At 70.4% G+C, this 57,671-nt stretch carries 42 protein-coding genes (2 of these 42 cut by a window edge); 17 read left to right on the top strand and 25 right to left on the bottom strand.

Features of this window, described 5'->3' with window-relative positions; translation table 11 throughout:
• From CEB94_RS34065 to CEB94_RS34050, 4 genes are all read right to left on the bottom strand, one after another.
• Window positions 1–1,976: the 5' portion of a pPIWI_RE module domain-containing protein gene (locus CEB94_RS34065; protein WP_175435795.1), read on the bottom strand. It extends 898 nt beyond the left edge of the window; only the first 1,976 of its 2,874 coding nucleotides appear in the window; it begins with the start codon at window positions 1,974–1,976; its stop codon lies off the left edge, out of view.
• A 67-nt stretch (window positions 1,977–2,043) separates the two neighbouring features.
• Window positions 2,044–5,502, bottom strand: a complete 3,459-nt coding sequence (locus tag CEB94_RS34060) for a pPIWI_RE_Z domain-containing protein (protein ID WP_175435794.1) — start codon at window positions 5,500–5,502, stop codon at window positions 2,044–2,046.
• The gene (locus CEB94_RS34055; RefSeq protein ID WP_175435793.1) at window positions 5,495–6,724 is read right to left on the bottom strand and encodes a pPIWI_RE_Y domain-containing protein; all 1,230 of its coding nucleotides are present in this window, start codon (window positions 6,722–6,724) and stop codon (window positions 5,495–5,497) included. The genes CEB94_RS34060 and CEB94_RS34055 overlap by 8 nt, the downstream gene beginning before the upstream one ends.
• Complete coding sequence (locus CEB94_RS34050) at window positions 6,721–8,352, bottom strand: PD-(D/E)XK nuclease family protein (RefSeq protein WP_175435792.1); 1,632 nt, start codon at window positions 8,350–8,352, stop codon at window positions 6,721–6,723. Before CEB94_RS34050 ends, CEB94_RS34055 begins: the two co-directional genes overlap by 4 nt.
• Before the next feature lie 141 nt (window positions 8,353–8,493).
• Between CEB94_RS34050 and CEB94_RS34045 the strand changes: the two genes are divergently transcribed.
• The 4 genes from CEB94_RS34045 to CEB94_RS34030 all read left to right on the top strand — a co-directional run bounded on the left by CEB94_RS34045 (window position 8,494) and on the right by CEB94_RS34030 (window position 13,447).
• Window positions 8,494–9,387, top strand: coding sequence for a hypothetical protein (locus tag CEB94_RS34045; RefSeq protein ID WP_175435791.1), 894 nt, complete (start codon window positions 8,494–8,496; stop codon window positions 9,385–9,387).
• Between the two features lie 78 nt (window positions 9,388–9,465).
• A complete protein-coding gene (locus tag CEB94_RS34040; RefSeq protein ID WP_175435790.1) occupies window positions 9,466–10,590 on the top strand; it encodes a hypothetical protein in 1,125 nt (374 codons plus the stop codon).
• Window positions 10,587–12,098 carry a hypothetical protein gene (locus tag CEB94_RS34035; RefSeq protein WP_175435789.1) on the top strand — a complete coding sequence of 504 codons (1,512 nt, stop codon included), beginning with the start codon at window positions 10,587–10,589 and terminating at the stop codon, window positions 12,096–12,098. Before CEB94_RS34040 ends, CEB94_RS34035 begins: the two co-directional genes overlap by 4 nt.
• Window positions 12,095–13,447: an AAA family ATPase gene (locus CEB94_RS34030; protein WP_175435788.1), complete on the top strand. Its 1,353-nt coding sequence runs from the start codon at window positions 12,095–12,097 to the stop codon at window positions 13,445–13,447. The genes CEB94_RS34035 and CEB94_RS34030 overlap by 4 nt, the downstream gene beginning before the upstream one ends.
• A gap of 113 nt (window positions 13,448–13,560) precedes the next feature.
• Here the strand turns inward: CEB94_RS34030 and CEB94_RS34025 are convergent, their stop codons facing one another.
• The 4 genes from CEB94_RS34025 to CEB94_RS34010 all read right to left on the bottom strand — a co-directional run bounded on the left by CEB94_RS34025 (window position 13,561) and on the right by CEB94_RS34010 (window position 29,587).
• Complete coding sequence (locus tag CEB94_RS34025; RefSeq protein ID WP_175435787.1) at window positions 13,561–15,504, bottom strand: SNIPE associated domain-containing protein; 1,944 nt, start codon at window positions 15,502–15,504, stop codon at window positions 13,561–13,563.
• Between the two features lie 124 nt (window positions 15,505–15,628).
• Window positions 15,629–21,592: a hypothetical protein gene (locus CEB94_RS34020; protein ID WP_175435786.1), complete on the bottom strand. Its 5,964-nt coding sequence runs from the start codon at window positions 21,590–21,592 to the stop codon at window positions 15,629–15,631.
• 100 nt (window positions 21,593–21,692) lie between these two features.
• Window positions 21,693–23,996, bottom strand: coding sequence for a hypothetical protein (locus CEB94_RS34015; protein ID WP_246112212.1), 2,304 nt, complete (start codon window positions 23,994–23,996; stop codon window positions 21,693–21,695).
• A 5-nt stretch (window positions 23,997–24,001) separates the two neighbouring features.
• Window positions 24,002–29,587, bottom strand: a complete 5,586-nt coding sequence (locus tag CEB94_RS34010; protein ID WP_175435785.1) for a DEAD/DEAH box helicase — start codon at window positions 29,585–29,587, stop codon at window positions 24,002–24,004.
• Window positions 29,588–30,780: 1,193 nt separating this feature from the next.
• On the opposite strand from CEB94_RS34010, the gene CEB94_RS34005 reads away from it, so the two are divergent.
• From CEB94_RS34005 to CEB94_RS33990, 4 genes are all read left to right on the top strand, one after another.
• Window positions 30,781–31,356 carry a TnsA-like heteromeric transposase endonuclease subunit gene (locus tag CEB94_RS34005; RefSeq protein ID WP_175435784.1) on the top strand — a complete coding sequence of 192 codons (576 nt, stop codon included), beginning with the start codon at window positions 30,781–30,783 and terminating at the stop codon, window positions 31,354–31,356.
• On the top strand, window positions 31,353–33,443 hold the full coding sequence (locus CEB94_RS34000; protein ID WP_175435783.1) for a Mu transposase C-terminal domain-containing protein: 2,091 nt from the start codon (window positions 31,353–31,355) through the stop codon (window positions 33,441–33,443). The genes CEB94_RS34005 and CEB94_RS34000 overlap by 4 nt, the downstream gene beginning before the upstream one ends.
• 101 nt (window positions 33,444–33,544) lie before the next feature.
• Window positions 33,545–34,564 carry a TniB family NTP-binding protein gene (locus CEB94_RS33995; RefSeq protein WP_175435782.1) on the top strand — a complete coding sequence of 340 codons (1,020 nt, stop codon included), beginning with the start codon at window positions 33,545–33,547 and terminating at the stop codon, window positions 34,562–34,564.
• Window positions 34,565–34,600: 36 nt separating this feature from the next.
• Entirely contained in the window at window positions 34,601–35,782 is a 1,182-nt protein-coding gene (locus CEB94_RS33990; RefSeq protein ID WP_342790263.1) for a TniQ family protein, read from the top strand.
• A 58-nt stretch (window positions 35,783–35,840) separates the two neighbouring features.
• Here CEB94_RS33990 and CEB94_RS33985 read toward each other — a convergent pair whose 3' ends face one another.
• The gene (locus tag CEB94_RS33985; protein WP_175435780.1) at window positions 35,841–36,017 is read right to left on the bottom strand and encodes a hypothetical protein; all 177 of its coding nucleotides are present in this window, start codon (window positions 36,015–36,017) and stop codon (window positions 35,841–35,843) included.
• 159 nt (window positions 36,018–36,176) lie between these two features.
• On the opposite strand from CEB94_RS33985, the gene CEB94_RS33980 reads away from it, so the two are divergent.
• The 4 genes from CEB94_RS33980 to CEB94_RS33965 all read left to right on the top strand — a co-directional run bounded on the left by CEB94_RS33980 (window position 36,177) and on the right by CEB94_RS33965 (window position 39,856).
• On the top strand, window positions 36,177–36,578 hold the full coding sequence (locus CEB94_RS33980; RefSeq protein WP_175435779.1) for a DUF2795 domain-containing protein: 402 nt from the start codon (window positions 36,177–36,179) through the stop codon (window positions 36,576–36,578).
• Window positions 36,579–36,649: 71 nt separating this feature from the next.
• Entirely contained in the window at window positions 36,650–37,081 is a 432-nt protein-coding gene (locus CEB94_RS33975; RefSeq protein WP_175435778.1) for a CBS domain-containing protein, read from the top strand.
• 130 nt (window positions 37,082–37,211) lie between these two features.
• Window positions 37,212–37,754, top strand: a complete 543-nt coding sequence (locus CEB94_RS33970; RefSeq protein ID WP_030843792.1) for a type 1 glutamine amidotransferase domain-containing protein — start codon at window positions 37,212–37,214, stop codon at window positions 37,752–37,754.
• Window positions 37,754–39,856 carry a catalase gene (locus CEB94_RS33965; RefSeq protein ID WP_175435777.1) on the top strand — a complete coding sequence of 701 codons (2,103 nt, stop codon included), beginning with the start codon at window positions 37,754–37,756 and terminating at the stop codon, window positions 39,854–39,856. Before CEB94_RS33970 ends, CEB94_RS33965 begins: the two co-directional genes overlap by 1 nt.
• Before the next feature lie 86 nt (window positions 39,857–39,942).
• Here CEB94_RS33965 and CEB94_RS33960 read toward each other — a convergent pair whose 3' ends face one another.
• A complete protein-coding gene (locus CEB94_RS33960) occupies window positions 39,943–40,230 on the bottom strand; it encodes a DUF6158 family protein (protein WP_175435776.1) in 288 nt (95 codons plus the stop codon).
• A 64-nt stretch (window positions 40,231–40,294) separates the two neighbouring features.
• On the opposite strand from CEB94_RS33960, the gene CEB94_RS33955 reads away from it, so the two are divergent.
• On the top strand, window positions 40,295–41,395 hold the full coding sequence (locus CEB94_RS33955; RefSeq protein WP_175435775.1) for a baeRF2 domain-containing protein: 1,101 nt from the start codon (window positions 40,295–40,297) through the stop codon (window positions 41,393–41,395).
• Between the two features lie 108 nt (window positions 41,396–41,503).
• Here the strand turns inward: CEB94_RS33955 and CEB94_RS33950 are convergent, their stop codons facing one another.
• Together CEB94_RS33950 and CEB94_RS33945 are read right to left on the bottom strand one after the other, a co-directional pair.
• Window positions 41,504–43,123, bottom strand: coding sequence for an ATP-binding cassette domain-containing protein (locus tag CEB94_RS33950; protein WP_175435774.1), 1,620 nt, complete (start codon window positions 43,121–43,123; stop codon window positions 41,504–41,506).
• 63 nt (window positions 43,124–43,186) lie between these two features.
• Window positions 43,187–43,729, bottom strand: coding sequence for an MOSC domain-containing protein (locus tag CEB94_RS33945; RefSeq protein WP_175435773.1), 543 nt, complete (start codon window positions 43,727–43,729; stop codon window positions 43,187–43,189).
• A 92-nt stretch (window positions 43,730–43,821) separates the two neighbouring features.
• Between CEB94_RS33945 and CEB94_RS33940 the strand changes: the two genes are divergently transcribed.
• The 3 genes from CEB94_RS33940 to CEB94_RS33930 all read left to right on the top strand — a co-directional run bounded on the left by CEB94_RS33940 (window position 43,822) and on the right by CEB94_RS33930 (window position 46,453).
• Window positions 43,822–45,318 carry a bifunctional phosphatase PAP2/diacylglycerol kinase family protein gene (locus tag CEB94_RS33940; RefSeq protein ID WP_175435772.1) on the top strand — a complete coding sequence of 499 codons (1,497 nt, stop codon included), beginning with the start codon at window positions 43,822–43,824 and terminating at the stop codon, window positions 45,316–45,318.
• Between the two features lie 100 nt (window positions 45,319–45,418).
• On the top strand, window positions 45,419–46,240 hold the full coding sequence (locus CEB94_RS33935; protein ID WP_175437285.1) for a class I SAM-dependent methyltransferase: 822 nt from the start codon (window positions 45,419–45,421) through the stop codon (window positions 46,238–46,240).
• A 42-nt stretch (window positions 46,241–46,282) separates the two neighbouring features.
• On the top strand, window positions 46,283–46,453 hold the full coding sequence (locus tag CEB94_RS33930) for a hypothetical protein (RefSeq protein WP_031136400.1): 171 nt from the start codon (window positions 46,283–46,285) through the stop codon (window positions 46,451–46,453).
• 52 nt (window positions 46,454–46,505) lie between these two features.
• Here CEB94_RS33930 and CEB94_RS33925 read toward each other — a convergent pair whose 3' ends face one another.
• The 13 genes from CEB94_RS33925 to CEB94_RS33865 form a co-directional block, all read right to left on the bottom strand.
• Entirely contained in the window at window positions 46,506–46,769 is a 264-nt protein-coding gene (locus CEB94_RS33925) for a gas vesicle protein K (RefSeq protein WP_175437284.1), read from the bottom strand.
• 35 nt (window positions 46,770–46,804) lie between these two features.
• Window positions 46,805–46,993 (bottom strand): gas vesicle protein, encoded by a 189-nt coding sequence (locus CEB94_RS33920; protein ID WP_003994122.1) that lies wholly within the window; start codon window positions 46,991–46,993, stop codon window positions 46,805–46,807.
• 16 nt (window positions 46,994–47,009) lie between these two features.
• Window positions 47,010–47,765 (bottom strand): GvpL/GvpF family gas vesicle protein, encoded by a 756-nt coding sequence (locus tag CEB94_RS33915; RefSeq protein WP_175435771.1) that lies wholly within the window; start codon window positions 47,763–47,765, stop codon window positions 47,010–47,012.
• A complete protein-coding gene (locus tag CEB94_RS33910; protein WP_031108661.1) occupies window positions 47,762–48,100 on the bottom strand; it encodes a gas vesicle protein in 339 nt (112 codons plus the stop codon). The genes CEB94_RS33915 and CEB94_RS33910 overlap by 4 nt, the downstream gene beginning before the upstream one ends.
• Window positions 48,097–49,212: an SRPBCC family protein gene (locus tag CEB94_RS33905; RefSeq protein ID WP_175435770.1), complete on the bottom strand. Its 1,116-nt coding sequence runs from the start codon at window positions 49,210–49,212 to the stop codon at window positions 48,097–48,099. The genes CEB94_RS33910 and CEB94_RS33905 overlap by 4 nt, the downstream gene beginning before the upstream one ends.
• The gene (locus tag CEB94_RS33900; RefSeq protein ID WP_175435769.1) at window positions 49,209–49,961 is read right to left on the bottom strand and encodes a DNA primase; all 753 of its coding nucleotides are present in this window, start codon (window positions 49,959–49,961) and stop codon (window positions 49,209–49,211) included. Before CEB94_RS33900 ends, CEB94_RS33905 begins: the two co-directional genes overlap by 4 nt.
• Complete coding sequence (locus tag CEB94_RS33895) at window positions 49,958–50,221, bottom strand: gas vesicle protein GvpG (RefSeq protein WP_175435768.1); 264 nt, start codon at window positions 50,219–50,221, stop codon at window positions 49,958–49,960. Before CEB94_RS33895 ends, CEB94_RS33900 begins: the two co-directional genes overlap by 4 nt.
• 4 nt (window positions 50,222–50,225) lie before the next feature.
• Window positions 50,226–50,999: a GvpL/GvpF family gas vesicle protein gene (locus tag CEB94_RS33890; RefSeq protein ID WP_175435767.1), complete on the bottom strand. Its 774-nt coding sequence runs from the start codon at window positions 50,997–50,999 to the stop codon at window positions 50,226–50,228.
• Window positions 50,996–51,424: a gas vesicle structural protein GvpA gene (locus CEB94_RS33885; protein WP_175435766.1), complete on the bottom strand. Its 429-nt coding sequence runs from the start codon at window positions 51,422–51,424 to the stop codon at window positions 50,996–50,998. The genes CEB94_RS33890 and CEB94_RS33885 overlap by 4 nt, the downstream gene beginning before the upstream one ends.
• A 46-nt stretch (window positions 51,425–51,470) precedes the next feature.
• Window positions 51,471–51,842 carry a gas vesicle protein GvpO gene (locus CEB94_RS33880; protein ID WP_175437283.1) on the bottom strand — a complete coding sequence of 124 codons (372 nt, stop codon included), beginning with the start codon at window positions 51,840–51,842 and terminating at the stop codon, window positions 51,471–51,473.
• A gap of 93 nt (window positions 51,843–51,935) precedes the next feature.
• On the bottom strand, window positions 51,936–52,862 hold the full coding sequence (ligD, locus tag CEB94_RS33875; protein WP_175435765.1) for a non-homologous end-joining DNA ligase: 927 nt from the start codon (window positions 52,860–52,862) through the stop codon (window positions 51,936–51,938).
• Window positions 52,859–54,706 (bottom strand): transketolase, encoded by a 1,848-nt coding sequence (locus tag CEB94_RS33870; protein WP_175435764.1) that lies wholly within the window; start codon window positions 54,704–54,706, stop codon window positions 52,859–52,861. Before CEB94_RS33870 ends, ligD begins: the two co-directional genes overlap by 4 nt.
• Window positions 54,703–56,574 carry an NAD(P)/FAD-dependent oxidoreductase gene (locus tag CEB94_RS33865; protein WP_175435763.1) on the bottom strand — a complete coding sequence of 624 codons (1,872 nt, stop codon included), beginning with the start codon at window positions 56,572–56,574 and terminating at the stop codon, window positions 54,703–54,705. The genes CEB94_RS33870 and CEB94_RS33865 overlap by 4 nt, the downstream gene beginning before the upstream one ends.
• Window positions 56,575–56,745: 171 nt before the next feature.
• On the opposite strand from CEB94_RS33865, the gene CEB94_RS33860 reads away from it, so the two are divergent.
• A protein-coding gene (locus CEB94_RS33860) for an LLM class F420-dependent oxidoreductase (RefSeq protein WP_175435762.1) crosses the window boundary here: on the top strand, window positions 56,746–57,671 show its 5' portion. 37 nt of this gene lie beyond the right edge of the window; the window shows 926 of its 963 coding nt (coding positions 1–926); the start codon lies at window positions 56,746–56,748; its stop codon lies beyond the right edge, outside the window.

The raw sequence follows: 57,671 nt of genomic DNA, 5'->3' as shown, positions 1-57,671 counted from the left end.
ACAGCGATGGGAGTGAACTGCGCCTTGCCCGTGGGGCCGTCGTGCCTGCGTTCCACCAGGTGGAAGGCGACCTGGTTGAGCTCCTCGGGAATGAGCTCGCCGAGGGTGTGCCGGGGTACGAGCCGCATGCCCGTCTGGCGCAGAGCGTCCGCCCAGGCCGCCTCGGCGCGCAGAGCCGCCTCCTCCTCTGCCTTGTCCTTCTCCAGCGAGGCGTCCAGCGGCTGGATGAACTGGGTCACCAGGCCGGCGTCCGCGCAGCCCAAGCGGATGGCGTGCTTGGGGTCGGCGCGACGCTTCTCCCGCTTGAACGGCTCCCACTCGAGTTCGACGAGAGCGATCTGTGCTCCGGGGGCCGACGTACGCAGGGACGCCATCGCGTCGGCAACCTGGGTGCGCCGCTCCCCGATGGCCTCGTCGTGCTCGCGTCCGGCGCGCGGCACGCGGTCTCCTCCGAGCGGGGCGCCCAGCACGCCCAGCGGTCGTGCGTGCAGCCGTACGGTCAGCTCCTCTGCCTGCCACACCCAGGTCTCGGGGCCCTGCTCGCGGCGGTGGGCCCGCAGGCCGAGGTCCTTCTCCGCGGCGGCGACGATCCGGTCCCTCTGGTCGTCAGTCTGGTGAAGCACCACGCACGCCAGGTCGGCGCCGTCCAGCGCCGCGGCCAGCGTCCGTCGGCGCACGGCCGCGTTCTCTGCCGAGACAGGCGCCGACTGGGCGAGGATCTCCGCCTTCTTCTCCGGGGTGGCGTTCTTCGGAACGGAGGGGAGTTTGGCGAGGTGACGCCGCGGTGGCCGGGCGTAACGGCTGCGCTCCAACTTCGGCACGGGGACGAATTCGGGCGCCAAGGCCTGTTCCGCCCACTCCATCAGACGGCGCCGTTCGCTGGGCATGAGTCCTGTGTTGATGAGGTGCTTGCCCATGGCGGCCTGGTGACCCACCGCCAGGCGGATACCGTCGCGACCGTTGCCGCCCTCACCGATCCAGTGGTCGGCCTCCTTGATGAGCCGGTCCGCCGACGGCAGGCCGTCGAGGGCGGTGACAGCGGCAAGCATGCCCTCGGTGCCGCCCTGCCGCCAGTCGGTTGTCCCGTTCCTCCACTGGAGCATGGCCACCGAGAAGCGCTGCGGTACGGGCCCCTCCGGCACGAGCGAGGCATCCGGCCGCAGGTACACCGAGACTCCCTTCCGGTAGGGCATGAACACCTTCCCGGAGACGAACCGGCGGAGACCAGCGCTGAGGTGGACCCGCGGCACTGCGGAGAAGGGGACCGTGCGTACGGTGACGCGGATGACGGCCGAGTAGTAGGCGGGGCGGCGGTCGCCCTTCCCGGGGACGTACTCGATCGGCGGCCACGACATCAGCTCCGCGCCACCGCTTCCGGCGCCGCGCGCACCACTCACCCCCGCGACCTGATGGAAGGTCAGGCGCCGGCCTCCATGTTCGTACGGTCCCTGGCGGGCGATGCGGGCCGCCAGTTCATCGGGCAGCAGGCGGTACACGTGCGGTGCGGGCAGTGCGGTGCCGCCCGGGGACAGGTCCTGTTCGAGGAGGTCGACCTCGGCGGGCTGCCAGTTCAGCGAGCCGGTGTCCAGGTCGCGGAAGCAGTCCAGCAGGATCCGGGTGGCCTCGGGGTCGTCAGGATTCCGCCGGAGACTCCTGAGCCATGTGGCGACGTAAAGGTTCGTCACGGATGCGGGATAGGGCTGCGCGCAGTACAGCCAGGGACGGCCGGTGCCGAAGGTGGCTGTGGAGTCGACCGTGACGACGTCCGGCGCGGTGGCGCGCATGAGCTGGTTGATCTGCTGGGTGGGCACCCTGCGGTACGTCGCGCTCCGACCCGCACCCTGCCCGTACTCTCGGAGGCGCTGGAGTGGTTCCTCCCAGTCGGCGGGCAGACAGATCGTGTGCAGGGGGATTTTGAACGGCGCCTGTGCCGGGTCGGGCACATAGGCCGCCGCACGTACGTGGTGATACGTCATCGTTCAGTGCTCCTCTGGGGCGTGCGGGCGGGGTGGGAAGTCCGGATGCGGGCGGCAGGCGCGACTGTCAGCCCATGTCCACGAGGGCGCGGTACAGCGGCTCGTACAGCTCCCGTACGAGGGACTTGTCGAGCGCCGGCGGCTCCGGGGCCGTGATGACGCCGTCCGTGTCGTCGAAGTAGGGCGCGAGCACGGCGCGCATGCTGGCCAGCAGGCTGGTGTCGGGCGTGTCGGTGGACTGGAAGCCGGCTTCCCGGGGCGAGAAGGCGGCGTCGACGAAGACCACGCGTGCGGGGACGCCTCCTCGTACGAGGCGTCCGATGACCTGCCACATCACGACGAGCTGGTCCCAGGTGAACGCGGTCTTCTCGTCGTCGCGGAGGCTGGACCAGGCCAGTCGGCGGGTAAGGTACCGGTTCCACTGACGGAAGGCGCGACTGCGGAAGCCAATGGCGGCCTCGTGGGGCGTGGCCCCGGCGAGAACCCCCTGGGTGAAGACTCCGTCGACGTCACGCAGGTGCCGCACCGCCCAGTCGTTGATGGCCTGGATGGCGAGCGTGATGTCGTCGGGCCGGGGGTGGGGGCGGGCCAGGAAGTAGACGCTGCCGATCGCTGCCTTGCCTCCGGGCAGCACGATGTTGTGTCCGCGCTCGACCGCCAGGAGCGGGGCGACGAGAAGGTCCCCGCCCACGGTGGGGAAGGACTTCACATCGCCGCGGGTGAGCGTGCGTACCCTGGCGTCCTCGGGCAGCCGGTTCCAGGCGGTGTCCGCGTCGGCGTCGTCGGAGACGAGCTGGACGACGCGGCCATTCCACTCGGGGATCTGGTTGAGGTACTCAGCGGCCCGGCGTGCCTCCTCGTAGCTGCCGACGAGCAGCAGAAGGCGACGCCTTTCCCCGTCGTCGATCTCGCGGAGCTCGGTGTCCAGCATGCTGACCGAGCCGGGCAGACTGCGGTCGGGAACGGCAAGTTGCCGCAGCATCTCCAGGAGGGCCTGCGGGCGTTCCTCGGGGTCGCAGCCCGACAGGCGTACGGGCCGGGGTTGGTCACCGCCGGGCCAGTGGAGGAACTCCTTGCGGAACTCGGTGCCGAGGACGGCCTCGATCTCGTCGTCCAGCGGACGGAGCAGGGCGCCGACCTCCGTGTGCAGGTGGTACCTGCTGGAGGTGCCGGCCCAGCTGGTGGCGGACATGAGCAGGACGTGCGGGGCGGGACGCCCGTCCACCAGGCACAGGTCGCCCAGGCGCAGAAGCAGTTCCCGGCCCACGCCGTTGCAGTGGAAGAAGCGCAACTCGCCGCTGCGGCCGCCGTCGCGCTCCCGGTCGTCGAGGCGGAACTGGAAGCCGAGGACGTTGCCCATGGGGGATTCGGGGATGACCGGCTCGTAGTCCTTGGGGGGCCTGCGGGAGAGCTGGTTGGACGCGTTCTCCAGGTGGAGGGCGGCTTCGACGCGCGGCCACAGTGTGGTCATGAAGTCGAGCCGGCTGTGCAGGGCTGCGAGGATCAGCGTGAACTCGAAACGCCCGGCCTGAACGTCGATCCCGGTCCGCTCGAGGGCGGCGGAGTCCTGGCCGACGATGCCGGTGAGCGTGTCGCGCAGCCGTTCACGGGTGCGGGCGCCCCGGGGCGCGTGGAGGAGTTCCAGAGTGAGGTGCACGAAGGTGTTCACGAGTGATGTCACCTCGTCGTCGCCCTGGTCCGGTTGTTCGTGGAGTGGGTCGTCGCGGAAACGCAACAGGGCGTCGTCGAGCGTGCGCGCGGCTGGGGGTGGCTGCTCGCCCTGGGCCCGGCCGGGGAACCAGCTGTCGAGCAGCAGATTGTGCAGGGTGTAGGCGCTGAAGTAGTCGACGCTGATCCACCGCCTGAGCTGGTCGTCCTTCACCAGCAGTGCGTAGAGCCGGTCGGTGGCGGCGCTGACGGTGTTGACGGCGTTGATCCAGTCGTCGACGTCGCGTGCGGAGAGCTGGAGCCGTCCGTCGCGCGCCATCTGCTGGACCTTGTGGACGGCGACCTCGTCGAACCAGGAGTTGGGGTACTTGCCCACCAGGGTGCTGGCCGGGGCGAAGGCCGCGTCGAGCTGCATCTGCACGCGGTCGGCCTCGTCCACGATGACCAGGTCGGTGAGACGGCAGGCGAGTTCGAGATAGCGCAGCTGCTCATCGTGCTGGTGTTGCGGTACGGAGCTGTGCAGCAGGCCGGCCGGTGTGCCGACCCAGACGCGGGCGTCGACGAGATCCCGGGCTCCGCGGTGCCGGGGGCATCGGTGCCACAGCGGGCACAGCCGCCGTTGCGGCTTGGGGCGGTCTTCGGTGGGGGCGGCCTCCGCGGCCGGGTACTCCTCCTCGAGCAGGGGATCCGTCGCGGCGGTTTCCTCTTGTTTCGGAACGGTGTACAGCCCGAGGCAGGGTGCTTCCCGGATACCGAGCGGCCGACGTGCTTCCAGGCCCCGCAGCACGTCCACGGGACAGGCACTGCTCAGATACGTGAACCCGGAGTGGTCGTGGCCGAGCATGGTCGCGGCTCCCGCGGTGGCCGTACGGCGGTGCAGCCGACTGATGTTCCGCTCACGTGTGGAGTAGCCGAGGATCGGCGCGGCCGGTACGCCGAGCCGGTGGAACTGCTCGACGACGGCGAGGGTTTCGGCGACGTCGCCGACCACGATGGTGACGCGGCGGGGCGACTGGGTGACCAGGTGGTAGGTGAGGATGTCGCGGATCGTGGACTTGCCCGCGCCGACCATGCCCACCATGTGCAGCAGCCGGTCGATCCTGAGCCGCCCCTTCCGGGTGAAGCGGCCGAGTTCGTCGTCGCGTACGAGCAGTTTGACGCGGCGCAGCCGCCTGGCCCAGTCGTTGCCGTGTCCGTTCGCGGACGCGGCTTCGGCGCAGTCCATCGCTTCGGCGGCCTTCTCCAGTTCCGCCCAGGTGACGTCAATGGGTTCGCCCTGTCCGCCGGGCAGGGCGTCCAGAGCATGGACACGCGGCACCATCCCGGTCAGCAGGTCCTGCGGGAACTCCACCGAGTGCACACGGTCCTGTGCGCGGAAGGTGTACTCGCCGGCTTCGGCGAGCGGGAGGCTGCGTGTGGCGAACTCGGGTGCCTGGTTGAGCAGTTCCTCGAAGACGTAGAACCGTCTTGCGGCGCGGGAGGGTTGCCGGCGGCACGGAGCGGAGTGCGGGTCGTCGAGGTCGTATCCGCGCAGCTGCTGCGGCACCTCGAGGTACGCCGTCAGCGCTTCTGTCCAGGCCCGTCCACGCCTGAGGTCCCACAGGTGGTGCCGGGCGCGCAGGATGCGCAGGCGTTGCTCGTCGGACCGTACGTCTCCGAACGCCTCGCTGTAGGGGTAGCCCCCAAGCAGTGGCCATACGTCGATGGCGGCTCGGGTGGGGGTCACGCTCTGCAGGAGGTACAGCCCGAGTTCGACGTCGAGCAGGTCACCGGGCCGGAAGGAGCCGAGGTCGTCCGGCCACACTTCGTTCAGCTGCCGCGGGGAGCAGCGGCGGTGCCAGCCACTGCGGTCACGCATGGCGGTCTCCTTCCGTGCCGTCGTGGTGTGTGCCCGGGCGGGCGGCGAGCTCGTCGCCGACCAGACGCAGGAAGACCCGGTCGTCGAGGAGGGTGACGCGGCCGGTCAGGGCGTCGGGCAGGTGGCGCTGGAACTGCCGGCCGTACGCTTCGTTGTCCCGGAAGCGGTAGCGGGGCACGACGAGGAAGGCCCGGTCGTACGGCGGGTCGGTGCGAAAGGGCGTGAGGGTGCGGGCGAGCTGGACGGGGTTCACCCGGTCCTTGACGTCCACGGCCCAGAACCGGCCGTCGGGCAGGGGGATGCGCAGGTCGTAGGCGTCGTAGTGGGGCCACATCTCGGCGGTGATGCCGAACCTTCTGCGCAGCGCGGTCTGGAGGTCGGTCTCGGCAAGTCCCGGGCTGGTGACGAACATCCGCAGGGGGCGGCTGAGCTGGTGGAGGCCGCCCTGGTCGGCGCGCAGGGTGCTTCCGGTGTCGGTCATGCCGTCCCGGCGGCAGCGGTCCAGTTCGCATCGGTGACCGCCGTCGGGCAGGGGCACCATCAGGCAGCGGCAGCGTCCGCACTGCCGGTACGTGCCGTCGGCGCGCCGGTAGGAGGCGGGCACCGGTTCGTAGCACCGCTTGATGACGTGCTGGAGGAGCATGCCGCACTCGGGGTCCCCGCCCAGCAGGGCGAGTTCGGCGCCGGTGAGGACCGGCCTGGTGGTGAGCAGGGACCGGAAGGCGGTGTAAGCCCTGGGGTTCCTGGCGGCCCGGCACTCGGCGAGGGCTTCGAGGATGCGCTGGTTCTCGAAGAGTTCGGCGGCCGGGTCGGCGGCGTCGACTTCCCATTCGAGGCAGAGTTGGTGTGGCAGCCGGGTCTCGGGGTCGACGAGCAGGTCGCCGACGGCCCGGGCTTCGGCGGGCAGGTCCATCGGCCATGCCCGCAAGGGGCGTTCGCACGCCCAGCGGACCATCTCCGGGACGCTGCCCGGTGGCTGCTCGTCGCGGCGCAGGCAGTGCAGTACGAGCCGGTTGTAGGCGTTCTGCACCTTGTCCGGGTAGACCGGATGCGGAACCGTGCGCTGCCGGGACAGGCAGGCCAGGGCCCCGGCGATCTGCCGCAGCAGGGATTCGTCCGGGCCCCCGTCGGCCGCGGCCGGTGGTTGGGGAACGGTGGCTTCCGAGGCCGAGCCGGGACGGGTGTCCTCGGTGTGTGGGTCGCTCGTGTCCAGGGCGGTCATACCTTCTCCTCCCCCGCCTTCTCGCCGGATGCGGCGCTCGTACACCACCGGGACACGGGACACCACTGGCAGTGCCGGCCCGGCCTGGCTTCCCACTGGTCGTCCTCGCGCCAGGGACCGGCGTGCTGTTGGAGCACGGCCTCGGCCTTCGCGACCCGCTGCGGGTCGGTCGGGTCGATCACGTACGGGGTGGAATCATCGGGCCGGAGGAACTCCACCTCGACCCGGGAGCCGCTCGGGTCACCGCCGAGCGCTCCACGGGCCAGCAGCACAACGGCCAGGGCGAGTTGGGGATAGGCGTCCAGGGGATCAGTGCCCTGGCGCAGGGCTTTGCGGGTGGTCTTGAGTTCGCGCCACACCCAGGAGCCGTCCTCCCGGTAGAGCAGGTCGGGTTTGGCGATGACGACGGCCTGCGCGGCGGTGTCGTGGACCACGCGGAGCGGCTCGCACTCGGCCTGCTCGATGAGTCCGGAGTCCTGGAACGGGCAGGCGGCCACGTGCTGGAGGAGCATCCTGCGGCCCAGTTCGGCCTCCTCGTCGGGGACCTGCCATCGGCCGCGTGTCCAGTTCTCGCCTTCGGCCGGCATGTCGGCGGCCGTACAGGGCGGCCACCCGTCCCGTCGGTGCAGCTTCTCGATCCACGCGTGCACCGCCTGGCCGAGCTTGGCCGCGTCGCTGTACTCGTCCGACTTCGGCAGGTGCAGAGATCGCAGGAAACCCTGGGCGGGGCACACGGCGTGATAGCGCAGATCGCTGACCGAGACCTTGCGCAGCGGCAGCCTGCGCGAGGGCAGGGCCAGTACGCCAGGCGAGCGGTGCACGGTGTCGCACCCCGTGAACTGCTTGCAGTCGAGGCACGCCGAACCGGGGCGTGGGGTGCCGCCGTTGACGACGCTTCTGACATGAGCGTCGCCATGCCTCTCGTAGTACGCCTTGGCCTCGGCGACGGTGCCCTCGAACTGGACGGACTCGGAGCCGTCGCCCAGGCCGACCTCGACGATTCGTACGTGCGTGACCCGCGACGGCGCACGGTGCAGCGGAAACTCCTGCTGCCAGCGCCGCGGCCAGGAGGCGTTGACTCCGAAGGCCGCGGCGTACGCGGCGACGGCTGTCTCGCCCGGCGCGGACACGCGCGCCTCGGCGTGCCTCAGCCGCCGGTACTCGCGCAGCCGGCCGTCGGCCGACTGATAACGCCGCCACCACGCATACAGTTCCCAGCGCCGCCCGTTGTCCTTGCGCACGACCCAGTACGGCCTCACCGGTGCGAGGCCGCGCGGGTCGCGTCGACCGGTGTAAAGCCGGACAGCGTGCTCGGCGTAGGCGAGATGCCCGGGATGCAGGGGCCGTCGACGGTGGGCCAGAGCGCTGAGGGCCCGCTCCAGAGGCGCGCCGTCGAACTCCATCAGGTCCAGGGCCTCGCACACCGGGCCGAGAGTGAAGTCCTCCAGACGCTCCTGGGGCAGCCTGGAGGCCACCCCCGCCCGGACCGCGGGCCTGGCCTTGGCCGCGTCCCGGGACGGGCAGGTGTGCGCGTCGTCAACGCCCGCCCCGGTCCCAGGCCCCACCCGGACCAGGCTCTCGTCCCCCGTCATCCATCGCGGCTTGCGCCATGCCGTGGCGTCGGCCATGTCCTCTCCTTTCCGCCGGAGCGCAGTGTTCAGCGGGCCCAGCCGAGACCTCGGATGCGCCACACCACCGAGCGTAACGCAGAACTTTGGAAAAGATTGGCACAGCTTGGAATTCAATGGCCGGAACGGTAGGCTGCTGGCATGACCGCATCGCTGGAGGAGTTGGAGGAGCGGCTGTCACAGTTGCGCGCCCGGCTGCGCGAGGCCCGCCGCGCCCGTGACACCGCTGCCGCTTCCCGCATCCGCGGCGAACTGCGCGAGGCGGAGGCCGCCTGGGAAGATGCGCTGGACGCCGAGGTGGCGACCGAGGCCGTGCCCGGTGAGCAGCAGGCCCCGTCGCACCCACCCACCCCTCGGGCGGCACGCACGGCAGCACCGCCTTCACAGCCGGTACCTCGAGGGAAACGTTCCGCTCAGGCAGCCGTGCCCGTCCGCGAGCAGGTGCACCAGTCACTCACCCTGCTCGGCGCACCTGCCGCCCCGAAGCTCATCTCCTCCGTGTACGAGGCGTTCTTCAGCGAGCCGCTCGTCGCCACCAAGCTCGCCTCGCTCCGCCGCGACGAGGAACGGTCCTTCAACGCCCAGGGGTACGCCCGCCCGTACTACATCTGCTCGGCCCTCACCCACGACCGGCTCACGCCCGCACGTGGCCTGCTGGCCGTGTCGGTCTGGCCGCTCCAGCGGCGCGTCATCGGACCGCTCAGCCTGCGCGTCGACTTCCTCACCCATGCTGTCGGCGCCGCCGAGCAGATCCAACGGCTCACCGCGGCCGGCCACCCACCGTCGGACGCCGCCTGGCAACTGCTGCGCCGGTTCGCGCTGAACATCCCCGGCGCGTACGACAACGACGACCTCGACCCGGCCCGGGTGATCTCCGCGGCACGCAGCGAATCCGCGGTCCACCAGGAGTCCGACGACGCCGAGCGGCGCGCCGCCGCGGACCGTGCCCGGACCCAACTCACCGACAGCCAGCAACTGTTCGGCGCCGCACCACTGCACGATGCCCTGCGCAACGCGCACGGCGCGAGCCTCTGACGCCCGACCGGAGAACCCCGAGCGTCGCCGTGCCACCACCGCACAACACCGCGTCAGAACACCGGGTAAGAAGAGAAGATGCCTCCGCAGCACCCTGTTGACCTTCCCGACAGCCGACTCGCGGCCCTGCGGGGTCCGCGCCCCCCACAGCCGTACACCGCGCGCAAAATAACCGCCCTGACCGCCAACCCGGCCTGTTCCCGCCGTGCCGTGCTGGACGCCGTCGGCATCGACAAGGCCCTGCTCGCCCAGCGCATGGGCTACGAGCCGCGCTTCGGCCAGTCGCCCTTCGCCCTGGCGCGGGAGCAGGCGTTCGAGGCCCTCGTGAAGTGGGGCGGTTACGCGGAACTCATCCGGCTGCTGCGCGAACAGCTCGGCATCCCCGTAGAGGAGGCCGGGGTCACCGACCTGAACGAGGTGGGCGGCGACACCTCCCTTGCCCGGCGGGTGAAGGAGACCCGCGGTCTGCTGACGCGCCTGGCCTCCGGCAGCGACGAGCGCCTGATCCTGGACCGGCCGCTGCTGACACTGGAGGTCGCCGGCCAGACGGCCTATCTGGCGCCCCAGGCACTGACCCACCGTGTCGGCGGTAAGTTCTACGTGGCCGAAATCCGCTCCTTCCCCGCGATCGACGGGCAGGCGAACCCGACGGCTGTCGCGCAGACCGCGAAGCAGGCCGCCGTGTCCGTCCTCGCCCTGCACCGCACCTTCGAAGAGCTGAACCTCGATCCGGAGCAGATCGCCCACGAGTTCCTGCTCATCTGCCCCAAGGACTTCTCCAACCGCCCCTACGGCCGCCTGGTGGACCTCCGTCAGGAACTCGACGCCCTGCGTTTCCAGCTGACCCGGCTGCGCCGCGCCGACGACCTCGCGCTCGCGCTGCCGCCCTCGGCGACCCTCGACACCGACCGCGACGTGGACGAGCTGGACTCCTCGGTGGGCGCGTTGGACGCCTCCTACACGCCCGACTGCCTGTCCTTCTGCGAGATGGCCCGCTACTGCCGGGACGAGGCCACTACCTGCGCCTCCCCCACCCGGCTGGGCGGCACGGTCCGCAACACGCTTCCGGGCGTTGACTCCACCCGCACCACCCTCGCGTACCTGGACGGCGTGCACGCGCCCGGCCCCGCCGAGGCCGCCGCCATTGACCGGTTGCGCGCCGCGGAACGGCTGCGCCGACTGCGCCGGGGTGGTGCCGCATGAGCACGCTCGCCGCCGTGGCCGCGCTCCGGGCCACTGAGACGGGCCGCGCCGAGCGGCTGACGACGGTACGCCACACTCACCTGGACGACGGCCCCTTCGTCCTGGTCCCCCTCACCCTCGCCGGAGAGGCGTGCGCCCCGCTCGCCGCCCTCGCCGGAACGGACCGCGAACGACCGACTCTGCTGACGGTGCGCCAACCACGTGACCGAGCCGAACGCTTCCGCTTCGCCGAGCGTCTTGCCGCGCTGCTGCTGCCGTACATCGACCAGTGCCGTACGGCGGAGACGGAGACGTACACCGTGGGCCGCGGCGCGGAGAAGGAGGAGCGCCGACGCTTACTGCGCGCGCCGCAGCTCCTGGTCCCGGGCGGCGAGGGCATCGCGTACGTCCGGCTGCTCGGCCGGCTGACCCGGCTGCGTGCCGTCGAGGGGCCATATGCCGTGGACCCGTCCGTGCCCGCCCTCGGCAAGTGGCTGACGTGGTTCGCGGACCGGGCCGAGTTTACCGGCTCCTGCCTGCTGCAGGCCCTGACCCGGCTGCTCTCCGCCCACTGGGCGACCGGGCAGAGCCCTGCCGAGGACTCCCACCTCGCCTCCCTGCTGGCCTGGATCGACCCGCCCGACGGACTCACCGGAGCGCAGGCCGCCCGCGAGGCGGAGGATCCGCTGCGCTTCCCACCGGCCGGACCGGCGACGGACGTCGTCTTCGACCAGACGTTGCACGACCTGATGTCCCGCTACGACGAAGCCGCCAACGGCCGTGGCAGGGAGGCCGTCGGCCGCCAGATCGACCGCGAGTTACGCGGCCAGATGCTACCGACCTGGGAACTGGTGTGGCGCGGGGTGGACCTGCTGCGCGAGCTGCCCGAGGGCCGGCACGTGGCCGAGCGGTGGGCGTACGACCGCCGGCTGTTCAGCGAGTACGCGGCCTACCTAGACGAGGACGGCCGCCCGCAGGCCCGCCGTGACCACGCCGTGGGCGCGGCCCGCCGTCTGGCGCGCATGGAGGAGGCGATGGCGCGGTACGACGCGGAAAGGGCGTTCGACGACCCCTTGGTGATGGCGGAGTACGAACTGTCGGGCGAGGCGTTCACGGGGCTGGTCGTGGCCCGCGACGAGGACCGTTTCGCTCCCGGCACACGGCCCGGGTCGATGGTGTGGCGTCCGACGATCACCGTGCGCAGCGAGCTGCCCGTACGGCTCACCGCGGGCAAGGAGGTCAAGTGCCCAGCGCGCCCCGGACAGAAGGCGGAAATCGTCGAGGTGGTGCCGGACTGCGAGGGTCACACCGTGGTGATCCAGCTCAACGGCGGCTTCAACCGGGTGCGCAAGCCACCGGCCCCGCCGGGCACTTTGGCCGAGATCGGCGAGACGGTCACGTACACCTCCGTCGACCCCAAGTCCATGCCGTCCGTCCTGCCCGCCGAGGAGGACACTCCGTGGACGCACGGCGGCCCGCCCAAGCCCTACGAACCGACCGCCGAGGACGCCGAGGAGATCTGGGAATGACTGCCGCCCCGGACACCGACCCCCCTGCCGCCCCCGGCGTGCTCGCCGACCGGGCGGTCGCGGGCATCCTGTCCAGCCTGGACACGGCCACCGGCCGGGGTGTGGTCGTGGACTCCCCGCCCGGCGCCGGGAAGTCGACGCTCGTCAAGCGCGCCACCGGTCACCTCACGGCGGCCGGTCACCAGCTGATGATCGTCGCGCAGACCAACGAGCAGGTGGACGACCTGGTCGACAACATCGCGCGGGAGTACCCGGACCTCGCGCTCGGCCGCCTGCATGCGAGCACGTTCACACTCCCGGAGCGCGTGCGGCAGCACGGCAACGTGACGGGCAGCAATGACATATCCGACCTGCGCGACCTGCCGGTCGTGGTCTCCACGGCGAAGAAGTGGTCGTATGTGAAGCCCGACAAGTGCGATCCGTGGCGCTGGGCGATCGTCGACGAGGCGTACCAGATGCGGTCGGATGCCCTGCTCGCCACGGCACCGCTCTTCGGCCCGGAGGACTCACGGGTCCTGTTCGTGGGCGACCCAGGCCAGCTCGACCCCTTCGCGACCGTGGACACCGACCGCTGGCACGGCCTGACCTGGGACCCGCTGCGCAACGCCGTCGACGTCACCCTCGCCCACAACGAGGACCTGGAGCGTCATCAACTGCCCGTCTCCTGGCGACTGCCGGAGATGGCGGCGCCCCTGGTGGAGAAGGCGTTCTACCCCTTCTACCCCTTCACCTCCGGCACGACGGCCGCCGACCGCGTCCTTACGTACCGCAGCGCGGCACACCGCACGACCCCGCACGACGCCGTCTTGGCCCGCGCCGCGGAGTCGGGTTGGGGCCTGCTGGAACTGCCCGCCCGCCACACCCTGGACGACGACCCGGAGGTCGCCGAGGCCCTCGCGGCGACGGCGGCCCGCCTCCTGGAGCGCGGCGCTCTAGTCAACGGCGAGCCGCTCACCGAGTCCCGCATAGCGATCGGCGCGGCGCGCACGGTCCAGGCGGACGCAGTCCGATCCCGGCTCGCCACACGGGGCCGCACAGCCATCACGGTGGACACCGCCAACCGACTCCAGGGCCGCGAGTTCGACGTCACCCTCGTCTGGCACCCCCTCTCCGGCCGCCAGGACGCCTCCGCCTTCCACCTGGAGACCGGCCGCCTGTGCGTCCTGCTCTCCCGACACCGCTTCGCCTGCGTCGTGGTGGCCCGCGCGGGCATCACGGACCTGCTGGACCGGCATCCGCGCAGCAGCCCGGTGTACCTGGACGTGCCGCCCAAGTTTCCGGACGGGTGGCGGGCGCATCAGGTGGTGATGGAGCACTTGGGACGAGCGGAGCACTGGGCCGCTGTTTGACGCTCCACATCTCGTGTTGCTGACAGTCAGAACAATGGCAGCAGGCGTGGCGGGAGACACCGTGCCCGGTGTCCCCTACCGACGCTCAGCCGCCCGTCGTCGGCCGTCGTCCGTCAGCGGTTCGCCTCTGCCGACACCACGCTGGCCCGCCACTCCGGGGCATCCGGTTCCTCGTGGAACTCCAGGAGGTGCTGGCCCGCGTGGCGGGCGAGGGCGTCGCGGACCTGGACCGGAGTGACGTGGAAGAACTCACGTCGTGCGTTGACCCTGTTGACCCTCCAGTCTTCGAACTCCCGGTGCAGGGCACGTTCCAGGCCGACGGCGTCGTCGCTGTAGATCAGCGCGTGCACGTCGAAGCGGAAGGGCACGGAGGCATCGCCGAGTTCGTTGACGCGGTCCATGGGGTCGAGGCGGCGGGTGAGGCCGATCTTGACCATGGACTCTCCGAAGGCGCCGACATTGGAGATGACGTACACGTATCCCGCGCGATTGTTGGCCTCCCGGCGGTTGATGGCCTCCTCCTCCGCGTCGATCTCGCCCAGCTTCCGCTCCAGTTCCTCGATCTGGGCGGGGTCCGCCTGGCCTGCGGAACGGGCCCGGTTCAGCGCCAGGACGAGGCGGTTGCGCTCCTTGTCGAGCCGGGCACGCTCGCGGGCGATCTCCCGCTCCAGGCGCTCCTCCTCGCGCTGCCGCGCCCGCTCCTCGCGACGCTGCTCCTTCTCCTCCTCGACCTTGGCCAAGTGGTCTGCGGTCAATTCCAGTTCGCGCACCCGCAGGCGGTGGTACTCGTCGGTCACCCGGATCTGCATTGTCTTGCCGAGCCGTGCGATGGTCTCCCGGGACTTCGCCAGCCGGTCGATGAGGGAAGCGAGGCGGTGGGGTTTCATGCCCCGTACGGCGGCGTCGGCCTCGGCGTTGTAGGCGCGCAGCATCAGCTTGGAGAAGTCACGCACCATGCGGCGTCCCTCGGCGGCAGATCCGTTGACGGTCCACTCGGTGACTCCGATGACGGCCCGCCCGTTCTTGGTGAGCACCTTGCACTGGTCCTTGATCCGGTCGAGTTCGGCCTTGTAGGCGACGGCGTCCGCGAGTGGGTGGCGGTACTCGTAGATGCCGGCCTCCTGCAGCAGCACCAGGTCGTCGGTGACGACCAGACCGCTTCTGGCCGCGACCAGGCGGCGCTCGGCCTCCTGGACCTGTACCTCCATCTCGTGCAGCCGCTGCCGGGTGCCGCCGAGCTCGATCTCGGCACGTTCGGCGGCCGCCTCCACTTTCGCGTCGAGGACGGCGTCGATGCGCTGGAGCTCGGTCAGGTGCTCGGTGTGGGTGCGGCGGAGGCGTTCGGTCTCGTGGACCAGGCGGGCCGCGTCCGCGCCGGCGAGGGCGGTCAGCTCGGCCAGCAGGCGCTGGTTCTCCGCCCGCAGGGCCTCGGCGTGGGCGGCCTGGGCGCGCAACTCGTCTTCCAGGCGGGCGGTTTCCGCCTCCGCTTCCCTCCGGCGGCGGCCGAAGAGACCTCCACCACCGCCGGAGGGCCTCGACGAGTGCTGCGGTGCGGGGACGGCCGGGGTGGTTGGCCCGGACTGCGCGGGGACGGGCGCAGGCGTGGAGCCCGTGAACGGTTGCGCGGGAACGGGGGCCGGTGCGGCGAGGTGCTGTCCCGGAGCAGGATGCGCAGCGACGCCGACCTGCTGGGCGTACCACTGTCGCCACTGCCGCAGGCGGTCGGCGAGGTTCGGGCCATCCCGCTTGTCCATGTTCTTGAACTCGGCCGCCCACCCGGCGACGGACAGGGTGAGCACTCCCTGGCCAAGTCCGCCCGCCCAGCGCAGGTCGGAGATCTCGCCGAGGGCGTGGGACACGAGCCGTTGGCCGGTCCAGCCCTGCGCCCGGAACAGCACACGGCGGTCGGTGAGGGCGAGCACTCCCATGACGCCGTCGTGGTGGGCGACGGCGAGGGCCTGAACGGTTTCGTCGGGCATCAGCACCTCGGGAAGGCTCTTCACGGAACCTTTGACCGGGAACCAGATGCCCTTGATCGCGGCTGCTGCCGCATCCACGTCGGGTCGGGAGGAATGTACGGACAACGGGGTCACTTTCTCTTGTCATTGTCATGCGTGGTCGGAGCACGGACGGTCCGCCGGGCACGCTGCCCCATATAAGGGGGATCGTGGCGGCGGCAGGTCATCCCTTGGCGCCGAGCACGCCCAGCGCCGCATGGAGGACCGGCTCGACGCGCAGGCGCGCGCCCTCCCGGTCCAGGGCCTGGAGTGCCTCCAGGCACGTCACAGCCCGTAGCGCCTCGTCGGGGGCCAGGCCCGCCATCTCAGCTGCGGTCACGGTGTAGGCATCGTCGTGCCATCCGGTGCCGAGCTGGTCGACGACGGCGAAGTAGCAGGCCTTGAGCGTGCCGCTCTCCAGCAAACCCACGGCCTCGACGAACTCTCCTGCGCCGCTGCTCTGTTCCAGCCAAGTCGTAAGACTCTGCAGCACTCTGTCCTGGTCGTGATGGTGCTCACGCAGTTCCAGGGCCTTGTCCAGCAGGAACGGCCAGCCTCCGGTCGCTGCCGCCAGACGGGCCAGGCGTTCGTCCGTCTCGCACAGGCTGTGCCGTTGCGTCCAGTCCTTCAGGCTTCGCGGGTCGTGCCGGCGCAACACCACCACGGTGTCGTGGTCGGTCTCGTCACCGGTGAGGAGGTCGGACCAGAAACCGAGCTGTCCCACCCCAGACACCAAGACGACGGACCTGGTGGCCTCGGCGGTGTCGGGCAGGACTGTCCTCGCCAGTTCGAGGGACTCCCGGCAGGGCTTCTCGTTGCCCCATGTGAGATCGCTGATGAGCAGCTGCCGTTCGCCGGCGCGGCCGGCCGCGAGCACCTTGCGGAAGGTGTTGGCGCTGCCGATCGGCGGCACCGACCAGCCGACGACCGTACCGGTCACCTCCCGCAGGGTCCGCTCCACGTCCGCGACGCCGGTCGCCTGTGTGCCGAGGACGACCCGGACCTGGTTGACGCCCTCCCCCAGCAGGTAGTCGATCTGGTTGACGGTGAGCGGGGCGGACCGGCCGTCGGAGAGGTCGGGCCGACTCTCCAGTACGACGGTCTCCTCCAACCGGGACTCCTTCTCCGCGCCGAGGAGCCGCGCCTCGATCTCCTGCGCGGTGCCGATCATGCGCAACGCGTTGGGGCCCCTCAGATGCCAGCCCTGCCCGTCGTTGTTTGGCGCCAGGACGCCGAGGCCGACCATCTCCTGCAGATAGGCGCGGAAGCCCTCACTGTCCAGCTGTTCGAAGCCTTGCGGCCACCATCCGGCGCACTCCTCCCGCAGCTCCCGGTCACTGAGCCGGGTCTCGAGACCGTTGTCCCGCGCGTGCTGGGCGAGGACGTTGGCGATGACGTGGTAGCGGTCGTCGAGGGCGAGGGTGTCCTTGAAGGCCGCAGTGATGTCCGAACGCAGCGAGGCGTCCTGTTCCACCGCGTCCACGTCGGACTCCTCGATCGTGTAGGGGGGCGGGGCGAGGGGAAGGCGTGTCCGCTTGTCCTGCATGACCTGCACCATCCGGCTGCCGAAGATCTGCAACAGGAACGGCTGGTACGAGCAGAAACCCAGCACCCGGTTCACGAGGTCGACGTCGGCGAACTCGAAGCCGAGAGCGCGCATCGGGTGCACGATCAGGTCGGCCGCGAACTGCGGAGCGAGCGGCCCGACGACCGTGGGGGTCTGTGCCAGGTGGCTGAACGGGCCGTTCCTGGCGAGCCGGGTGAAGCGCTGGACGGAGTGCAGGCCGGCGAAGACCACTTTGGCCCGGCCGCGGGAGTCCTCGCCCAGACCCCGCAGGCGGCGGGTCTCCGTGCACTCGGGCACGTCCGCCTCGAAGAAGCGGTCACACTCGTCGAGGAGGATGAGCAGCCGCCGGTCGGGGTCCTGTTCGAGCCATCGGGCGACGCCTCCGGTGACCCTCTGCCACGACTCCTGCTGCGGGCTGCGGCGACGTGGCTCCTCCAGGACGCCCTCCCTGGTGAGCTCCTGATCCAGGGTGGGCCAGATCGCTTCGGCGCCGAGCGCGGTTCCCCTGCCGATGCCGATCTTGTCCAGGTTGAGGTAGAGCTTGCGGTACGCCCCTGGGCGCTGTTCCTCGAAGCGGTCGCCCGCGTCGGCGAGTAGGGCGGACTTGCCGAGTCCCCGGCCTCCGTAGAGGATCTGGGTCCCCGCCGGGTCGTGGATGCTCTTGCGCTCGCGGTCCCGGCCGTAGAACATCTCCCGGCCGATCTGACCGCGCTTCTCCTTGATGTACGGGTTCACCGAGGAGAACGGCAACAGCGTTTCGGTCGCGGCGTCCACCCGCCGGTTGCCGTGAGCGGTGAGGTAGGCCAGCGCAGCGTCGTCGACCACCATGATTGGTTTGCTGTCCTGGGAGGCGACTGCCAGTTCGGTACGGATCCTGCTGTCCAGCGTTCCGAAGTGGACGACGAGCAGGCTGCTCTCGTCGGGGTCCTGGAGAATGCGGCTGATCAGCAACTTCGCTGCGGGCCGGCCCCAGATCAGTAGGGCGCGCAGCTTGCCTCCCCGGTCCTTGATCTGTGATCCGAAGGCTGGCGCCCAGGCACGGCCGGTGACGTGCACGTCAGCCAGCTCGAAAAAGCGGTAGTCCTTACCGCGCGGCAGGTCGTCCAGGGGCCGGGCCCGCCGCGCCTCGTATCCGAGCAGGGACAGGGCTGGGGTGAGACTCTCCCTCGGGTTGATCTTGATGCGGTCCTTGGTCGTGGCCAGCCTGCTCCACAGCTCCAGCGCCGCGGCTGCTCGTTCGGCCTCTTCCTCGGAAAGCGCGGCGTAGTTCAGCACCGCGTGGTCGCCGTACAGGCCCCGGGCACGGACGGCCTCGATCAACTCGGCGTCGATGCCGCCGGGCAGGGCGTCTGGCGCTGCGGGGAAGAACGCCTCCAGATGTGAGTCCTCGGACCTGATCTCCGGTACGGGCTCGCCCAGTTCGAGGAAGTAGACGAGTTCGGCCGCCGTGGCCAGGTTGTCGGTGTCCAGATTGCGCAGGACTCGTTCACGGTCCTCCGCGCTCACGTCCGTCAGCGCCGCCAGCCGGGCGCGTAGCCGGTCGGCCGCTTCCTTGCGGTAACGCGGCAGGAGTTCCTCGACCCGGTCGAGGTTGCGGCGCACTGCGGCCAGCTCGCGCGGCCCGTCGCTCTCCAGTTGCGCTCTGGCATCCGCCAGCAGCTCCTGGAGACTGACGTCCTGCTCGACGGTGAGCGCTTCGTCCGCCTGGGACCGGCGTAGTCGGGCCGCCAGTTCCCGCGCTTTCTCGACCAGTGCCGCGTGGCGCTCCCTCTCGGCCGCTGTGAGCTGGGCCCGACGGTCCTCGGAGAGGGTCAGCGTGCGGGCCGCGGGGAGCACGCCCAGGTCGGCGAGGTCCACGATGGTGCGGACCACGGCGAATCCGTCACGGCCGACCTGGAGGTCGATCGCCTCGTCCCAGGTACGGTCCACGGCCTCGATCAGGTCGCCCACGGTCCGCTTCTCACCCCGCGGTAGGTTCCGCCCTGCCTTGTACAGTTCGGCGTCCAGGACGTGCTGCACATCGGGGTCCAGCCCCGTCTCGACCGATGGGCTGTCGGCGTCCAGTCCGCCGAGGACCTCCGAGAAGAGGTCTCGCGAGACCGAGGCGGTGGCCTTCGCCAGGACGGCGGAACTGCGCTCTGCCGCGGTGAGGTCGGCCGCGACCCGTTCGCGGAGTCCGAGGAGGGAGAGCCGTAGGGATGCAACGGCTTGGAAGGCCCACGCGTTCTCCTCCGAACGACCCGCCTGCAGGTCACGCTTGACGACACGCCACTCCCGTACGGCGTCCCGCACACGCTCCACGTACTGGCGGACGTTGTTGCGGCCCGAGCCCTGGATGCCGCGTCCACCCGGGCTGCGCAGGGCGCCGTCCATCTCGTCGATGGCCGCCTCGATTTGTGCCCGCCGCGCGAGGCTCTCCAGCAGGCCGTCCGCACGCTTTTCGGCGTCCGGGGCGCCGCTCACAATCGCGGTCAGCACGCTGCCGAGGAGGCCCGTCGGAGCCAGCCAGCGCTGCACCATGGCACTTGCCCGCTGATAGCGCAGCCTCGGCGCGGTGAGCAGGGTCTGGCAACCCTCCACGGCAGCGCGGAGCTTGCTCTCCGTCTGGGAGACGTCCGCGATGACGGCATGGGGCGGCGCGATGAGGAGTGCGCCCTGGAGGGTACGCTCCGCCACCACGGTCGCCATCTCGTGCAGGGCGTCCGGCAGCTGCGGGGCGAGCTCCCTCAGCTGTGCCCCGACGACCGGTGCGCCCGTCACCAGGGCGGCGCGTACCAGGGTGGGCAACAGGAGCAGGGACAACCCTTCCCCGTCACTTCCCTCATGGGAGTCCCAGTCGTGCAGTGACTCCTCGATGAACTGGGCCGCGGCGCCGGTCCTGGAGTGCAGCAGCGTCGACGCAGCGGCCAGACGCAGTACGGCGGACTGGATTTTCGGGCGGTCAGCGGCCTGTGACAGATGGGCGGCGAGTCCGAAGCGCTTCTCGACGATGAGACGGGCGAGGATGGGGTCGATGTCATGCGGCCTCGTGTGGTCAGCTGTGCCGGCGCCGCCTTCGGCGGTCGCTGCAGGTTCCACTGTGGCCGTTCGCGACGGTTCAGTCTGCGACTCAGAGGGCTCTGCGGGAGAGGGACCGTGCTCGACCGGAGCGGGCTCGGGAACGTGATGTGCTGCCGCTGAGTGCGCACCGGGGACACCGTCCGATGCGGCGGACTCCTCAGCCTCTACTCGGACATCGGTGCTTTCCCAGCTCTCCTGGCCCTTGATGAGCTCCTCGGTCTGGGCTGGAACCGTGGCATCCGTCTCCGTCGTCAGGGTGATCTGCTGGTAAAGGACAGCGGCTACGGCGTACGGAGGATGCGCCACCGACAGTTGCTGCTGGGCGTCGATGATCGCCTGCTGGGATTCGTTCTGCTCCCCCAGCTCGACAAGCCGCACCAGCAAGGAGAGGAAGTGCGCACAAGTTTCATCCTGCGCGTCCCACCGCTGCTTCGCGAGCAATCCCTCCGCACGCTGTCGGGCATCCGCGATCACCTCGGCCACCGCACTGTCCGGGGAGCAGCCAAGGGCCAGCACCGTCGTCATGACGCGACGGGTCCGGTCCTCCCTCTCCTTACGTTCCGCTGCCGTACGAAACTCGTCGATCGCGGTGAGAACGTCGGTGAGGCGGTCGGCGACGCCGGTGACCCCGATCGCGGAGAGCATGGCCTGCGTGCGGACGAATGCCGGAGAGACAGCCGCGAGCTGTGCCAGGTCGGTGTCGACGGGTGGGCACCCGGCCAGCAGGGCAAGTCGCACGCGGTCGGCGGCCTCGAGCGCCTCGTCAAGGACGCACTTGAGCTCCCCCTCGGCCGACATGAGACTCTCGGGAGAGGGCCGCTCATCGCAGGGCTGTTGTTCCTGCTCCGCGATGGGTTTGGCAGGTTTCCGCCCTGATTCGCCGAGGGGTTGCCGGGGGGCTGGGACGGCCGTCGTCTGCCTCGCGTCCTCGGCTCCTGTGCCCTCGTGCGGCGCAACGTGGTGGTCGAAGCCAGGAGTCCCGTCGATCACCCGTTGCGCCGCCTTGTACACCGCGTCGCGGGCGGCCTCGGACGCCTGGATGCCGAACCAGTCGTGATCCGCGGCCCACAGCAGCAATCGGGCGTCGTATACCGATGCCTGGAGGTGAGAGAACAGCGCCAGACGCAGCAGACGTGCCCCCCAACGCTCCATGAGCCCAGTGCCGGAGCGGGGGGAAGCGGCCTCCCCGACCACGCGGTCGATGTCCTGCATGATGCGTGCGGTGAGATGCGATACGGCGTGCCTGCGGTCCCGGGCCGACTCCATCCGCTGCAACCGCTTGAGTACCTGCTCGCTCAGCACATGACCGAAGCGCCGCGGCTCAACCTTGCGGAAGCCGAGGCCCCCCATGATGGTCTGACGGTCCTTGGGACCAAGGGAGTTGAGCGCGAGCTCCGTTTCCCCGACGGTGAGTTCGTCGATGGAGTCCAAGACCGAGCCGAACTCGCTGAGCGCGACGGCCAGGTCCTTGAGCAGGTCGACAGGGGTACCGGGAGGGGAGAACGGTGGTTCAGCAACCACGGGATAGCTGGCGGTCATTCGGTCCCGATCTCTTGTGCGTGGCGCGTTGCGCGGTGCGGGAAGGGCCGCACGCGGTTGCGCGGCCCGACGGGCGGAGTGGTCAGCGACGGCGGGCGTGCGCGGTGACGAAGGTGTAGCCGTGGGGCAGCTCCCAGCCGTCGGCCTTCCCGACATGGCGGCAGTGCTCGCGGTAGGCGGCACGTTGCGCGCCGGTCGGCTCGTGGCCTGCGGGCAGCCGCCGCAGGAAGCCGTGGACGAAGTGCTCCCTCCCCTTGTTCTGCGGAAGGGCGCCGGCTCCCGGGCCCGGCCGTGGCACCACCACAGGGTTCGGTGCATAGCCGATCAGGGCGATCGCGGACTCGCCGTCACGTGCGGGGTGGTGGGGCTCGCCGTCCGCGCCGCGGCTGCCCGTGGCCGCGTACAGGTGTCGCTCTGCGAGAAGTTCGTCCACGGCCTGTTCCAGTGCGGTGACCTGGTGCGGGGCCGGGGTCGTATCGTAGATGCCCCTGGGAAGTGCGGTGCGGTCAAGCAGGGCGTGACCGTCGGGCGTGAGTCGGCCGAAGCGTCGTACGGCGCGCAGCACGAGGCGTCGGGTGTCCAGCCCGGCGGACGAATCACCGTCCCGGCTGCTGCCGGGAGCGCCTTCCCGGGTGAGGACCGAGGAGTCGTAGCGGTGGGTGACGAGCTGCCCGTCGATGTCGACGGGTTCTTCCAGTTCGACCGTGTAGAGCCGGAAGACCGTGCCACCGCGCGGCCACTGGATGTGGAGGCGGAGTCCAGGGAAAAAGTCGATGGGCCACTGGACGTTGCAAAGCATGCCGGTTTCCTCGGTCAGGTCCAGAACGACCTCCTGGACCTCTTCGGACACGTCGGCCATTCCTCCCGGGTGGCTGAGTTCCAGCCTCACTGGGACGGTGTCCATGCCGAGATGGCCCAGCCCGTCCCGGACCATCCTGCTCAACGGCAGTCTGTCTTCCATGAGGTGGGCGAGGCGCAATGGGACCTGCCAGCAGACCTCGCTGTCGTTGATCCTGAGATAGTTCGGCAGGCCGATCCCCTCGTGATCGGCGAGCGGGGTGTCGGCCGGACAAGCGTCAGCGGGCTGCTCCGCTTCGGGCGCGCGCTGCTGGACGATCACGGCGGCCCGGGACTCGGGCGGGTTCACCGTGTCCCGCCAGCCGCGCCCCGCCGGGCTCAGCGGGTCGCTGTCGTCAGCCTCCTGCGAACCCGGGTGGTGGGATCGCCAGATGCCGCCGCTCTCGAAGTCGTCGTCCAGGGTGATCCGTACGTCGCTTTCGGGGCGCAGGCCGTTATCCGTGTCTCCGCGGACGAAGTCCGTGACCGCGAGATTGGCGCGACACACCGAGACCGCGTACGCGACGCCGGTCAGCAGCGGCTCGGCGCCGTCCACGCCGCGCAGCCAGGGTCCGATCGCGGTGTAGACGGTGCGGGAGCTGTTCAGACCATGGCGCCGGCGGGTGTCTGGGACGGCTCCGCGTTCGAGGGAGCCGGCGAGGGCGTGCAGGTCCGCACCGCCCAGCGGCCCGTCGTGGCACAGGCCGGCTCCGATATGGCTGCGGGTCAGCGCGTAGTGGCCCCAGCTCCGCAGGGCGGCGCTGGTGCGCAGGGCATGATCGACCGCGTCCATCAGCCCCAGGAGGGCGTCCTGCATCCGCTCTTCCCCGCTGCCACCGGCCAGGTGGGCGACGGACACGGGGACGAGAGGGCTCATCAGGGATTCCCTTTGGTCAGTGAGCAGGTTGTGCACGAAGGCCGTCGTGTCGTCGAGCCCGGCCGCCGGTGCGGAGACGTACCGGGCGTCCACGACGACATGTCCGTCCTTGTTGAGCCACTTCTGTCGCGCGCGGAACCGCTTGAGCTTGGCCTCACTGAGCTGGAGCGCGGGGCCGAAGGCGGTGAGGTCGGGGACGAGGAGTTCCCGGCGCACGGCATTCGTCGCTTCCTGCTGTACGCCGGGTCCCTGCGCACCGGCTGGGGCCCCGGACGCCCAGGCCGGTACCGAGACGCCTTCCTCGACGCCGGGGTGCCGGCCTTCCTTGTAGACGATCTCGGCGTACAGCGGGTCGGAGCCCGTCTCGATCCGCACCAGTGCTCCGACGGGAAGGGCCGATACCTCGTCCCCGAGGGTGAGGGAGGGGAAGGCATCGAGGTCGAAGGGGCCGTTGCCGTAGCCCTCGCCGCCGAGTTCGTAGCCGAAGTAGGCTGCGTTGAAGGCGACCGCTGTGTGTACCGGGCACCGGCGGTCGGCGACGACCGCCTCCAGGTAGCAGCGGAGCCGGTCCATCTCCTCGGGGGGTGTGCTCCGGTGCCCCCCGGTCATGGCGGGAGTGAGCACGGGCTCGTGGTCGTACGGCCGCCAGACGTCCGTTCCGGCTGTGGTCATCGTGGTCACGCCCCGTTCTCCTTCCGCGCTGATCCGTTCCCCGCGTGGAGTGCCGGGCGGGCCGCGCGCCAGAGGCCGTCGTGGCCCTCGACGGCGACTGCGCCGGCGGCCAGCCTCTTCAAGCTTTCGCCGACCGCGTGATAGGGAAGGTCGGCGCGGCCTCCGAAGTGGCGGCTGTCCCGTATCGCCCGCGGCAGGGGGATCATCTTTTGGCTCCTCGGGTTGTAGGAGGATTCGTCGCCGCGCAGCGCGTGCCAGAGCCGGCGCGGATGCACCCCCTGCGGCTGGAGCTGCAGCAGCCGATGGAGCTGGAGGTCAACACGCTGGTCCCTCAGCGAGGTGTCCATGCGGCCGCCGTCGCGCGGACGTGGGCTGTGGAACGCCTCGGCGACGGCGGGGCGCCGTTCCTCCACAGGCCAGCGGCCGGTGTCCCAGCAGGCGGAGCAGCGGCAGCTGACTGTGGTGCAGCAGCTCTCGGGTGGTTCGGTGATGCCGAAGTAGTCGGCGAAGACCCGCTGGGCGCAGACCGTGGTCGAGTCGAAGAAGTTCTTCAATCTGGCCAGTTCCTCCGAGGCTCGACGGCCCCGTCGGCCGAGCAGCGGAAAGAAGCCATCGGGCAGGGTGCGGGCGCGCACGGCAAGTCCGGTGACCAGGCGGCGGCTGGGGGCCGCCGAGACGTCCAGGAGCCCGCGGTCGTGCAGGTCGGCGAGGAGTTCCCAGGTGGCCGCGGGACCGTCGGTGACCGCGCGGTAGCCGGGGCAGTGGTCGGCGAGTTCCTGGTCGAGGAGCCGGACGTCGACGTTCCTGGGGCTGTCCCAGGAGAGAACGGTTTCGATGACGGTCTGCTCGGTCCGTGCGAGTTCGGCTTCCTCTGCTGTGGACTCCTCGGCAGGGGTTCCGGTCTGCTCTGTGCCGTACCGCGTCGACCGCAGGTCGCCGGGCTTGACCGCGCAGTACGGCGGGTGGTCACCGAGGTCCTCTACGGCTCCGAGGTCGGCGAGCGCGCTGAAAACCCGCATGATGCCGCCCTGGTAGCGCTCCTGCGTGTGCCGGTCCTCCAGCTCTGACTCATTCAGCACGCCGGTCGCCGCGTCCTCGGCCATGAGGACGTCGGCCAGTCGCACCGGGTCGAGTGTTCCGTGGTTCTGTGCGAGCACCAGGGCGCCCATGCGCCGCAGCAGGGAAGGGGCCAGTTCCTGGCCGGTCATGAAGCGGACCATGCGCAGTCCCCGGCTCGTGGCAAGGGCAAGGCCGCTGTTGACGGGCCCTTCATCACTCGTCCCCCGGCCCGCGCTGTCGCGTCCGGCCCGCCCGATCTGCTGGTACAGCGCTGCCAGGTCGGTGGGCGGCGACACACACATCACGGTGCGCACATCGGGCCGGTTTACGCCGAGCCCGAACGCGGAAGTGGCGACGATGACGACCGGCGCGAAGTTGTCGTCGCCCTCGCGCGGCGCCTCCCGGAACTCCGTCATGACGGCCGCCTTCTCCGCCTCCGTCAGGCGGCCGTGGAACCGCAGCACGCGGATGCCTGCGTCACCGACGTACTCACGCAGGTGTGTGTAGAGGGTGTTGACCTCTTTGACGGTGAGGCAGTACAGGATGGCGTGGCCGACGAGCGCGTCGACCACGCGCTCCACCAGCCCTGCCACGCCGCCCTGCCCCAGTCGGTCGAGCGAGCGGCGAAAGACGGCGAGTTCGGGCCGGATCGGGTTCTCCCGCACGGTCACGAGCCCGCCGACGACGCTGGGGCGTTCCGCTTCGGCGTCAGCCTCGGCCGAACCGGGCTCGGGCACCTCGGCGGGCAAGGCAAACAGCCCCTCGCGCAGGGCCTCGTGGACGGCGCGGTTGGCGGTGGCTGTCACCGCGGTGACGGCCACACCGTGTGCGCGGCGCAGTTCGTCCAGGAACCGGCTGACCCGGCGCATGCTCGGCCGGAAGTCCTCCCACTGCGCCAGTGTGTGGGCCTCGTCGACGGCGATCCGGGTCACCCGGCCCGCCGCTGCGGCTGCTCTTACGGTCTCGCGGAAGCGCCGCTGGCAGAGGCGTTCCGGGCTGACGTAGACCAGGCGGATGCCGTGGTCGGCCCGGCCGAGGAGCTGGTCCGTCACTTCCGTCTTGCCGGCCCTGCTGCTGGACTCCCGCAGCGGGGAGATCAGCGCGCGGACCGCTCCGCCGATGGACCGGTTGAGTTCTAATGCTTGGTCGTGCATGAGGGCGACGAGCGGGCTGACGACGACGGTGACGCCGGGTAGGACCAACGCGGGCAGCTGGAAGGTGAAGCTCTTGCCGAAGCCGGTGGGCAGCAGTCCGAGTACGTTGCGGCCCTCGGCAGCGGCGGTGATGACGGTCTGCTGGGCCGGTTTAAGGGCCACGGATTCGTCGGAGAGCCCCAGCAGGCCGCCGATGTGTGCGGAGCGTTCCCTGACCTCCTCGGCGAGGAGGCCCTTTTCCCGCAGCTTCCGTGTCTCCTCGGGAGTCAGCGCCAGTTCGCGGATGCGCCGGGTGTGCGGCAGGAGGGTGTGCCGTTCGAGGGCTTCGTCGGTGCACAGTTCGACGGCGCGGGCCGGGTCCAGGACTCCTTGGTCGGCCATGAACTCCCAGATGCTGCGCCATCCTTCGGCCATGGTGGTGACGTTGCCACCGCCGATGTCACCGGTGTCCGGGTCGGGGCGTTCCAGTCCGTCGCCGAGACTGCCGAGGAAGGCACGCCGGTAGGAGCGGCGCAGGCTGCTCTGTCCCGCGAGTTTGCGGTCACTGATGACGACGACGCCGCGGTGCCGGTCGGACCGGATGAGCCGGCCGACCGCCTGGCGGAGCTGGAGAGCGGCGAGCGGCAGGTAGTAGTGCTCGGTGGCGGCACCGTCCGGGTCGGGGTGGCCGGCGTGCTCGGCACGTTCGGCGACGGCAGCGCGCCGGGCTTCCACGATCGGGGCGGCGAAGGGCGCGAAGGGCAGTTTGTTGATCCAGACGAGACGCAACCGCTCGGCGTCGGAGACATCGACGCCCTGCCAGAGGCCTTTTGTGCCGACGAGGAAGCCCCCGCCGTCCCGCCGGTCGGTGAATGCCTGGTAGGCGCGGCCGTTTCCCAGGGTGAGCGCCTCGACGACCGGGCTGTCCAGGCCGCGGGAGCGCAGTTCCTCCACGAGGTGGAACCCGATGCCCGCTGCGGTCGAACGGGCGGTGGTGAGGATCATGCCACCACCGTCGAACCCGTTTCCATCGGAGCGGGCACGTGTCATCTCCGTGGCGAATCCGGCCACTTGGTGAGCGACGGTGCGCAGGGCGCCCTCCTCCTGTTCGGCCCAGGACGGGAAGTCGGAAAAGCACACCACTTCGGCCTGGTTCCGCAGGTTGAACGGGGAGGGCAAGGCCAGAGCCGGCAGGCCCTCCGGCAGCCCCAGCCGGCTGCGTACGAAGTCCCACTCCCCCGCCACACGGAGGGTTGCGGAGACGTAGTGGACGCGGTCGAACGACTCCAAGTAGCGCCGCCACTCCGGATCCGCGGGCAGGTCGACGGGGCTGGTGGCGATACGGAAGCGGTAAGAGCGCAGCTCTGCCTTGGGTTCGGCCAGTTCCTCCAAGTGGATGACCCGCGAGGGGAGAGCTTCGTCCAGCGTGACAGCGGGGTCGAGGAAGGCTCTGATGTCGGAGGTGACGCGGTCGAGAGCCGTGATGAGGGAGTCGGTGCGGGATGCCAGCGCGTTCAGTCGTTCCTCGACCAGCGGGTCGATGTGGGCGGCGTGCTGGACGACGTACCGTTCTAGTGTGATGCGGCAGGCCACGAGCGCTTTGGCGATACGGTCCAGGAACAGCGACAGCCGCCGGGTGTCCCGGGTGCCGGAGGTGCCGGTGTAGGGGCTGGCGAGCGTGGTCGCCCGGTTGCCGATCCGTACGCCCACTCCTTTGGCCTGCGCGTCGAAGGCCTGCGCCGCCATCCGGGGAAGCCGTTCGTCGTCGAGTAGCCGTTCCAGGTCGGCGATCGCGGAGGCGGCCCGGTCCTGTGCCGGGCCCGGGTGCGCTTCCGCGATCCAGGCCTGATGTTCCGACAGCACCGCTTCCAGGTCCTGGTAGTCGACGGCCACGGTCAGCGCGGACGTGGCGGCGTTCTCCAGCTCGTGCGACTCGTCGATCACGAGGAGCACCTCTGGTCCGACGGCACGCAGGTCGTCCAGGTGGGAGAGGACGAGCACGTGGTTGGCAAGGATGAGGCGATGGCTGCCGATGGCCTCGCGGACCGTGTCGGTGTGCACGGTGAGAGGGTTGCCCGTACCGGGACCGTAGTCGCCGTCGCGCTGAGACAGTGACTCCAGCCAGAAGGAAAGGCCGGGGCCCATGTAGTCGGTGAAGAAGGCGGGCAGGTCGACCGGGTCGACGGACTTCGCCGCCCAGGACTGCGGCGGCTCCTTCGCCGCGAGCAGGCGCAGGGCGAGGAAGACGGCGAGCTCGCGGAAGCGGAGTCCCTGCGACCAGCGTGCACGGCCGCGTGCCGTGCTCCTGGAGCGGCGCCCGCGCGAGGCTTCGGCGAGGGTCTTCGTGAGAGCCGCGAGGGAGAGCCGGTTGGACTTGCCCTTGACCAGGTCGGCGATGCCGAGGACGCCGGGCAAGGCGCGCTCCAGATCCTGGATGTCCTTGGCCATCTGGCTCTGCAACTGCTTGGTGTAGGTGGCGATGACCGCCGTACGGTCAGCGCCACCGGCGAGCCAGTCGAGCGCGGCGGCGAGCACCGCGTAGCTCTTGCCAGTGCCGGTGGGTGCTTCCAGCAGTCCGCTGACGCCTTGGTCGGTCCAGTCGTGCAGCGTCGCGGTCATCCTCTGCTGGGCGGGCCGCGGTTCGACCCGGGGGCCGTGCACGACGCGGGCGAGAGAGGTCGGATCGACCCGGCCGTCGGCGCCGCGGAGCTCGTCCGGAACAACGACGGCGCCACGGCCCGGTGTCTTGCCGTCAGACTTCCGGCGCGGTGGGTGCTGACTGAACTCGTCACCCAGCAGACGGGCAACGTGCGCCTGCTCCCACAGGAGCGGTACCCGTTCGGCGGCCCTCTCCCCCTCGGCGAGTTCCCGCAGCAGCCGCCACGCGTCGGAGTCGGGGCAGACGTCGGCGACGAGTTCGCGCAACCCGTGGGTCCTGTCGGCGAACTCGGCGGCGGCCCGCTCCAGCAGGCGGACGAGGAGGGCCGTATCACCGTCCGCGGTGTGGGCACGCAGGTCCGTCCTGTGTAAACCGAGCTGCCGCGTCAGGTCCTGAAGCCGGTGGGAAGGGGCTGTGGGCCACAGGGCATGGGCGAGATACAGAGCATCGACGGGGCGTACGGCGGCGAGCGGGTCGCTGCTACCGGCTTCCTTCGCCGCCTCAGTGACGACGGGGAAGTCCAGCCCTGTGCCGTTGTAGGCGACGACGATGTGGGCGTCGGCGAGGAAGGCGCACAGCTCCGTCCATGCCTGCCGCGCGGGGATCCCCCGTTCGAGCACCGCGTCCCGCACAGCCCCGTCGCGCAGCTCGTCGCTGTCCCCAGGGAATCTGAGGTACCGCTGCCAGCGAGGCGCTGCCGCCACCCATTGCAGGTCGGCGCCGAATCTGACGGCTGCCACTTCATAGACGCGACGTTCCACGTAGGGTGCGGTCCGAGTGGTGCGTACCACGCTCTCGATGTCGAGCGCGACGGCCCGCAGAGCAGACGGACTGGGCGGCGACGCACCGTCACAAAACTTCCTGTCACTCGCCGACGCCTCCTCAGATAACCGTGACTCCGACGGAACAGCGGGCATGAGACGACCGTCCGAAGCGATCAACAAACCTCCGTCAACCGCTTCGGTGACCAGCTTGGCCAACCGTTGCTCCGGCAGCCTCTTGAACTGCCGAGTCGCCTCCACGACAAGGTCCCGCTCAGAGATTCCGGACGGGAAGGCGCGGACCAGGTCTGCGATCTTCCGCGCCGCGACAGAGACCACCTGCTCGTCGGCCATGAAATACCCCCCTACGCACGGCCCCCGGCCGGCGTTAAATCACCGCAGCGCCTCTGGTGACCTCGGCAACTCCTCCCCAGGAGAGCCGAGGCACATGCTCGAGGCATCAGCTATGGCATGCGCGTCCAACAGCACGAAAGGCTTGACCCTGACGGGCCTGGGATCCATCGCTCCGGGGAGCGCCACTGTACGCCCGTCGCCGCTCGCAGTGCTCCCATCATAGCCAACTTTGGAAATTTTTGGGATAACAGGGAAGACAATGGATTGAGTACTGACCTATCGGAGGCGCTGGCCTTCTCCGCAGCCCCCTTGAGGCTCGCGGGAGTCGAGCTCTCCGGAGCGGTAAGTGTCGGCGACAGCCCTGCGCCACGGGCTGACTCGAAACTGAAGTCGTCGACGTCACGCCGCGGCCCACCAGTCGTTGACAGAGAGACAGCCTTGACACCCAGCTTTCGTGTCAGGGAAGAAGCGAATCCAAGGCGACACCTGTCATCCCGGCTACCGCTCCGACGCAGCGAAGGGCAGCGTGGTCGGCAGCTGTGGTCTGAATGAGCGTGGTACGTACGCGCGAGCGTGGGAAGAGGAGCGGAAGTGGCGGCACCACACCTACATGCGAAGCGGACCTTCGCGCGAGTACCTACGGAAATCCCTGTCGTCATACCCCGTGCCCGCCGACTTCCTGTCGTCCCGCAGCCGGTCATCGGCGAGTCCTTCCCTTCCTGGGTAGATCGTGTTGCGGAAACGCTGAGCGTTCCCCCGGCCAGGCCGCGCACGCGCTGGGCTTGGAGTGTGCCGAAAGCGCGGCAATCAGTCGGCCGGTGTTCTTCGGGGTCGCCCTTACCTCCAGGAGCCTCTTCGCCCTGCGCGACGCAACGGGGTTGCCGGTCCAAGTGCTTCAAGCCGAGGTGGCCTCATTCAGCGCCCAGCCCTTCACCATCGACGGCCACGATGGGGATGGCGCCTGGGTGCACACCCCTGATCTCTTCGCTCGCCGGAGCGACGGCTCGGTGCTGCTGCTGGACGTGAAGGGCAACGGGCGTCTGACCGTGCCCACCGTTGTCTGCCAGGCCCGGCGGACGGCCGACCTGTGCCGGCGGATCGGATGGGACTACGCCATGGTGGGCGAACCCGATGCGCTGCGCTGGGCCACCGTCTCCTGGCTCGCCGGATACCGCCGCCCCCTGCGAGCCGGGAAGGAACTGGCCGATCGCCTGCTAGTACTCGCCCAAAAAGCCGTCGTCATCGGTGACTTGGTGAACTTCCAGCCCATCCCCGAACTGGCGCGGTCCGTGATCTACCACCTCATGTGGCACCACCAGCTCGTCTTCGATCAGACCCGTCCGCTGCGCGATCACACCTGTGTGCGAGCCAAAGACCCGGGGCGTGTTGCATGAGCAGTCAACGGCTCGCCGTCACCGACTGGATTGAGTTCGAGGAGGAACGGCACCAAGTCGCCGGGCTCGACGGTGTAACCGTGCGTCTGCGCTCAGAGAACGGCCGCATCCAGACCATCATGCTCACCGCCCTTCTGGCCGACACCAGCTTCCGTGCGGCAGTCGAACCGCCGCCCACAACACTGGAGGACGCCGGTGCCGACCTCGATCCGGCGGGTGTCCTGGAAGGTCTGGACGAAGCTGTGAAGGAAGCTGCGCTCAAGCTGGAGGCCCACCTGCTGGAGGCCATGACGGGTTACCGCTCCGGCGACCCGCTCAGCGCGGCGACGGACGAACCCCTCCCGCAATACGACCCGGTCCTCCCTCAAGTCGTCCGTGTCCACGCCAAGGCTCAGGAGTTGGGCGTGACGGACCGGTGGCTGTGGAAGCTGTGGGCACGGCGCGCGGAGAACGGCCTGTGGGGCCTCGTCGACAAGCGCAAAGCCCGCGTCCGCAACCCCCTGAGAAACCTCGATCCACGTGTGATCCAGGCCATCCGTGACCAGGCAGCCGCCGAGCGCACCGACAGCTCCGCGACCATCGGCACCCGCTTCTATCGCCGTACCCAGAACCGTCTGGATGCCGACCACGGTTCCGGCGCCGTGCCGCTGCCGAGTCGGGACACCTTCCGGCGCGCGGTCGCCTACCTGCTGGACACCAGCCCCTCTGCCCCGGCCTACCAGCGGGCCTCGGCCGCCAATCAGCCCGACCGGCCCTTTGGCAACGTCATCGCCACCCGCCCCGGCGAAGTCGTCATGCTCGACACCACCCCGCTCGACGTTCTCGCCTACGACCCCGGCACCACGAGCACGATCCGCGTGGAACTCACCGTCGCCCTCGACGTGGCCACCCGCTCCGTCCTGTCCTGGCGGCTTACCCCCGAGGGCACCAAGGCCATCGACATCGGCCTGTTGCTGGCCGACGTCATGACGCCGGAAATGATGCGCCCCGGCTGGTCCGACGCCCTGGGCTACCAGATGCTCCGCGTCCCCTACGAGCGGCTGATGACCGTGGACGAGCGCCTGTCAGAGGCCGCCGCCCGGCCGGTCATCTGCCCCGAGACGCTGCTGTACGACCACGGCAAGCCTTACAAGTCCGACGTCGTCTGGCGCGCCTGCACCCGCTGGAAGATCGACCTTCAGGACGCGCGCAAGCTCAAGCCCACTGACAAACCGCACGTGGAGAGGCTCTTCAAGACCATCCGCGAGCAGTTCGCCGAACACGTCGCCGGCTACAAGGGCTTCAACGTCGCACACCGGGGCCGCACCGCCGAGGAGCAGGCGCGGTGGACCATCGACGAACTCACCGAGTTCTTCGCCGAGTACGTCATCGCCGTATACCAACGCAAGCATCATCGCGGGCTCATCCTGCACGGGTTCCCGGACCTGCGCGTCTCCCCGAACGAGGCGTACGCCATGGCGCTCGGCTCGGCCGGCTACGTGGACTGCCCCCGCGAAACCACCGTGTACTTCGAGCTGCTGCCGATCGCCAGACGCGTCATCCACCCCTACGGCGTCGAACTGAACAACCTGACGTACAACGCCGACATCCTGTACCGGTACCGGAAAGCCAAGGCCCCCTACCCCGACGAGCTGTGGCCCATCCGCTATGACCCGCGGAACCTGTTGCACGCCTACTTCCTCGATCCCACCGACGGCCGCTGGCACGTCCTGCGCTGGACCCATGCGCTCGGAGAGCACCAGCCGTTCACCGACATCACTCTTCGTGAGGCGAAACGGCTCATCGCCCTGCGCGGCCGCAAACCCGAGGACCAGGCAGCGGTGGCCCAGGCGCTGACCGACCTACAGAACCGCACGGACGCGCTCGAGACCTGGACAGCTGCCGACCGCAAGCGTCACACGCGGGACGAACACAAAGGCTCGGCGCAGCACCGCGACCTGCAGCGCGGCGACCCTCCGGTGAATAGTCACCCTCCGCTGACGGTCGTACCTGACGCACCAGACGAGGACGTAGAGCCCGGCGAATGGGGCGACCTCGACCTGAGCAAGGTCACGGCCGCAGAGGTCTGGGACCCTGACGCGATCTAGGAGCCTATGTGAGCAGTTTCCGACACCCTGGCCTAGCCGAACCCCGCACCAAGGAGGAATGGCGGCGCTACCGCGACAGCCGGCCCCCCGAGCGTCCCATCATGCCGCCGTACGAGGACTACCTGAAACTGCCGACCGACGACAGGGACGATCTCAACGAAATCCGCGACGTCTATCACAGTGCACTCGCGATCATCGATACCTCCCAGGTCAAACGACTGCACTACATCATGGAGCGCAGGATGAAGGCCAACGCCAGGCGGGCTGCGGGGGCCAGAGCCGGTCTTGTCTTCGACGGCCCGCCCACCGTCGGCAAGTCCACCCTCGTCAAACTGTTTGCCGCCCGCTACGAGAAGCGATTGCGCCGCAAAAACCCGGATAAATTCCGGGACGGCTACGAATCCAACGGGATGCTCATCGACTACACGCCCGTCGTCTACCTCAGCATCCCGGCCAGAGCCACGCCCAAGGACCTTTCGGTGCTGCTGGCCGACTACCTCGGCATGGTGCAGCGCGGCCGGGGCACCCAGACGGACATCACCAACCACGTGCTCTCCGTCTTGTCGGACGTCGGCACGGAGCTCGTGATCATTGACGACGTGCATTTCCTGGACTTGTCCGCAAAAGAGGGACGAGTGGTCAACGACCACTTGAAGTACATCGCCAACGAGACCGCGGCAACGTTCGTCTACACCGGCGTCAACCTCAAGAAGTCCGGCCTCTTCCTCGAAGGCCAGGCCGACTCGCGTGCCACTCAGACCTCAGGGCGCTACACCCTCCACGCGGTCCGCAAGTTTGGATGCACGACCGCCCAGGACAAGCTCGAATGGGCGCAGACTGTCAGGGCCCTGGAAGACACCCTGGCGCTCTACCGCCACAGGCCCGGCCAACTAGTGAAACTGTCCCCGTACCTCTACGACCGGACAGACGGCAGTATCTGCGCCCTTACCGATCTGATCCGGGAGTCCGCGATCGAGGCCGTCATGAGCGAAGAGGAAGTGATCACGCGCAAGCTCATGGAACGCGTCGAGATCAGCGAATACGCCCAGGCCACATACCGGCAGGTCGTCCGCCAACGCCGCAAGACGGCGCCGGCGCGGACGAAGACGGCCGCGAGCTGATCGCGGCCCCACGACGGACGCCACAATCCGACTTCCATGGCTGGCATGCCGAGCGCAACCGCATCGAATGAGCTCAGCCCTACGACGGCACCTGCCGCGGAAGTCCCCCGACCTCGCCGGATGCCACGCGTACCTCTTCCAGTGCCGGGAGAGTCTTTCTCCAGCTGGGTGGACGCCGTCGCTCGGGACAGCCGCTGCCATCCCCGCCGTCTGCTGACCCTGGGATGGCAGCTCCGCATGCCATCGTCCCGGTCCGTGTCCGGAGTGGAGACCACGCTAAGTGGCGCGGAGCTTCGACAGATCCATCTCGCCACCGGTGTTCCTGAGAAAGCTCTGGAAGAGATGCGCCTGAGCCGCTTCTTCGACGGACCGATACCTGCCTTCGCAGATGAGCCGGCCCCGTGGCAAGCGGAAGCCCTCCGTGCCATCAGCACCTGTTTCATCCTGCGCGATCACTCCCGCTGGTGCCCGTTGTGTATTGCGGAGAACAGTGGACGCTGGTACTTGCGATGGAAGCTGGCATGGTCCTACGCCTGCCTGAATCACAACGTCTTCCTGTCCGCCACCTGCCCAGCCTGTCATGAACCCCAAGAACGGTTCGGGGTAGAGGCGGCGGACCGACGCCTCTTCTGCGCAAAGACCCGCCGTGTCATGTCCACGAGGGGCCGTGGCGTCCGTTGCAGCCACCCGCTCACCGAGGTCCCCACAACGCCTGTGACCGACCCTGTCCTACTCGACACGCAGAAGTGGATTGACTACGGCTTCGGACACGGTGCGTCCGCGCAACCTGGCGGCAAGTCGGCGCGGATGCTGTTCCGCTTCCCGCTCCTCGCGGATCTTGTCCTCAGACTTCGTTCACCGGAGTTATTTCAAGGCGCGGACCCCGCCATCGCCAGCGCAGCCGCAGAGAACATCGCCCCCTATAGCCTCTACGGTCTTGGAACCACGGCTCACAGTGACTCCGCTAACCCGCTGTTGATCGCAGGTGCGATCCATCTAGGGCTCCAGCTCGTCACTGGAGGCGACTACCGCGCCAAAGCTGAAAGGTTCGCCGAACTCGCGCAGCGAAGGATCAGAGACCTCCCACGCTCGTGGCCTGTCGATCCGCCGGACGTGTCACTGGCGCAAAGCCAAATGATGCCTCCCACTCTCTTCAGAGCCCTCGTTGGGCGAGGCCTGTTACGCGACGGCCTGACCTGGTACACGGCTGCGCACTGAACTGATCGTTGCGCAGATCAGCGGTCACGGATGCGCGGAAAAGAGTTCAATCCCCAGGTCACGCCCTCGGCGACTGAACTCTTTCCCATCGTCCGACAGCAGCGGCAGCGGGGGGCACGCCGGCCGGTTCGCGCCGGTCGGCGTTCTCCTGCGGCAGCAGCAACTCCTCGTATCGGCCCAGCACCAGCACCACTCCGAGCATGAGCAGCGGGATGAGCACAGCGAGTATCGCCATGACGGGTCCTTCCCCAGAGAGGTGTGGGGGGTGTGATCCGGGTCTCCCGCAGAACATGGCGCAAACCAGCGCGGACGGCGGCGATCGTGCCCACGGAACCTGTGTCGGCCTCCGGTGTACGGGTACGCGGTGCGGGCCCCCGAACGTCTGGAGGGAGACATGCAGCGAGGAAGCGACCGGCTGAGCGTCCACCGGGACGACGAGATGAAGCACGAACTGCAGGGTCTGCTCAGGTCCGGGCACCCCACGCGCAGCGAGGAGTGGCACGACCCGGAGCCGGCCGCCGAGGACGACCCCGAGGTCGCGCACGGGCCGGTGACGCCGAGCCGTGCGCCGACGTCCCTGGAGTCGGTGCGGCTGGAGCTGGCCCGGATCCTGGGCCGCAGGGCGTTCCCCGCGAGTCCGCGCGAGCTGGCCCGCGAACTGCGCGGCCACCAGGCACCCGACGCACTGGTCGAGGCCCTGGAGGGACTGCCGCGCCAGGAGCGCTACGGCAACGTCCAGGAGCTGGCCCAGGCCCTGATCCGGGCCCGTGAGACCGGGCCGGAGGAGTACGCGTAGGGACCGCGTCGGGGGCACCGCGGCCTGCCGCGGTGCCCCCACCGGCCTGGGAACGGAGGGAAGGCCCAGCGATGGCCGAGTACGTCAAAGACGTGATGACAGCGGGCGTGGTCGCCGTGCGCCCGGACGCCTCGCTCGTCGAGGCGGCGCAGTTGATGCGCACACAGAACATCGGCGACGTGGTGGTGGCCGAAGGGCAGGACGTGATCGGTGTGCTCACCGACCGTGACATCACGGTACGGGCCGTCGCCGACGGCGCCGATCCGATGACGGTCAGCGCGCAGACCGTGTGCACGAGGAATCCGGTGACCGTGTCGCCGGACGACCGGGTGGCGACGGCGGTGACGCTGATGCGCGAGCACGCGGTGCGCCGGCTTCCGGTGGTGGAGAACGGGCTGCCGGTCGGGATCGTGAGCCTCGGCGACGTGGCCGCGGCCGAGGACCCCGCGTCGGCGCTCGCCGACATCAGCCGGGCCGAGCCCGACGCCCACGGTGGTGCGTGAGCACGGACCGGGCCGGGCGGATCAGCGCCGGCGTGTGTGCGGGCCGCCGGAACATAAAGAGCAGGAAGAACACGAGGAGCGACGCGGCGCACCGCAGCGCCGCCCGCTCCGGGAAAGGACGTTGAGCATCATGCGTATCGCGTTTCTGGTCGCACCCGAGGGCGTCGAACAGGTCGAGCTGACCGATCCGTGGCAGGCCGCGAAGGACGCGGGTCACGAGCCCGTGCTGGTGTCGACGCAGCAGGGCGAGATCCAGGCCTTCAACCACCTCGACAAGGCGGACACGTTCCCCGTGGACGAGGTCGTGGGCGACACCTCGCCGGACTCGTTCGGTGCTCTCGTGCTGCCGGGCGGCGTCGCCAACCCGGACTTCCTGCGGATGGACGACAAGGCCGTCGCGTTCGTCCGGGACTTCTTCGAGCACGGCCGCCCCGTGGCGGCGATCTGCCACGCGCCGTGGACGCTGGTCGAGGCGGACGTCGTGCGCGGCCGGGAACTCACGTCGTGGCCGAGCCTGCAGACGGACATCCGCAACGCGGGCGGCACCTGGGTCGACAAGCAGGTCAAGGTCTGTGACCACGGGGCGAACAAGCTGGTCACCAGCCGCAAGCCGGATGATCTGAAGGCGTTCTGCGAGACCTTCCTCGACGTCTTCGCCCAGGAGGCCGCCTGATGGCATCCCCCGCCGACCGGAAGCAGCACCAGCGCGAGGCGTTCCGGGCGGACGATCCCGCCGCCGGTCCGCTCACCACCGACCAGGGCGTCGAGGTGGACCACACCGACGACTCCCTGGCGGCGGGCGAGCGCGGACCGACCCTGATGGAGGACTTCCACTTCCGGGAGAAACTCACCCGCTTCGACCACGAGCGGATCCCGGAGCGGGTGGTGCACGCACGGGGCGCGGGCGCGTACGGGTACTTCGAACCGTACGAGTCCTGCGCGGAGTTCACCCGCGCGGCGTTCCTCCAGGACCCGTCCGTACGGACGCCCGTGTTCGTGCGGTTCTCCACCGTGCAGGGCCCGAAGGGCTCGGCGGACACCGTGCGGGACGTGCGCGGCTTCGCGACCAAGTTCTACACGTCGGAGGGCAACTACGACCTGGTCGGGAACAACTTCCCGGTCTTCTTCATCCAGGACGGCATCAAGTTCCCGGACTTCGTGCACGCGGTGAAGCCCGAGCCGCACAACGACATTCCGACGGGCGCGTCCGCGCACGACACCCTGTGGGACTTCGTGTCGCTCCAGCCCGAGACGCTGCACGCGATCATGTGGCTGATGTCGGACCGGGCGATCCCGCGCAGCTACCGCATGATGCAGGGCTTCGGTGTGCACACCTTCCGGTTCGTGAGCGCCGAGGGGCGCGGCACCTTCGTGAAGTTCCACTGGAAGCCGAAGCTGGGCGTGCACTCGCTGGTGTGGGACGAGGCGCAGGAGTGCCAGGGCCGGGACCCGGACTTCAACCGGCGTGACCTGTGGGACGCGATCGAGGCGGGCGAGTACCCCGAGTGGGAGCTGGGCGTGCAACTCGTACCGGAGGAGGACGAGTTCGCCTTCGACTTCGATCTGCTCGACCCGACGAAGATCATCCCGGAGGAGCAGGTGCCGGTGCGGCCGATCGGCCGGATGGTGCTGGACCGCAATCCGGAGAACTTCTTCGCGGAGACCGAGCAGGTCGCCTTCCACACGGCCAACGTGGTGCCCGGCATCGACTTCACCAACGATCCACTGCTCCAGGCCCGGAACTTCTCCTATCTGGACACCCAGCTGATCCGGCTCGGCGGTCCGAACTTCTCGCAGCTGCCGGTGAACCGGCCGGTCGCGCCGGTGCGCAACAACCAGCGGGACGGCTACCACCAGAGCGCGATCCATTCCGGGACGAACTACTCCCCGAACTCGCTCGGCGGAGGCTGCCCGGCCCACGCGGGCGCCGGCGGACGTGCCTACACGCATTACGCCGAGCGGGTGGACGGTCACACGATCCGTCGCCGCAGCCCCAGCTTCCAGGACCACTACAGCCAGACGGCGATGTTCTGGAACAGCATGACGGACTGGGAGCGGCAGCACATCGTGGAGGCGTTCCGGTTCGAGCTCGGCAAGGTCGGCGCGGTGACCGTGCGGGCCCGGACGGTGGAGCACCTGGCCAAGGTCGACGGGGAGCTGGCCGCGCGGGTGGCGCGGGGCGTCGGAATCCCGGAGCCCTCCGGTGCTCAGGCCCCGTCCAAGCATGCCTCCCCCGCCCTCAGTCTCGAGTCGCTGCGCGGGGACGGTTCGATCCGGACCCGGCAGATCGCGGTGCTCGTCACCGACGGGGTGGACGCCGAGCAGGTCACCTCCGTGCGGGAGCGGCTGGCCGCCGAGGGGGCGGTCGTCGAGGCGCTGGCCGCCACGGACGGCACCCTCACCGGCGCCGACGGTGAGACCTACGCGGTCGACCGGGCGCTGCCGACCGTGGCGTCCGTGCTGTACGACGCGGTGCTGCTGCCCGGCGGGCCCGTCGGCACCCCGCCGACGGCGGCCGACCCGGACATGGTGCGGTTCGTGCGGGACGCCTACCGGCACGGCAAGCCGCTGGGCGCGCTCGGCTCGGGCGTGGGCATCCTGTCGGCGCTGGAGCCCGAGGGGCTCGGGCTGTCGACGGAGTTCCAGCGGGTGGTCGCGGACCAGGGCGTCGTGACGGACACGTCGCCCGGGCCGGCGAGCGAGGAGTTTCTGGACGCGTTCGTGACGGCCGTCGCCGGGCATCGCCACTGGGGGCGGCCGGCGGCACGGCGCTGACCTGCGGGGCCGGGCCGGTGACCACCGGTCCGGTCCCTGTGATGCGCGGGCGCCGGCGCAGTTCCGGCCGCGTCCTTCGAGGGGGCTCAGGTGCCGGGGGTCGTGGGAGTCGCCGACTCCCCGCTCCCCCGCTCCCGGGCCCCTTCGCGTGTGCGACCCGCGGCCACGGGGCGGCTCGGGTTGCGGCGCAGGTACTCGCCCTCGAGCTGCGCCATGCGCTCGTTGTGGGCGCGCAGCGCGTCGTTCGAGCCGTAGAGCAGCGTGTCGTGACGCGTGCGGTGGATGGTCTCCAGCTCTTTCATGAGCTGCTGGTCGTCCAGCCGGTCAGGGTCCACTCCGGTCATCGTGTCGCCCCGCTCGTCGTGTTCGTTCATGCGGTCCGGGTACCCGCCCCCGGAGCAACTGAGCACTACCCCCGAGCGGCATCCGGGAGGAACCATGGATCTCGCCTTTCTGCACCCACTGTACGAACACCCCGGGCCTTGGGCCTCTGTGTACGTCGACACCTCACGGCACACGGAGGGCACTCCCCACGAGCGGGAGCTGACGGCCCAGGCGATGGCCAGGGAGCTGGCCGCGCAGGGGGCCGACGAGGCGACGTGCCGGGCCGTGCAGGGCGCGATCGAGGATCTGCGGCACTCCTCCGAGCCGCACGGCCGGGCCCTGTTCGCCCGCGCCGGTGAGGTCGTTCTCGACCCGCCGCTGGTCCGTCCCCCGCAGGGCGGTGACTGGGCCGAATGGGCGCCGCTGCCGCGGGTCGCGCCGCTGCTGGAGCTGGCCGGCGAGGACCCGGTGTGCGTGGTGGCGTACGTCGACCGCAAGGGCGCGGACTTCGAGCTGCGCAACGCACTGGGCCGGGAGGACGCCGGGAGCGTCACCGGGCGGCAGTGGCCGGTGCACCGGACGAGCTCCGCGGACTGGTCCGAGCGGCATTTCCAGCTGCGGGTGGAGAACACCTGGGAGCACAACGCCGCGGAGATCGCCGACGCGCTCGCCGTGTGCCAGGAGGAGACCAAGGCCGACCTGCTGATTCTCGTCGGCGACGACCGGGAGCGGCGGTCCGTGCACGAGCGGCTGCCCAAGCGGCTGCACGACCTGGTGGTCGAGGCGCCGCACGGCACCGGCAGCCGGCTGCTCGACGAGGACGTGGAGCGGGCCCGGGCCGAGCATGTGGGGCGGCAGGCCGAGGCGGAGCTGGAGCGCTTCCGCGCCGCCCGCAACGCGGACGACGAGGGCCGGGCCGGGGCGGTCGAGGGCGTGCCCGCGCTGGTCGAGGCGGCACGGGAGCATCGCATCGACGAGCTGCTGATCAGGGTGGACGGGCCCGACGCGCACCGTGAGGTGTGGATCGGGGAGGACCCCGACCAGCTCGCGGTGCGCCGGACGGACCTGAAGATCCTGGGCGAGCAGCACTCGTGGCCGGCCAGGGCGGACGACGCCCTGATCCGCTCCGCCGTGGCCACGGACGCGCCCGCCCTGTCGGTCTCCGAGCGGGAGGTTCCCGTGGGCGGTCTGGGGGCGCTGCTGCGCTGGAAGTGAGCGGGGTTTCTGTGCGCCCGGCCTCCGTAGCGGTACTTCACACGTCGCGTGTGCGGGTACGTTGTGGCTGGTCGCGCAGTTCCCCGCGCCCCTGAGGGGCGCGGCCCTCTAGCGGGCCCGCTCCACCCGTCGTTCGTCCCAGACCGGGTCCGGGGTCTCCCGGACCCGGCCGTCGCTGCCGAAGACCAGGAAGCGGTCGAAGGAGCGGGCGAACCAGCGGTCGTGGGTGACCGCGAGGACCGTCCCGTCGAAGGCCTCCAGGCCCTCCTGGAGCGCCTCGGCGGACTCCAGGTCCAGGTTGTCGGTCGGCTCGTCCAGCAGCAGCGACGTCACGCCCTGGAGCTCCAGCAGCAGGATCTGGAAACGGGCCTGCTGGCCGCCGGAGAGCCGTTCGAACGTCTGCTCCGCCTGGTGGGTCAGCTCGTAGCGGCGCAGGCGGGACATCGCGGCGCCCCGGTCCTGTGCGTGCTCCTTCCACAGGATGTCCAGGAGCGTGCGGCCCTCCAGCTCCGGATGCGCGTGCGTCTGCGCGAAGTGGCCGGGCACGACCCGGGCGCCCAGCTTCCAGTTCCCGGTGTGCGCCACGTCGTCGCCGGCGAGCAGCCGCAGGAAGTGGGACTTTCCGGAGCCGTTGGAGCCGAGGACGGCGACGCGCTCGCCGTAGAAGACCTCCAGATCGAAGGGCTTCATCAGGCCGGTGAGTTCCAGGTTCGCGCAGGTGACCGCCCGGACGCCGGTGCGGCCGCCCTTGATCCGCATCTTGATGTCCTGCTCGCGCGGCGGCTCCGGGGGCGGGCCGGCTTCCTCGAACTTGCGCAGGCGGGTCTGAGCGGCCGCATAGCGGGAGGCCATCTCATGGCTGACCGCAGCTGCCTGACGCAGCGTCAGCACCAGCTTCTTCAGCTGGGCGTGCTTCTCGTCCCAGCGCTTGCGCAACTCCTCGAAGCGGGCGAAGCGTTCACTCCGTGCCTCGTGGAAGGTGGCGAAGCCGCCGCCGTGCACCCAGGCGTCGGCACCCGCGGGCCCGGGCTCCAGGGAGACGATCTTCTCGGCCGCGCGGGCGAGGAGTTCGCGGTCGTGGGAGACGAACAGAACCGTCTTGCGGGTCTCCTTCAGCCGATCCTCCAGCCACCGCTTGCCGGGGACGTCGAGGTAGTTGTCGGGCTCGTCGAGGAGCAGCACCTCGTCGGTACCGCGCAGCAGCGCCTCCAGGACGAGCCGCTTCTGCTCGCCGCCGGACAGGGTGCGGACCTCCCGGAACTGCGCCTTGTCGTACGGCACCCCGAGCGCCGCCATGGTGCACATGTCCCACAGGGTCTCGGCCTCGTAGCCGCGGGCCTCCGCCCAGTCGGCGAGGGCCTGCGCGTACGCCAGCTGGGCGGCCTCGTCGTCGACGGTCATGATGGCGTGCTCGGCGGCGTCAACGGCGCGGGCCGCCTCGCGGATGCGGGGCGTCGCCACGGACACCAGCAGGTCCCGCACGGTCGTCTCGTCGCGTACGGATCCCACGAACTGCCGCATCACACCGAGCCCGCCGCCGACGACCACGGACCCGCCGTGCGGCTTGACCTCACCGGCGAGCATCCGGAGCAGCGTGGTCTTCCCGGCGCCGTTGGGCCCCACGAGGGCCACGACGGCCCCCTCCCCCACCCGGAACGAGACATCGCCCAGCAGCGCCCTTCCGTCGGGCAGGCAGTACTCCAGGTGCGCGGCTTCGAGGTGTCCCATGGGCGCGATTCTGTGGGGGCGCGGGGGTTCGGGGCAAACGGGTTTCGGGTCTGCGGGTGCCGGTCAGACCCGCTCCAGCGGCCGGTGCGGCTCGCTGGGGAGTTCCGCCTCGATGGTGTCGCCGGGCCGCACCACGCCCCCCTCCCGCACCACGGTCATGATCCCGGCCTTGCGCACGATGTTCCCCGCCTCGTCCCGTCCGACGACGCGCTTGAGCAGCCCGTCCTGGAAGTGGTCGATCTGCAGGCAGGGGTTGCGCAGCCCGGTGACCTCCAGGACGGCGCCGTCACCGATGCGCAGCAGGGTTCCGGTGGGCAGTGCGAGCAGGTCGATGCCCCGGGTGGTGATGTTCTCGCCGAGTTCGCCGGGCGCCACCTCGAACCCGTCCTCGCCAACCTCGGCGAAGAGCTCCTCGTGCATGAGGTGGACCTGGCGCAGATTCGGCTGGGTGGGGTCCTGCGCGACGCGCGAGCGGTGCTTGACCGTCACCCCGGCGTGCACGTCCCCCTCGACACCGAGCCCGGCGAGCAGCGTGATGCTGTCCCGGTTCGGCTTGGTGAAGGAGTACTCCCCGTTGCTGCTGACCGCCGTCACGTGCCCGTTCATCTCTCGGTCCCCCTGTTTCGGTGATGATGATCAGCTCCGAGCCTGCCCCGGGACCGTCGGTGTGTCCACCCCCCTCCGGGTACCCGCACCGCATGACGCCCCCCGACCTGGACCTCACCACCCCGAAGCCCGGGCACCGCCCCCTGCGCGACCGCGCCCTCACCCTGGACCGCCGCCTCTTCGAGGCCGCCGCGGCCCGGCACTGGCCGGGGGCGGACCCGGTGCTGCCCCTGCTGAGCCGCAGCGCGAACCACGGCGCGCTCTGGTTCGCGGCGGCCGCCGCCCTCGCCGCGAGCCGCACCCCGCGCGCCCGCCGGGCGGCGGCCCGCGGTCTGGCCTCCCTGGGGCTCGCCTCCCTCACCATCAACACGCTCGGCAAGCGCTCGGTCCGCCGCCCGCGCCCGGCCCTGGACGCGGTCCCGCTGGTCCGGCGGCTGACGCGGCAGCCGATCACCACGTCGTTCCCCTCGGGGCACGCCGCGTCCGCCGCCGCGTTCGCCACCGGTGTCGCCCTGGAGTCCCCGGCGTGGGGTGCGGCCGTCGCCCCGGTGGCCGCCTCGGTCGGCCTGTCCCGCGTGTACACCGGCGTCCACTTCCCGAGCGACGTCCTGGCGGGCGCGGCCCTGGGCGCGGGCGCGGCGTTCGCCGTACGGGCCCTGGTGCCGACGCGGGGCCAGGTCACTCCTCCGGCCCGCCCGCAGGCCGACGTCCCGGCGCTGCTGGAGGGCGAGGGGCTCGTCCTCGTCGCGAACACCGCCTCGGGAACCGCCGACCGGGCCCGTGCCCTGCGCGACGCCCTCCCGGGTGCCGAGGTCGTCGAGTGCGCGCCGGAGGACGTCTCCGCCGAACTGGAGAAGGCGGCCGGCCGCGCCCGGGTCCTCGGCGTGTGCGGCGGCGACGGCACCGTGAACACCGCCGCCGGCGTCGCGATGCGCGCCGGCCTGCCCCTGGCGGTGCTGCCGGGCGGCACCCTCAACCACTTCGCCTACGACCTGGGCGTGGAGGACGCGCGCGACCTGGCCCGTGCGCTGCGCCAGGGCGACGCCGTGCGCGTGGACGTGGGCCGGTACTCCTGCGGCGACCGGCAGGGCGTCTTCCTCAACACGTGCAGTGTCGGCGTCTATCCGGAGCTGGTGCGTGAGCGGGAGCGCTGGGCGCACCGGGTCGGCGGCTGGCCCGCCGGCGTGCTCGCGGCGCTGCGCGTACTGCGGACCGGCCGGCATCCGCTGGAGGCCGAGTTCCAGGGCCGCACGCGCCCGCTGTGGCTGCTGTTCGCCGGGAACGGCACCTACCACCGCATGGGGCTCGCCTCCGGGCGCCGACGGGACCTCGCGGACGGGCAGCTCGACGTGCGGGTGGTGCACGGCGGCCGCCGGCCGGCCGTGCGGCTGCTCGCCGCCGCCCTCGCGGGGCCCCTGACCCGCTCCCCCGCGCACGCGGCCGTCCGGGTGGGGCGGCTGCGCCTGGACCACGTGGCGCCCGGCACGCTCCTCGCCTACGACGGCGAGGTGACCGAGGTGGAAGGCCGCGTGACGCTGGAGAAGCTCCCCGAGGCGCTGACCGTGTACCGGCCGATCGCAGGTTACTGACGCTCCGTCAGTCCACATGTCAGGATACAGGGTCTCAATATTCGGTCGATCTGCGTACGGTGATCCCATGCCAACCCGATCGGAAGGGGTGGGATCCGCCATGCCGGAACCCCGGGAGACCGCCGTCTACACCCACGGGCACCACGAGTCCGTACTGCGCTCGCACACGTGGCGGACCGCCGCCAACTCGGCCGCGTACCTGCTGCCTTCGCTCAAGCCCCACATGAAGATCCTGGACATCGGCTGCGGGCCCGGCACGATCACCGCAGACCTGGCGGAACTCGTGCCCGACGGGCAGGTCACCGGCGTCGACCGGGTGCCGGAGATCCTGGAGCAGGCGCGGGCCGCGGCGGCCGGGCGAGGGCTGGTCAACGTGGACTTCGCGGTCGCCGACGTGCACGCCCTGGACTACCCGGACGACACGTTCTGCGTGGTCCACGCCCACCAGGTGCTCCAGCACGTGGGCGACCCGGTGCGGGCGCTGCGCGAGATGAAGCGGGTCGTCAGACCCGGCGGTCTCATCGCCGTACGGGACGCGGACTACGAGGCCATGACCTGGTATCCGGCATCCGGGGGGCTCGATGGCTGGCTGGACCTCTACCGCCGGGTCGCCCGGGCCAACGGCGGCGAGCCGGACGCCGGGCGCCGGCTGAAGGCCTGGGCGCTGCGCGCCGGGCTCACGGACATCACGGCGACCTCCGGCACCTGGACCTTCGCCACGCCCGGGGAGCGGGCCTGGTGGAGCGGACTGTGGGCCGACCGCACCCTGGCGTCGGCCTACGCGGACCGGGCCGTCGAGGGCGGGCACACCGACGAGGCGGGGCTGCGGGGCGTGGCCGAGGCCTGGCGGGAGTGGGGCACGCGGGAGGACGGGTGGTTCAGCGTGCTGCACGGAGAAATTGTCTGCCGGAAAGAAGCCTGAAACGCCGTTTCGGGGACACCCTGAAAGCAGGAGGTTCGAATTATGGTTCCCATCCTGCTGGTGCTGCTTCTGGCTTTGGTTCTGTTCGGCGCCGGATTCGCAGTAAAGATTCTCTGGTGGATCGCACTCGCGGTTCTCGTCCTGTGGCTGCTGGGATTCTTCGTCCGCGGCACGTCGGCAGCCGGCGGCAGGGGCCGTTGGTACAGGTGGTGAATACACACGCGCTTCCCCGGTCCTGACTCAGGACCGGGGAAGCGCGTGTGCGTCAGTCCCGCGGAAGCAGCGGTCCGAGCGGCCCGAGGTCCAGGTTGAGGTCCTCGGGCCGCAGTCCGTAGCGGTCGCGAAGTTCCGTCATCCGCTCGTCGAGCAGCATGAGCGTGAGCCCGATCCGCTCCTCCTGGTCCTCGTTCAGGTCGCCCACGTCGAACCGGCGCAGCGCCTGCCGCTCCATGAGCTGGCGCAGCAGCTCCACCACCGTCAGCACGAGCTTGACCAGGTCACGCTCGACCGTGTCGGGCTCCAGATCCATCCGGTTGGAGCGCGGCCGGGGATTCTCGGGGGTGGTCACAGCAACTCCTCGAACGGTGAGGGCACCTGGGCGTTCACCGAGCTGATCAGCGCGTTGAGGTCGATACGGACGAGGTCGACGTCGGCGATGCGCAGCGTGATGTCCCCTGTGATCACGACGCCGCCGGCGAGCAGCCGGTCGAGCAGGTCCACGAGGGCGACCTCACGGCGTTCCACTACGGTCACGTGTTCACTCCGTCGTTCATGTGGCCTCCCCGGCGAACGAATAGGCAGCCCAGGGGCCGGTGAGCTCGATGCGCATTCCGGGCACCTCGCCCTTCGTGCGGTCCACCAGTTCCACGAACTCCTCGGAATGCGCCCGCGGAACGAGATAGGCGGCATTCAGCACGTTCCGCCCGGTCGCCTTGGAAAGCGCGGGATTTTGCGGGGGATGCATCCGGGAATCCTCCGCGAATGCGGAAAGCTCCTCGTGCAGCCGGTTCGAGAAAGCTTCGGCCTTCTGCCACATTTCCTCGTGGGACCTGGTCTGCATGCGCCGCTGCCGCAGGTAGTCCCGGCCCGACGCGGCTTTCTGCGGGGGCCGGGCGCTCTCCTGCGGTTCGGACTCGGCGTACACCTTGACGCCCCACTCGACCCGGCCCTCCAGCCGGTCGAGAGTGTGCCGGAAGTCCTCCTCGCGGGCCTCCATCATCATGCGCACGCCGCTGTCGTCGTGGAAGACGGTGCCCAGCCGCAGCGGCAGCGGGGTCGTGACGGTGGTGAGCGCGTCGATGACACCCTGGTGGGCGCGGGCGGTCTCGGTGAGCCAGTCCAGGTCCTCCAGATGGGCGCGGAGCGGCTCCTCGGCGAAGTCCCGCTCCGGCACGTGACTCACCACGGCCACCAGGCCGTGGTGAGTCAGTGCCCTGGGCGGATCGCCGGCCACCCCTGACAGCTGGGACTGGAGCGGTGTGCCGAAGGGGCGGCAGACGGCGTAGACGTACCGCAGTCCGGTCACGGTGCCTCCTTCTTCTCCGCGCGGCCGGGCTCCAGTTCCTCCAGCCGGGCCAGCCTCTCGCGCAACTCGGCGTTCTCACGGGTCAGTTCGTCACGGCGGGCCCGCGAGCTCAGGGCCGGGTCGGTCTCCCACCAGTCGATGCCCATCTCCTTCGCCTTGTCGACCGAGGCGACGATCAACCGCAGTTTGATCGTGAGGAGTTCGATGTCGAGCAGATTGATCCGGATGTCGCCCGCGATGACGATGCCCTTGTCCAGCACCCGTTCAAGGATGTCGGCGAGGTTGGCACCGCTTCCCTGACCATAGGGCTCGGGCATCCTGCTGGGCGTCGTCATCGCCGGCTCCCTGCCTCGACTTCCTCATCCTGGTCCTCGTCCTCGTCGTCCTCGTACTCACCCTCGGGCTCTTCCTCCTCCTCGGGCTCCTCGTCCTCGGCCTCCTCGTCGTACTCGGCCTCGGAGTCCTCGTACTCGCCCTCGGGCTCCCCTTCGCCCTCCTGTGCAGGCTCCTCCTCGTCGTACTCGCCCTCGGCCTCCTCGCCTTCGGGGCGTTCTTCCTCGGACTCCTCCTCGGCGAGCGCGTCCTCGTGGCTGCGGACGACGTCGCCGTCACGGATCTCGCCGCGCCAGCCGTCCTCCGCCTCGCCCTTGATGGTGATGAAGCGGACGAAGTTCTTGAGGTCGAGCCGGGCCCGGCGGCCCTGGGCGCGCCAGATGTTGCCGGTCTTCTCGAAGAAGCCGGAGGGGTAGTACTCGATGACGAGCAGGACGCGGGTGAGGCTGTCGGTGAGCCGGTGGAAGGAGACGACGCCCTTCGTGGTGCCCTTGGCCCCCTCGGAGGTCCAGGCGATGCGGTCGTCGGGGACCTGCTCGGTCGTCTTCGCCTTCCAGCTGCGGTTGGACCACCAGATCTTCGCCTGCCAGTCGGAGTGGGTGTCGTCGTCGCGGCTCGCGCTCTTGACGCCCTTCGCGAAGGTGCTGAAGTCCTGGTACTTCGTCCACTGGTCGTACGCGGTGCGCAACGGCACGCCGACGTCGATGTGCTCGATGATGACCGTGGGCTTGTTGCCGGAACGGCCCTTGCCCTTCTTGCCCTTGCCACCGCCGCCCAGGTTCTTGAAGGCACCGGTGACCTTGTCCTTGAGGTGCGAGCCGCCGGTCTCCATCGCGGCGCGCAGCGGCCCCTTGCCCTCGGCGAGCTTGCGGCCGCCGTCGAGGGCGCTCTTGGCGAAGCCGGGGCTGTTGCCCTCGGCGATGTCGTTCAGCTTGCCGGTGGTCTCGCCGAGCTTGCGGCCGACGCCGGTCAGCATGCGGGTGGCCTGGGCGGCGAGGTACTCCTGCAACTCGGCCTTGAGCCGGTCGGCGGCCTCGCTGTGGGCCAGGTCGGTGAGCGGGTTCTTCGCCGCTCCGTTGGCGGCGGACTTGGCCGAGCCGAGTGTGTCGCTCATCCCTCACCGCCTCCCTTCGGCAGTCGGGAGCGGGCGCTGCCGCCCCTGCTCCCGGAGGTCGCCTTCTTGGCGGCCGTGGTCTTCTTCGCCGCCGTCTTGCGGCCCGCCGCCGCCTTCTTCGCGGGGGCCTTCTGGGCGGTCTTCTTGGCGGGGGCCTTCTTCGCCGTCTTCTTCGCGGGGGCCCTCTTGGCCTGGTCCTTCTTCGCCGCCGGCTCGGGCTCCTCGTCCTCCTGCGAAGCGGAGTCGTCGGGCTCGTCGTCCTCCCGCTCCTCGTCCTCCCGCTCCTCGTCCTCGGGTTCCTCGTCCTCGGGTTCCTCGTCGTCGGTCGCCTCGTCCTCGGGTTCCTCGTCGTCGGTCGCCTCGTCCTCGGGTTCCTCGTCCTCGTACTCGGCGTCCTCGGCGTCCTCGTCGTCCCGGCCGCTGCCGGGCACCGCGCCCGTCAGCTGGTCGCGCATCTGGGCGGTCCTGCCGTGCAGCCGGTCGGCGAGCGCGTCGATCTGGCGCTCCACCATGGCGCCGGAGGCGGCCTTGCCCACGCCGCGCAGGTCCTCGCGCAGCTGGTCGCCGATCTCCTTGAACTGCGGGTTGTTCCGCAGCTGTTGCTGAAGCAGGTCCGCGACCATGCGCGGGCTCAGATTGAGCTTCTTCCCGGCGACCAGGCCTCCGACGGCCACCGCCATCTTCAGCTTTTTGGTACGTCCCAGGAGGTATCCGGCCCCCACCGCGAGGCCCAGTCCCATTCGGTTCATTGTGTAGTCCCGTTGCCTGTTCCCGCGCTCCCGCGCGAAGCGGTCTCCAGCCGGTCGAGGAGTTCGTCCTCAAGGCGGTCGAACTCCTCCTCCGTGATCTCTCCGGCCTCCAGCTGCTCCTCCAGGCGGGCCAGTTCGGCCCGGATGGTGGCGGGGTCGTAGTAGATCCGCTCGGCCTCCTGGAGTACCTGTCTGACGGCCCAGGCGCTGCCGCGTACCGGTGCGAACGGCAGCAGCAGCACCTCCGAGATCAGGCCCACGTCGTCACCCCGCTCCGGTGTCCGTGCCACTCACCGCGGTGCCCGCGGGCTCGGCCGGGCCGGGCTCGACGAAGCTGTACGGCGGCAGCGGTCCGTTGACCCGCACCTCCAGGTGCGGCATGTCCTTGCGCAGCTGCTCGACCGCGGCCAGGAAGGACTCGGCCGACTCCCGGTCCACCAGGTACGACACGTTGGCCAGCCAGCCGGTGGACTCGGGGCCCACGCCGACGTCGTCGGCGACCCCTTCCAGGGCGCGCTGCACCGCGGCGCCGTCGTCGGCCTCCCTGGCCTTGACCGCGGCCGCGACCATCTCGCCGAGCCGGATCTTGTCCTCGTAAGTGCCGCCGCCCGCCTGCCGGTTGGCCTCCGCGAGACTCCGGATGTCAGGGCTCTCGGCCATCACCTGGTGCAGGACGGCCTCTTCGACGTGGTTGGCCTTGATGTTGTACTCGACCCGGTTGTCCAGGGCCCGCAGCCGCTCCTTGTAGTGCTCGGCCCGCTCGGCGAGCACCCCGGTGATGGAGTTGTCGTCCGGGGCGACGCTGCCGAACCGCATGGGCAGCACGCAACCGGCCGCGCCGGCCTCGCTGAGCACGTTCTGGTGGGCGAGCAGGTCCTTGCGCTTGGGCCGCAGCCCCTCGGGCGCCTCACTGACGACGGCCGCCAGATCGCCCTCCCGCAGGATGCGCACCGGGCGGGGCGGGTCGCCGACGCCGCCCATGCCCTCGGGCAGGGAGGGGTGCGAACTCGCCGCGATGCCGTAGACGTAGGTGCTCACTCCTGCTCCTCCTTACGGCGGGACGTGCTCTTGCGGGCTCGCGGGCGCGACTCGGTCTCGGTCTCGCCCTCGCTCCGCGCCTGCTTGAAGGCGTCGGAAATGGTCTCGGCGGCGCCGGACAGCGCCCCCTTGGACTTGCCGCGGGCGCCGGACTCGGTCATCTCCCCGACCAGGTCGGGCAGGCCCGGGTCCTTGCGCGGCCCGGCCTCCAGATCGAGCCGGTTGCACGCCTCCGCGAAGCGCAGATACGTGTCGACGCTGGCGACGACGACGCGAACGTCGATCTTGAGGATCTCGATGCCGACCAGGGAGACGCGCACGAATGCGTCGATGACGAGCCCCCTGTCCAGAACAAGCTCAAGCACGTCGTAGAGACCGCTGCTGCCGCCTCCGCCGCCGGACTGCTGTGCCGGTACGACAGTCATGCCGGGTGTTCCTCCTCGTGTGTGGGTGCGGGTCCGGTCGGGCGGCCTAGCGGCCGCCCGACCTGCGCGCGTCGGACCGACCGCGTTCGTAGCGGCGGACGCGCCGGTAACCCGTGAGCTGCCCCTCTGCGTCGAGCTCCACCTGGTAGCTCGCCATCAGGCTCATCGTGTCGGGCACGCGCTCGAGCTCGAGGACCTCGACCTCCAGCGCCCAGCCCTCCTCCGTCTGCTCGAAGGACGACACGGACTCCGCCTCCATGCCGGTGAGCTCCGCGAGCTGGCCGCGCGCCTGGCGCAGCACCTCCATCGGGCTCGGCCGCTTCGGGGCCGACCGGTTGTCGTTCGATTTGCTCGAATTCTCAGAGTCCTGTGACTTCTGTGAACCCTGTGACTCTTGCGTGTTTTTTGTGTTCGACATGGCCACCTCCCCCTCCGTGTGGCCGCAAGAGTGTTCGCCAAACCTCTACGGGCCCATGCATCTGCCACCCGTCCGGCTGAATGCGGGGGCGCTTCAGCCACGCAGGGCGTTCAGTCGCCGCCGGGCCGGTCCCAGCGCCCGGCCGCGGTTCAGCAGGCCTGACCAGGGGTTGGTGCGGGCCTGCTCGACGGCGTCGGCGATGGTCCAGCGGCGGGCGTGCAGCTCCGGGTCGTCCAGCTGGCCCCAGGTGAGGGGGGTGGCCACCGGGGCACCCGGGCGGGGCCGGACCGTGTAGGGCGCGACGGCGGTCTGGGCGTAGGCGTTGCGCTGGATGTCGAGATAGAGCCGCTCACCGCGCTCCTTCTTGCGAGCGGCGGTGGTGAGCCGGTCGGGATGGGCCGCGGCGAGCTGGTCGGCGACGTCCCGGGCGAAGGCGCGCACCTCGTCGAAGTCGTGCCGTCCGTTCAGCGGCACGATCACATGCAGCCCGCGCGAGCCGGTGGTCATCAGCGCCGAGGGCAGCTCCAACTCGTCGAGCAGCTCCCCGAGCAGCCGGGCGGCCTCCCGGACGGCCTCGAAGTCGTCCCCCCACGGGTCGAGGTCGAACACCAGCCGGTCCGGGTGGTCGACGCTGTCCGCGCGGGACAGCCAGCGGTGCAGGGTGATGCTCGCCTGGTCGGCCAGGTAGAGAAGGGTCGGGGTGTCGTCGCAGACGGTGTGGCGGACGGTGCCGCCCTCCTTGGCCACTTCGACCCGGGGGATCCACTCCGGGTAGTGCTCCGGGGTGTTCTTCTGCATGAACGTCGGGCCCTCGATGCCGTCCGGGTGCCGCTCCAGCATCAGGGGCCGGCCGCGCAGGTGCGGCAGCATGAAGGGCGCGACGGCCCGGTAGAAGTCCACCAGGTCGCCCTTGGTGTACTCCTTGGCGTCGCCGCCGGGGAAGAGCACCTTGTCCGGCCGGTGCACCTCCACCGTGCGGCGGCCCGCCCGCACCTTGCGCGTGCCGTCGGCGCCGCTCACCGCACGACCGCCTCCTCCACCAGCAGGCGTCCGGCCGCGGCGATGGACTCCGCGTCGATGCCCGCGGCGTGCAGCTGCTCCTCCGGGGACGCCGAGCCCGGCATCGACCGGACACCGAGCCGCACCAGACGCGGTACGGGGCGACCGTCGGTGAAGGCGTCGAGGACCGCGTCGCCGATGCCGCCCTCGGGATGGTGGTCCTCCACGGTCACCAGACAGCCCGTCTCCTCGGCGGCCCGGCGCAGGGTGGCCCCGTCGACGGGCTTCACGGAGTACAGGTCGATCACCCGCACCGCGATGCCCTCCTGCTCCAGGGCCTCGGCGGCGGCCAGCGCCTCGTGCACGGTGACGCCCGCCGCCACGAGGGTCAGCCGGTCCTGGCCGGAGGAGCGCAGCACCTTGCTGCCGCCGACCGGGAACTCCTCGTCGGGCGCGTAGATCACCGGGCTCTCGCCGCGCGAGGTCCGCAGATAGCGGACGCCCTCCAGACCGGCCATCGCGCCGACGAGCCGGGCGGTCTGGTTGGCGTCGCACGGATACAGCACGGTCGAGCCGTGCACCGCCCGCATCATCGCCAGGTCCTCCAGGCCCATCTGGCTGGGTCCGTCCTGGCCGATGGCGACGCCCGCGTGCGAGCCGACGAGGTTGATGCCGGAGCCGCTGACGGACGCCATCCGGATGAAGTCGTAGGCCCGGGTCAGGAACGCCGCGAACGTGGTGGCGTACGGCACCCAGCCGCGGGACGCGAGGCCGATGGCCGAGGCGACCAGCTGCTGCTCGGCGATGTAGCACTCGAAGTAGCGGTCGGGATGCTCCTTGGCGAAGAACTCGGCGCGGGTGGAGTCGCCGACCTCGCCGTCCAGGGCGACGATGTCGCCGCGGCCGGTGCCGAGGGCGGCGAGCGCCTCGCCGAAGGCGTTGCGGGTGGCGACCTCCTCGTCCTTGTCCCACCTCGGGAGTTCGAAGTTCCCGGTGTGGACGGAGTGCAGCATGCGGGCGGCGGACGGCTCCTGCACCCGGACGCGGAGGTCGCGCGGGCCGCCGAGTTCGGCGATCGCGTCGTCGGCCTCCGGCAGCGGCTTGCCGTGCAGGCCTTCGCGGTCCTGGACCGCCTCGACGCCCTTGCCCTTGAGGGTGCGGGCGAGGATCGCGGTGGGCTGGCCCTTGGTGGACGCGGCCTCCGCGTAGGCGCGGTCGACGGCGTCCACGTCGTGGCCGTCGACCTCGATGGTGTGCCAGTCGAAGGCCTGGAAGCGGCGGGCGTAGGCGTCCAGGTCGTGGCCGTGCCGGGTGGGGCCGCGCTGGCCGAGCCGGTTGACGTCGACGATCACGGTGAGGTTGTCCAGGTGCTCGTACCCGGCGTGCTCGGCGGCCTCCCACACGGATCCCTCGGCCAGCTCGCTGTCGCCGCACAGCACCCAGGTGCGGTAGCCGGTGCGGTCGAGCCGCTTGCCGGCCAGCGCGATGCCGACCCCGACGGGCAGGCCCTGGCCGAGCGAGCCGGTGGCCGTCTCGACCCACGGCAGGCGCTGTGGGGTGGGGTGCCCTTCGAGGCGGCTGCCCAGCTTGCGGAAGGTGAGCAGCTCTTCGTCTTCGATGGCGCCGGCCGCCTTGTACGCGGAGTACAGCAGCGGGGAGGCGTGGCCCTTGGAGAGGACGAAGCGGTCGTTGCCGGGGTGGGCGGGGCGGTCGAAGTCGTAGTGGAGGTGGTGCGCGAACAGGACGGCCATCAGGTCGGCCGCGGACATCGAGGACGTCGGGTGCCCGGAGCCCGCCGCGGCGGCGGCGCGGACGCTGTCCACCCGCAGCTGCTGTCCGAGGTCGGTGAGTTCACCGGTGTTCATGAGTCTCCTTTCGCGGAGTCGTCCGGGGCGTCGGTTCGTTTGACGGGGCCGGGGGCGGGATGGGCACCCGGGGCTGGTCGGTCGGGCGGGGGTTGGGGGACGGGCTGATTCTTCGCGGGCTCACCACCGGGCTGATTCTTCGCGGGCTCACCACCGGGCTGATTCTTCGCGGGCTCACCACCGGGCTGGTTCCTGGCGGGCTCACCGCCCGGCTGGCCCTTGGCGGGTTCACCGCCCGGCTGGTCCCTCGCCGGTTCGGCGGCAGCTGCCTCGGCCGGGCGGCCCTTCGCCGTTTCTGATTCGGAGCGCGGCTCGCGGGGCCCGGAGCCTGGCCGGCCTGACGCCGGGCGGCCCTTCGCCGTCTCCGACTCGGACCGCGGCTGCGCGGCCCCGGGTCCGGGGCGTACCTGCGTCGCCCCGGACCCGGGCTGCCCCTTCGCGGGCTCATCGTGGGCCCCGGCCCGGCCGGGCCCTCCGGTGCCGAGCCCCCCGTCGTCCGTGTCGGCCGCGAGCGCCGCCCCCGGCCCGGAACGGGCGCTCGCCTCCTGCCGCTGCCCGGGCCCGCCCGGTACCCGGGCCACCTCGGGCGACGCGGTGTCCAGCGGCACCGACCAGGACCGTACGAGCCCCAACTGCACGGCCTGGCGCGGCAGTACGGCGTCCAGCAGCCAGTCGGCGGCGACCCGGACGCGGTTTCCGGGCATCGCGGCGAGGTGGTAGCCCCGCGTCACCGCGCCCGCAGGTACGCCGGACAGGGTCACCCCGAGCGGGTTGGCGGCGGCCTTCGCCCCGCCCAGGTCGACGACGAAGCCCAGGTCGCGATGGCGGTAGGGCTTGCGCGCGCCGCCGAGACCGAGCGACGCGGCGACGTTCTCCGCCGCGATCCTGCCGTGCCGCCAGGCGTGCTGCGCGGTCATCGGCGTATAGCTCCCCGGCTTCTGCAGATCCGGTACCGCGGCCACGTCACCGCAGGCGAACAGCTCGGGCCGGCCCGGCACCTGGAGGTGCGGGTCGACGAGCAGCCGTCCCTTCTCCATCGGCAGCCCGAGCGACTCGACCAGCGGGTCGGGACGTACGCCCACGCACCACACCAGCGTCCGCGTCGCGACGAACTCGCCGTCGCTCAGCACGACCCCGTCGTGTGTGGCCTCCTTCACGGAGGTTCCCATCCGCACGTCCACGCCCCGCTGCCGCAGCACCCGGTCGGCGGTGGCGGACAGCTTCCCGTCCATCTCGGGCAGCACGCGCGGCGCCACGTCCAGCAGCATCCAGCGCGGCCGCATGCCCCGCCGCATCGGGTGCTTGCGGACCTGCGCGTCGGTGAACATCTGCCCGTGCGCGGCGACCTCGGTGCCGGTGTATCCCGCGCCGACCACGACGAAGGTGCACCGCGCGGCGCACGTCTCGGGGTCGTCGGCGGAAGCCGCGAGCTCCACCTGCCGGGTCACGTGGTCACGCAGGTACAGCGCCTCCGGCAGCCCCCGGAAGCCGTGCGCGTGCTCGGCGACACCGGGGATGGGCAGCAGCTTGTTGACGCTGCCCGCGGCCAGCACCAGCCGGTCGTAGGAGAGCGTGCCCTCCTCGCCCTCGGGGCCGGTGTAGTGCAGCGTGCGGTCGTCCAGGTCGATCCGGTCGGCCTCGCCCAGCACGAGCCGTACGTCCGGCAGCGAGTCCGAGAGGGAGACCGTGACCCGGCGCGGTTCCAGGACGCCGGCGGCGACCTGGGGCAGCAGGGGCAGGTACAGGAAGTAGTCGGTCGGGTTCAGCAGGGTGATGCGGGCCCGGCCCCGGGTGAGCCGGGACAGGGTGCGGGCCGTGCGGTACCCGGCGAAGCCGGCACCGACGATCACGATGCGGGGTCGACTCACGGTCGCTCGCCTCCGGCGCTGTCGCGTAGCTCGGGAGCCTTCCGCGTCCCCCTGGCCAGGGCACCCAAACGTCAGCCGGGGCCCGCTCGCCCGGACGCCGCCGGTTTCCGGCCCCGCGCCCGGGTACCCGGTGCGGGATACGGACCGCCGACGTCGCGGAGGCACTACCCCATGCCCGAGTACGGTTACTTCCTCTCGTGCGAGCAGTACGGACCCGCCGAGCTGATCGAGCAGGCGCGGATGGCCGAGCAGGCCGGATTCCAGGCGCTGTGGATCTCGGACCACTACCACCCGTGGAACGACGAGCAGGGCCAGAGCCCGTTCGTGTGGTCGGTGATCGGCGCGCTGTCGGAGGCGGTGTCCCTGCCGATCGAGACGGCGGTGACCTGCCCGACCGTGCGCATGCACCCGGCCGTGGTGGCGCAGGCCGCGGCGACCAGCGCGGTGATGACGAACAACCGCTTCCGGCTCGGCGTCGGCTCCGGTGAGGCCCTCAACGAGCACATCCTGGGTGATCACTGGCCGCCGGCGCACGTCCGTCTGGACATGCTGGAGGAGGCCATCCAGGTGATGCGCCGGCTGTTCACCGGCGAGGAGGTCAATCACCACGGCCCGCACTACACGGTCGAGAACGCCCGCCTGTACACCGTCCCGGACGAGCCGATCCCGATCGACATCTCCGGCTTCGGCCCGGCGGCGACCCAGCTCGCGTCCCGCGTCGGCGACGGCTACATCACGGTCTCGCCGGACGAGTCGATGGTGGAGCAGTACCGCAAGGGCGGAGGCGGCGGAAAGCTGGTCAGCGGCGGCACCAAGGTCTGTTACGGCACCGACAAGGAGGAGGCCGTACGGACCGTGCACCGGCTCTGGGCGAACGAGCAGCTGCCGGGCGAGCTGGGCCAGGTGCTGCCCTCCCCGGCCCACTTCGAGCAGGCGCAGCAGCTCGTCACCGAGGACATGGTGCGGGAGAACCGGGTGTGCGGCGACGATCTGGACGAGCACGTGGCGGAGCTGAAGCAGTTCGCCGATGCGGGCTTCGACCGGGTCTATGTGAACCAGATCGGCCCGGACCTGCGCGGCTTCTTCGACTTCTACCG

The sequence above is a fragment of the Streptomyces hawaiiensis genome (assembly GCF_004803895.1).
GTDB classification, from domain to species: domain Bacteria; phylum Actinomycetota; class Actinomycetes; order Streptomycetales; family Streptomycetaceae; genus Streptomyces; species Streptomyces hawaiiensis.
This window is presented reverse-complemented; position numbering and strand designations above follow the sequence as displayed.

Excerpts from the sequence above, each read along its gene's own strand:
- CEB94_RS33980 (WP_175435779.1), top strand. The coding sequence starts at position 36,177 with ATGCAGCGAGGAAGCGACCGGCTGAGCGTCCACCGGGACGACGAGATG.
- CEB94_RS34030 (WP_175435788.1), top strand. The coding sequence starts at position 12,095 with ATGACTGCCGCCCCGGACACCGACCCCCCTGCCGCCCCCGGCGTGCTC.
- CEB94_RS33930 (WP_031136400.1), top strand. The coding sequence starts at position 46,283 with ATGGTTCCCATCCTGCTGGTGCTGCTTCTGGCTTTGGTTCTGTTCGGC.
- CEB94_RS33885 (WP_175435766.1), bottom strand. The coding sequence starts at position 51,424 with ATGACTGTCGTACCGGCACAGCAGTCCGGCGGCGGAGGCGGCAGCAGC.
- CEB94_RS33970 (WP_030843792.1), top strand. The coding sequence starts at position 37,212 with ATGCGTATCGCGTTTCTGGTCGCACCCGAGGGCGTCGAACAGGTCGAG.
- CEB94_RS33940 (WP_175435772.1), top strand. The coding sequence starts at position 43,822 with ATGACGCCCCCCGACCTGGACCTCACCACCCCGAAGCCCGGGCACCGC.
- CEB94_RS33925 (WP_175437284.1), bottom strand. The coding sequence starts at position 46,769 with ATGGATCTGGAGCCCGACACGGTCGAGCGTGACCTGGTCAAGCTCGTG.
- CEB94_RS33955 (WP_175435775.1), top strand. The coding sequence starts at position 40,295 with ATGGATCTCGCCTTTCTGCACCCACTGTACGAACACCCCGGGCCTTGG.
- CEB94_RS33870 (WP_175435764.1), bottom strand. The coding sequence starts at position 54,706 with ATGAACACCGGTGAACTCACCGACCTCGGACAGCAGCTGCGGGTGGAC.
- CEB94_RS34055 (WP_175435793.1), bottom strand. The coding sequence starts at position 6,724 with ATGACCGCCCTGGACACGAGCGACCCACACACCGAGGACACCCGTCCC.
- CEB94_RS33995 (WP_175435782.1), top strand. The coding sequence starts at position 33,545 with ATGCCGCCGTACGAGGACTACCTGAAACTGCCGACCGACGACAGGGAC.
- CEB94_RS34045 (WP_175435791.1), top strand. The coding sequence starts at position 8,494 with ATGACCGCATCGCTGGAGGAGTTGGAGGAGCGGCTGTCACAGTTGCGC.
- CEB94_RS34015 (WP_246112212.1), bottom strand. The coding sequence starts at position 23,996 with ATGACCACAGCCGGAACGGACGTCTGGCGGCCGTACGACCACGAGCCC.
- CEB94_RS34050 (WP_175435792.1), bottom strand. The coding sequence starts at position 8,352 with ATGGCCGACGCCACGGCATGGCGCAAGCCGCGATGGATGACGGGGGAC.
- CEB94_RS33880 (WP_175437283.1), bottom strand. The coding sequence starts at position 51,842 with ATGTCGAACACAAAAAACACGCAAGAGTCACAGGGTTCACAGAAGTCA.
- CEB94_RS34000 (WP_175435783.1), top strand. The coding sequence starts at position 31,353 with ATGAGCAGTCAACGGCTCGCCGTCACCGACTGGATTGAGTTCGAGGAG.
- CEB94_RS34060 (WP_175435794.1), bottom strand. The coding sequence starts at position 5,502 with ATGCGTGACCGCAGTGGCTGGCACCGCCGCTGCTCCCCGCGGCAGCTG.
- CEB94_RS33950 (WP_175435774.1), bottom strand. The coding sequence starts at position 43,123 with ATGGGACACCTCGAAGCCGCGCACCTGGAGTACTGCCTGCCCGACGGA.
- CEB94_RS33985 (WP_175435780.1), bottom strand. The coding sequence starts at position 36,017 with ATGGCGATACTCGCTGTGCTCATCCCGCTGCTCATGCTCGGAGTGGTG.
- CEB94_RS33905 (WP_175435770.1), bottom strand. The coding sequence starts at position 49,212 with ATGAGCGACACACTCGGCTCGGCCAAGTCCGCCGCCAACGGAGCGGCG.
- CEB94_RS33975 (WP_175435778.1), top strand. The coding sequence starts at position 36,650 with ATGGCCGAGTACGTCAAAGACGTGATGACAGCGGGCGTGGTCGCCGTG.
- CEB94_RS33965 (WP_175435777.1), top strand. The coding sequence starts at position 37,754 with ATGGCATCCCCCGCCGACCGGAAGCAGCACCAGCGCGAGGCGTTCCGG.
- CEB94_RS33990 (WP_342790263.1), top strand. The coding sequence starts at position 34,601 with ATGGCTGGCATGCCGAGCGCAACCGCATCGAATGAGCTCAGCCCTACG.
- CEB94_RS33900 (WP_175435769.1), bottom strand. The coding sequence starts at position 49,961 with ATGAACCGAATGGGACTGGGCCTCGCGGTGGGGGCCGGATACCTCCTG.
- CEB94_RS33945 (WP_175435773.1), bottom strand. The coding sequence starts at position 43,729 with ATGAACGGGCACGTGACGGCGGTCAGCAGCAACGGGGAGTACTCCTTC.
- CEB94_RS33910 (WP_031108661.1), bottom strand. The coding sequence starts at position 48,100 with ATGACGACGCCCAGCAGGATGCCCGAGCCCTATGGTCAGGGAAGCGGT.
- CEB94_RS34035 (WP_175435789.1), top strand. The coding sequence starts at position 10,587 with ATGAGCACGCTCGCCGCCGTGGCCGCGCTCCGGGCCACTGAGACGGGC.
- CEB94_RS33935 (WP_175437285.1), top strand. The coding sequence starts at position 45,419 with ATGCCGGAACCCCGGGAGACCGCCGTCTACACCCACGGGCACCACGAG.
- CEB94_RS33960 (WP_175435776.1), bottom strand. The coding sequence starts at position 40,230 with ATGAACGAACACGACGAGCGGGGCGACACGATGACCGGAGTGGACCCT.
- CEB94_RS34040 (WP_175435790.1), top strand. The coding sequence starts at position 9,466 with ATGCCTCCGCAGCACCCTGTTGACCTTCCCGACAGCCGACTCGCGGCC.